The sequence below is a fragment of the Planktothricoides sp. SR001 genome (genome assembly GCF_001276715.1).
Taxonomy (GTDB): Bacteria; Cyanobacteriota; Cyanobacteriia; order Cyanobacteriales; family Laspinemataceae; genus Planktothricoides; species Planktothricoides raciborskii.
The window spans coordinates 1-57,671 of the sequence record NZ_LIUQ01000029.1 but is presented as its reverse complement, the minus strand read 5'-3'; the positions used below and the strand labels follow the sequence as shown (position 1 = coordinate 57,671).

50 protein-coding genes are annotated in these 57,671 nt (G+C 42.3%); 25 read left to right on the top strand and 25 right to left on the bottom strand.

Translation table 11 applies throughout. The features are described from left to right. Positions 1-7 precede the first annotated feature (7 nt). Positions 8-892 (top strand): alpha/beta fold hydrolase, encoded by an 885-nt coding sequence (locus AM228_RS17240; RefSeq protein ID WP_054467518.1) that lies wholly within the window; start codon positions 8-10, stop codon positions 890-892. Between the two features lie 38 nt (positions 893-930). On the opposite strand, the gene AM228_RS17235 is transcribed toward AM228_RS17240, so the two are convergent. From AM228_RS17235 to carA, 5 genes are all read right to left on the bottom strand, one after another. Then, positions 931-1,215, bottom strand: a complete 285-nt coding sequence (locus AM228_RS17235; RefSeq protein WP_156331856.1) for a DUF1816 domain-containing protein — start codon at positions 1,213-1,215, stop codon at positions 931-933. Between the two features lie 62 nt (positions 1,216-1,277). Continuing rightward, a complete protein-coding gene (gene rlmB, locus AM228_RS17230; RefSeq protein ID WP_082348926.1) occupies positions 1,278-2,267 on the bottom strand; it encodes a 23S rRNA (guanosine(2251)-2'-O)-methyltransferase RlmB in 990 nt (329 codons plus the stop codon). A 182-nt stretch (positions 2,268-2,449) separates the two neighbouring features. Beyond that, complete coding sequence (locus tag AM228_RS17225) at positions 2,450-2,920, bottom strand: Mini-ribonuclease 3 (RefSeq protein ID WP_054467468.1); 471 nt, start codon at positions 2,918-2,920, stop codon at positions 2,450-2,452. A gap of 223 nt (positions 2,921-3,143) precedes the next feature. Beyond that, positions 3,144-3,500, bottom strand: a complete 357-nt coding sequence (locus AM228_RS17220) for an STAS domain-containing protein (protein WP_197285334.1) — start codon at positions 3,498-3,500, stop codon at positions 3,144-3,146. Positions 3,501-3,788: 288 nt separating this feature from the next. Continuing rightward, positions 3,789-4,952, bottom strand: a complete 1,164-nt coding sequence (gene carA, locus AM228_RS17215; protein WP_054467516.1) for a glutamine-hydrolyzing carbamoyl-phosphate synthase small subunit — start codon at positions 4,950-4,952, stop codon at positions 3,789-3,791. Positions 4,953-5,583: 631 nt separating this feature from the next. On the opposite strand from carA, the gene AM228_RS17210 reads away from it, so the two are divergent. After that, positions 5,584-6,168 carry a TIGR02281 family clan AA aspartic protease gene (locus AM228_RS17210; protein WP_054467464.1) on the top strand — a complete coding sequence of 195 codons (585 nt, stop codon included), beginning with the start codon at positions 5,584-5,586 and terminating at the stop codon, positions 6,166-6,168. A gap of 115 nt (positions 6,169-6,283) precedes the next feature. Here the strand turns inward: AM228_RS17210 and trpD are convergent, their stop codons facing one another. From trpD to AM228_RS17175, 7 genes are all read right to left on the bottom strand, one after another. After that, a complete protein-coding gene (gene trpD, locus AM228_RS17205) occupies positions 6,284-7,372 on the bottom strand; it encodes an anthranilate phosphoribosyltransferase (RefSeq protein WP_054467462.1) in 1,089 nt (362 codons plus the stop codon). Between the two features lie 135 nt (positions 7,373-7,507). Further along, a complete protein-coding gene (locus AM228_RS17200; protein ID WP_054467460.1) occupies positions 7,508-10,333 on the bottom strand; it encodes a WD40 repeat domain-containing protein in 2,826 nt (941 codons plus the stop codon). 343 nt (positions 10,334-10,676) lie between these two features. Then, the gene (locus AM228_RS17195; protein ID WP_054467458.1) at positions 10,677-11,945 is read right to left on the bottom strand and encodes a hypothetical protein; all 1,269 of its coding nucleotides are present in this window, start codon (positions 11,943-11,945) and stop codon (positions 10,677-10,679) included. Between the two features lie 115 nt (positions 11,946-12,060). Beyond that, positions 12,061-15,810, bottom strand: coding sequence for a tetratricopeptide repeat protein (locus AM228_RS17190; protein WP_054467455.1), 3,750 nt, complete (start codon positions 15,808-15,810; stop codon positions 12,061-12,063). A 726-nt stretch (positions 15,811-16,536) separates the two neighbouring features. Next, positions 16,537-17,040, bottom strand: coding sequence for a hypothetical protein (locus tag AM228_RS17185; protein WP_054467454.1), 504 nt, complete (start codon positions 17,038-17,040; stop codon positions 16,537-16,539). 394 nt (positions 17,041-17,434) lie between these two features. Further along, entirely contained in the window at positions 17,435-20,989 is a 3,555-nt protein-coding gene (locus AM228_RS17180) for an AAA-like domain-containing protein (protein WP_054467452.1), read from the bottom strand. A gap of 12 nt (positions 20,990-21,001) precedes the next feature. Next, entirely contained in the window at positions 21,002-22,309 is a 1,308-nt protein-coding gene (locus AM228_RS17175) for an AAA-like domain-containing protein (RefSeq protein WP_054467449.1), read from the bottom strand. Positions 22,310-23,068: 759 nt separating this feature from the next. Between AM228_RS17175 and AM228_RS17170 the strand changes: the two genes are divergently transcribed. Continuing rightward, positions 23,069-24,202, top strand: a complete 1,134-nt coding sequence (locus AM228_RS17170; protein WP_054467447.1) for a histidine decarboxylase — start codon at positions 23,069-23,071, stop codon at positions 24,200-24,202. Positions 24,203-24,246: 44 nt separating this feature from the next. On the opposite strand, the gene AM228_RS29810 is transcribed toward AM228_RS17170, so the two are convergent. Beyond that, positions 24,247-24,537 (bottom strand): hypothetical protein, encoded by a 291-nt coding sequence (locus AM228_RS29810; RefSeq protein WP_231636838.1) that lies wholly within the window; start codon positions 24,535-24,537, stop codon positions 24,247-24,249. Between the two features lie 366 nt (positions 24,538-24,903). Between AM228_RS29810 and AM228_RS17160 the strand changes: the two genes are divergently transcribed. From AM228_RS17160 to AM228_RS17135, 6 genes are all read left to right on the top strand, one after another. Beyond that, a complete protein-coding gene (locus AM228_RS17160) occupies positions 24,904-26,007 on the top strand; it encodes a DUF4419 domain-containing protein (protein ID WP_197285333.1) in 1,104 nt (367 codons plus the stop codon). Positions 26,008-26,267: 260 nt separating this feature from the next. Then, positions 26,268-26,639, top strand: a complete 372-nt coding sequence (locus AM228_RS17155) for a hypothetical protein (RefSeq protein ID WP_054467441.1) — start codon at positions 26,268-26,270, stop codon at positions 26,637-26,639. A gap of 286 nt (positions 26,640-26,925) precedes the next feature. Continuing rightward, entirely contained in the window at positions 26,926-27,945 is a 1,020-nt protein-coding gene (locus tag AM228_RS17150; RefSeq protein WP_054467439.1) for an ABC transporter ATP-binding protein, read from the top strand. A gap of 203 nt (positions 27,946-28,148) precedes the next feature. Continuing rightward, complete coding sequence (locus AM228_RS17145; RefSeq protein WP_369817758.1) at positions 28,149-28,973, top strand: ABC transporter permease; 825 nt, start codon at positions 28,149-28,151, stop codon at positions 28,971-28,973. A gap of 195 nt (positions 28,974-29,168) precedes the next feature. Next, positions 29,169-29,579 (top strand): hypothetical protein, encoded by a 411-nt coding sequence (locus AM228_RS17140; RefSeq protein ID WP_054467435.1) that lies wholly within the window; start codon positions 29,169-29,171, stop codon positions 29,577-29,579. Between the two features lie 256 nt (positions 29,580-29,835). Beyond that, complete coding sequence (locus tag AM228_RS17135) at positions 29,836-30,150, top strand: hypothetical protein (protein ID WP_054467513.1); 315 nt, start codon at positions 29,836-29,838, stop codon at positions 30,148-30,150. 449 nt (positions 30,151-30,599) lie between these two features. Here AM228_RS17135 and AM228_RS17130 read toward each other — a convergent pair whose 3' ends face one another. After that, a complete protein-coding gene (locus tag AM228_RS17130) occupies positions 30,600-30,962 on the bottom strand; it encodes a hypothetical protein (protein ID WP_054467433.1) in 363 nt (120 codons plus the stop codon). A 288-nt stretch (positions 30,963-31,250) separates the two neighbouring features. On the opposite strand from AM228_RS17130, the gene AM228_RS17125 reads away from it, so the two are divergent. The 3 genes from AM228_RS17125 to AM228_RS17115 all read left to right on the top strand — a co-directional run bounded on the left by AM228_RS17125 (position 31,251) and on the right by AM228_RS17115 (position 33,732). Continuing rightward, the gene (locus tag AM228_RS17125) at positions 31,251-32,660 is read left to right on the top strand and encodes an NB-ARC domain-containing protein (protein ID WP_054467512.1); all 1,410 of its coding nucleotides are present in this window, start codon (positions 31,251-31,253) and stop codon (positions 32,658-32,660) included. Positions 32,661-32,965: 305 nt separating this feature from the next. Then, positions 32,966-33,532: a zeta toxin family protein gene (locus AM228_RS17120; RefSeq protein WP_054467430.1), complete on the top strand. Its 567-nt coding sequence runs from the start codon at positions 32,966-32,968 to the stop codon at positions 33,530-33,532. After that, a complete protein-coding gene (locus AM228_RS17115) occupies positions 33,532-33,732 on the top strand; it encodes a hypothetical protein (protein WP_054467429.1) in 201 nt (66 codons plus the stop codon). The genes AM228_RS17120 and AM228_RS17115 overlap by 1 nt, the downstream gene beginning before the upstream one ends. A gap of 177 nt (positions 33,733-33,909) precedes the next feature. On the opposite strand, the gene AM228_RS17110 is transcribed toward AM228_RS17115, so the two are convergent. After that, positions 33,910-35,625 (bottom strand): NB-ARC domain-containing protein, encoded by a 1,716-nt coding sequence (locus tag AM228_RS17110; RefSeq protein ID WP_054467427.1) that lies wholly within the window; start codon positions 35,623-35,625, stop codon positions 33,910-33,912. Positions 35,626-35,824: 199 nt separating this feature from the next. Beyond that, a complete protein-coding gene (locus AM228_RS31045; RefSeq protein ID WP_231636837.1) occupies positions 35,825-35,983 on the bottom strand; it encodes a hypothetical protein in 159 nt (52 codons plus the stop codon). Positions 35,984-36,226: 243 nt separating this feature from the next. Here AM228_RS31045 and AM228_RS17105 point away from each other — a divergent pair, with 243 nt between their 5' ends. From AM228_RS17105 to AM228_RS17090, 4 genes are all read left to right on the top strand, one after another. Next, positions 36,227-36,583, top strand: coding sequence for a hypothetical protein (locus tag AM228_RS17105; RefSeq protein ID WP_054467424.1), 357 nt, complete (start codon positions 36,227-36,229; stop codon positions 36,581-36,583). A gap of 42 nt (positions 36,584-36,625) precedes the next feature. Then, positions 36,626-36,970, top strand: coding sequence for a hypothetical protein (locus AM228_RS17100; RefSeq protein ID WP_054467423.1), 345 nt, complete (start codon positions 36,626-36,628; stop codon positions 36,968-36,970). Positions 36,971-36,974: 4 nt separating this feature from the next. After that, positions 36,975-37,433, top strand: a complete 459-nt coding sequence (locus tag AM228_RS17095) for a hypothetical protein (protein WP_156331855.1) — start codon at positions 36,975-36,977, stop codon at positions 37,431-37,433. Between the two features lie 91 nt (positions 37,434-37,524). Beyond that, a complete protein-coding gene (locus AM228_RS17090; RefSeq protein ID WP_054467420.1) occupies positions 37,525-38,118 on the top strand; it encodes a transposase in 594 nt (197 codons plus the stop codon). A 284-nt stretch (positions 38,119-38,402) separates the two neighbouring features. Here AM228_RS17090 and AM228_RS17085 read toward each other — a convergent pair whose 3' ends face one another. The 3 genes from AM228_RS17085 to AM228_RS17080 form a co-directional block, all read right to left on the bottom strand. Next, positions 38,403-38,597 (bottom strand): hypothetical protein, encoded by a 195-nt coding sequence (locus AM228_RS17085; RefSeq protein ID WP_082348923.1) that lies wholly within the window; start codon positions 38,595-38,597, stop codon positions 38,403-38,405. Positions 38,598-38,601: 4 nt separating this feature from the next. Next, on the bottom strand, positions 38,602-38,697 hold the full coding sequence (locus AM228_RS29800; protein ID WP_199317451.1) for a BrnT family toxin: 96 nt from the start codon (positions 38,695-38,697) through the stop codon (positions 38,602-38,604). A gap of 371 nt (positions 38,698-39,068) precedes the next feature. Beyond that, the gene (locus tag AM228_RS17080; protein ID WP_054467416.1) at positions 39,069-42,338 is read right to left on the bottom strand and encodes a glycoside hydrolase family 15 protein; all 3,270 of its coding nucleotides are present in this window, start codon (positions 42,336-42,338) and stop codon (positions 39,069-39,071) included. 575 nt (positions 42,339-42,913) lie between these two features. On the opposite strand from AM228_RS17080, the gene AM228_RS34340 reads away from it, so the two are divergent. Then, a complete protein-coding gene (locus AM228_RS34340) occupies positions 42,914-43,057 on the top strand; it encodes a hypothetical protein (RefSeq protein ID WP_190880033.1) in 144 nt (47 codons plus the stop codon). A 30-nt stretch (positions 43,058-43,087) separates the two neighbouring features. On the opposite strand, the gene AM228_RS17075 is transcribed toward AM228_RS34340, so the two are convergent. Next, on the bottom strand, positions 43,088-44,257 hold the full coding sequence (locus AM228_RS17075; RefSeq protein WP_054467414.1) for a DNA cytosine methyltransferase: 1,170 nt from the start codon (positions 44,255-44,257) through the stop codon (positions 43,088-43,090). A gap of 446 nt (positions 44,258-44,703) precedes the next feature. Next, positions 44,704-45,159: a DUF29 domain-containing protein gene (locus AM228_RS17070; protein WP_054467412.1), complete on the bottom strand. Its 456-nt coding sequence runs from the start codon at positions 45,157-45,159 to the stop codon at positions 44,704-44,706. 321 nt (positions 45,160-45,480) lie between these two features. On the opposite strand from AM228_RS17070, the gene AM228_RS17065 reads away from it, so the two are divergent. The 5 genes from AM228_RS17065 to AM228_RS17050 all read left to right on the top strand — a co-directional run bounded on the left by AM228_RS17065 (position 45,481) and on the right by AM228_RS17050 (position 49,739). Beyond that, on the top strand, positions 45,481-46,770 hold the full coding sequence (locus AM228_RS17065) for an AAA family ATPase (RefSeq protein ID WP_054467410.1): 1,290 nt from the start codon (positions 45,481-45,483) through the stop codon (positions 46,768-46,770). Positions 46,771-46,812: 42 nt separating this feature from the next. Beyond that, positions 46,813-47,610, top strand: a complete 798-nt coding sequence (locus AM228_RS17060; RefSeq protein ID WP_072160810.1) for a tetratricopeptide repeat protein — start codon at positions 46,813-46,815, stop codon at positions 47,608-47,610. Next, entirely contained in the window at positions 47,583-47,795 is a 213-nt protein-coding gene (locus tag AM228_RS36850; protein WP_156331860.1) for a tetratricopeptide repeat protein, read from the top strand. The genes AM228_RS17060 and AM228_RS36850 overlap by 28 nt, the downstream gene beginning before the upstream one ends. 80 nt (positions 47,796-47,875) lie before the next feature. After that, complete coding sequence (locus tag AM228_RS17055) at positions 47,876-48,616, top strand: WecB/TagA/CpsF family glycosyltransferase (protein WP_054467408.1); 741 nt, start codon at positions 47,876-47,878, stop codon at positions 48,614-48,616. Positions 48,617-48,920: 304 nt separating this feature from the next. Then, positions 48,921-49,739 carry a tetratricopeptide repeat protein gene (locus AM228_RS17050; protein WP_054467405.1) on the top strand — a complete coding sequence of 273 codons (819 nt, stop codon included), beginning with the start codon at positions 48,921-48,923 and terminating at the stop codon, positions 49,737-49,739. Positions 49,740-49,837: 98 nt separating this feature from the next. Here the strand turns inward: AM228_RS17050 and AM228_RS17045 are convergent, their stop codons facing one another. Then, a complete protein-coding gene (locus AM228_RS17045; protein WP_054467403.1) occupies positions 49,838-50,563 on the bottom strand; it encodes a rhomboid family intramembrane serine protease in 726 nt (241 codons plus the stop codon). A 123-nt stretch (positions 50,564-50,686) separates the two neighbouring features. Here AM228_RS17045 and AM228_RS17040 point away from each other — a divergent pair, with 123 nt between their 5' ends. After that, positions 50,687-51,631 carry a glycosyltransferase family 2 protein gene (locus tag AM228_RS17040; RefSeq protein ID WP_054467402.1) on the top strand — a complete coding sequence of 315 codons (945 nt, stop codon included), beginning with the start codon at positions 50,687-50,689 and terminating at the stop codon, positions 51,629-51,631. 656 nt (positions 51,632-52,287) lie between these two features. On the opposite strand, the gene AM228_RS34335 is transcribed toward AM228_RS17040, so the two are convergent. Then, positions 52,288-52,449 carry a hypothetical protein gene (locus AM228_RS34335; protein WP_190880044.1) on the bottom strand — a complete coding sequence of 54 codons (162 nt, stop codon included), beginning with the start codon at positions 52,447-52,449 and terminating at the stop codon, positions 52,288-52,290. 125 nt (positions 52,450-52,574) lie between these two features. Further along, complete coding sequence (locus AM228_RS17035) at positions 52,575-53,798, bottom strand: hypothetical protein (protein WP_156331854.1); 1,224 nt, start codon at positions 53,796-53,798, stop codon at positions 52,575-52,577. 879 nt (positions 53,799-54,677) lie between these two features. On the opposite strand from AM228_RS17035, the gene AM228_RS17030 reads away from it, so the two are divergent. After that, positions 54,678-56,864, top strand: a complete 2,187-nt coding sequence (locus AM228_RS17030) for an S-layer homology domain-containing protein (RefSeq protein WP_054467510.1) — start codon at positions 54,678-54,680, stop codon at positions 56,862-56,864. A 318-nt stretch (positions 56,865-57,182) separates the two neighbouring features. Here AM228_RS17030 and AM228_RS36250 read toward each other — a convergent pair whose 3' ends face one another. After that, complete coding sequence (locus AM228_RS36250) at positions 57,183-57,305, bottom strand: hypothetical protein (protein ID WP_255353216.1); 123 nt, start codon at positions 57,303-57,305, stop codon at positions 57,183-57,185. A gap of 45 nt (positions 57,306-57,350) precedes the next feature. Here AM228_RS36250 and AM228_RS17025 point away from each other — a divergent pair. Further along, a partial coding sequence (locus AM228_RS17025; protein ID WP_197285332.1) for a hypothetical protein occupies positions 57,351-57,671 on the top strand: 321 nt, incomplete at its 3' end.

Sequence of the window (57,671 nt, the reverse complement as noted above, 5' to 3'; positions counted from 1 at the left end):
TAATAAAATGCCAAAAAGTCGATACAATTCTCAAAACAATTCTCAAAACAATTCTCAAAACATTGTGGATCTGAATTTCAACATAAAAGGTCAAGGATTTCCGATTCTTTGCTTACATGGACATCCAGGTTCCGGCGGTTGTATGTCTGTATTTACCAATCATTTGTCTCAAAGATTTCAAGTAATCGCGCCAGATTTACGGGGATATGGCCAAAGTCGGACTCAGACAGAGTTTCAGATGCACGATCATTTGCTGGACTTAGAAGCACTGCTGGAACGATTAAATATTGAGCGTTGCTTGCTGTTGGGCTGGTCTTTGGGAGGGATTCTGAGTTTAGAATTAGCCCTGACAAATCCAGAAAAATTTACGGGGTTGATTTTGGTGGCTACGGCAGCCAGACCTCGGAGTAATCATCCCCCGGTCAGTTGGCAGGATTTGTTTTATACCGGCTTATGCGGCATTTTGAACTGGATCAAGCCAGGGATGCAATGGAACATCAACCTATTGGGGAAGCGATCGCTGTTTCGTTACTTGATTCAGCAACATACCCCACTGGCTTATCAGTATCTCGCTCAAGAAGCGATCGCGGCCTATCTTCAAACCAGTCGGCAGGCAAACCAAGCCTTAAATCATGCCTTGAAATTGGGCTATAACCGAATCTCGGAAATGTCCGAGATCCAATGTCCTTGTTTAGTATTAGCAGGATCAGAAGACCGACATATTACGGCGGCATCCAGTCAAGAAACTGCCAACCGGATGAAAAATTCCCAGTGGCAGTGCTATCCGAATACCGCCCACCTATTCCCTTGGGAGATCCCAGGGAAAATGCTCACAGATATTGACCAGTGGTTGGCTTTTAATCCCCAGATTGTTAGCTTTTTAACAAATTAGATTTTTTATGGTTGCTGGACAGATTGACTCCTCCAAGTTTAGAGGTTGAAAGCAGGTTTACCAGTGGGGCTGGGGATTTCTTCCAGGTCATCAGAGATGGTGAGCAGATTGGGTTTACAGCGTTTAACTAGAAAAGCAATCCCCTGAGCGCCTTCTTGTTCAAGATCGTCGATATATCCAGATTTGGCAATTTCTGCCTCGGTTTTGGTAAAAAAAGGCCCGAAATAGTAGGTACACCGGGGAGTTTCTGTAACAATTTCTACCCACCAGGCTAATCCAAAATAATTCAGTAAGTTGATCATCAGTTCTTTGAGTGTTTTCATATACCTCGCCATGTCACCAATCGATTGTTTGCTGCTGTGGGCTTTTCCAGCGCCCTGAATCTTTAAATTTCTTTATACTCCCTGGTCTTTATTTTTTCAATGTTATCGGCTGTTTTAATTTTCAGATGTAGCTGTTGCTGCGATCGCTGACGATAAATCTCGTACAGAATCATTCCCGTAGCTACAGACACATTCAAACTAGGGGTTTTTCCTTGCAGGGGAATCGAAACTAATTGATCGCAACAGCGTTGTGTCAACAAGTTTAAACCCTCTCCTTCGGAACCGACCACCAGGACGGTGGCTTCGGTGAACTGCACAGAAGACAAGGAATCACCCGCCTCTGCCGCCGCGCCATAAATCCAGAAGCCCGCCTCTTTTAATTGTTCCAAAGCTCGACTTAAATTGACAACCCGGGCTACAGGAAAAGATGCTAACGCGCCCGCTGCCACTTTCATCACTGTGGACGTGATCCCCACTGCCCGACGCTGCGGGATCACCAGCCCTTGCGCCCCGATCGCTTCGGCGGTTCTGACGATCGCCCCTAGGTTATGGGGATCCATAATGCCATCAGATGCTAACAAAACAGGTTTTTCCACCGCCGACCGAGCCTGGGTGATTAAATCGTCAAGCTCCCAATACTTATAGGGCGCCACCTGCGCCACCACCCCTTGATGATTGGATTTGCCGGTCATCTGATCTAACCGGCGGTAGTCCACTTCATCAATCACCGTGCCATTGGCTTTGGCTTCGATCAGTAAGGTATGAAACCGGGGATCGTAGCGTAATTGCGGGGTAATCCAAATTTTGTTAATACTATGTTCTTGGGCCAAGGCACTGAGAACGGGATGGCGACCGTAGATCAGGTCATCGGTGCGATCGCTTTCTTGCTCCTCGCTGGGTTGGGGTTCTGCCTGGGTACGATCCAGGGGGGGCTGAGATTTATGAGCATGGAGTCGCTCGGACTTCTGGTGAATTTTTGGTTTAGAGCTTGACTTTGACCCAGAGAAGCGAGGTTTACGTTCGGGGTTGGGGATATATTTTTTATCAGCCATGTCAGGATGTCCTAATTTGTTCAAAATTTTTACAAAATTTTTGCAACTTGGTTGAGCCGCGATATCCGTATTAGATAATTTTTGGATAATTTATCGACGAACGTGAGACCCAACGAAAGTGAGCAAAGACGCACCAATTCAAGCCGAGACAACATTGATGCGTTATTGATCCGTCAGTTGAATTAGCGATCGGGGTATAAGTGATGCAATAGTTGGCGCAGCCGATCGCCATCGGTGAGATATAGGTATCCCATTAAGGTTTCTAAGCTAGTCGCCTGTTGATAAACCGTAGCGGAAACTCGCTTGGGTTTTCCTGATGCGGCATTTCGTCCTCGTCTGATAATATCTTGCTCCACATCAGTTAAATAGGGTTCGAGGGATCGCAAATGCTCCGCTTGGGTCTCCGCTCGCACTTGAGCCACCACTTCTTGATGATAACTATGCTGCCGCTTAGGAGGCAGTAAGTAAAGTCCTCGAATATAAAGCTCATATACCGCATCTCCCAAGTAAGCCAAAGCCGTTGGTGACAACTGATTCACTTGTTGCTTAGATAGTTGCTTAGGTGACAGAATATGCACCGAAAGATCAAATAGATCACAAGGTTCTATGGGGCGATCGATAATGGAAAAATCTTCTTGACTGGGTGACACCATCCCAAAGGTTTATTGTCCAAATACAGAAATTTATCAGAAATTTATCAGAAATTTACCAGCAATTTACCAGCAATTTACCAGCAATTTACCAGAGCAAAAATACTCAGAATTGGCTCTTGATTCGCGGTGGATGACCCTGACACGGGCCAATACACTAATATGAAATATGAAGAACTAGCTATCCAGTAAGTAAACTGGATAGCTGGTTATATCGGTTCATAGATCAAGCCTGATTAATATTTTCCAGTGCTATTTCCAAAGAATTCTGTAAAGACAGAAACTTCTCTAAACGCACCAGTTTTACCGTTTGTGTAACTCGCGGATTGGCAACAATTTGGAAACTTCCTCCGGCATTTTGAGCTTCCTTAGCTATTTTTACCAATGCTCCCAATCCAGAACTGTCAAGAAATTCGATTTTAGACAAATCTAAAATCACCTGATTCGGCCCTTCCTTAATTAAGTCACCCAAAACCTTGCTGAAGGTTGCTTCTGAAAAAGCATCTAATAAGCCAGTCAGACGGATGATTTGGTAGTTGTTTTTCACCTCGCGAGCACCTCGCAGGCTCACGGTCAGGTTCAATTGATCAGCGATAACGCCCTCCTACGTCTATGATTCTATAAAACGACGGTTAAGTATATATCCTTTCTCGCTGATTGTAAACCACTCTGAGAAAAAAGAGACAAGATTCAGGATTAATAGTTGAATGTTGTTGGTTATTGATTACTGGTTACTCGTTACTGGTTACTGGCTACTGGTTACTGGTTATTTGTCCTTATTCCTTGGCGATCTGTTCATGGTTGACTGTCCACCGTCAACGGTCAAGGCTCAACCATGAATGGCATAAAATGACCTATAGACTTATGACTCCTAACAGGAGCGATGAGAGCGCATGGCTTTGACAAATTCCTCAAACACATAGTCCGAGTCATGGGGGCCTGGAGACGCTTCGGGGTGATACTGCACTGAAAAGACGGGCAAGGATTTGTGACGCAAAGCCGCCACCGTGCGGTCATTCAGATTTAAGTGAGTAACTTCCACGTCGGGGGATAAGGAATCTTCCTCGATCGCAAAACTGTGATTTTGACTGGTAATTTCCACTTGTCTTTGCAGTCCTGCGGGTTGGTTTAAACCCCGATGGCCAAATTTAAGTTTAGTGGTTTTGGCTCCGAGAGACAACCCCAAAATTTGATGTCCCAGACAAATACCAAATAAGGGTTTATTGCTTTGCAGTAATTCCTGGGTTGTGGCGATCGCTTCTGTCACCGCTGCGGGATCTCCAGGGCCGTTAGACAGAAAAATGCCATCGGGATTATATTTGAGAATTTCCTCCGCCGGGGTATTCGCAGGCACCACGATCACGCGACAGCCAAAACTGCTCAGTCGGCGAAGGATATTGCGTTTAATCCCAAAATCCAAAGCCACCACCGTATAAATTTCTTTTTGCGCGGGTTCCGCCGTGGTGGATGAGGCGATCTGAGCATTAAATTCCCAATCCGCCGAGGTACTTTCTGACCATTCATACACCTCAGAGGTGGTGACTTCTTTGGCTAAATTCAACCCCAACATATTGGGAGCCGCTTTTACTTTTTGGAGTAATTCATTAACGTCGAGAATTTCGGTGGAAATCCCCCCATTCATGGCGCCAAATATACGAATTTTTCTAGTCAGGGCACGGGTATCAATGCCATAAATTCCCGGAATATTATGTTGCTTTAAGTAATCCGGTAAACTTTTTGTCGATCGCCAGTTACTCGGTTTCCAACAGATATTGCGAGCGATCGCGGCTTTAACTTGGGGGCGGTGGGATTCTTCATCTTCCATGTTCACCCCGGTATTTCCTAACTCTGGATAAGTGAAAGTGACTATTTGTCCACAATAGCTGGGATCTGTTAACACTTCCTGATATCCTGTCATGCCTGTGTTAAAGACGACTTCTCCTATGGCAGTGCCAGGGGCGCCGAATGACCACCCCTGATAAAAGGTGCCATCGGCAAGCACCAACAGTGCGGGTTGACCTCCAGATAACGGCATATAAACCTCTACTTCTATACTTGCTTTATTTGCCAACAACTGCATTGTTCATGGTTGATTGTTCCCTGTTGACCGATGATGCTTCACTTTCAATGCTTAAAGGTTTATGTAGGATCAATCAACAAGCTTTGCAATTATGACATGATTACTCCCCCAGGGGAATTGGTGATAGATGAAATGTAAAGAATTGACTATATTTACATTCGCCTATTGGTAGCCTCATGGAGGGGTCATGCATCCAGAAGAAGCCTCGGAGTACACCAGGGGGAGGGGAGATGGGGAACTTCCCCGGCTGGGAAGAATTCACTCAAGCCTTGGCACCCTTGTGAACTGGGCGATTTTTTTACCTGTGATAAAATTAACATAGCGTTACAAAATCCTTAAAAATACCTCCGCTAGATTAATTGGCTTGTCCGTTCATCGGATATTTTCGCTATTTCCCCTGATGTTTATAGCCGGTGTTTAATTTCAATAATATTCAGAAATCATGTATCCTTTTCTTTAGGTGATGCAGTGAATAATTATCAAGCGATCGCCATTGATAAATTAGTTGATTATTAGGCAAAAATTTATCATTTTTTTGCTCTTTTCATTGAAAATGAAAAAAATATGAATTAACCAGGTTAAAACCATGAAAAAAACAATCGCAGGTTTCATCACTTGTTTGGGCATAATTTTTCTGCAAAGCCCGGTAATTCCTCAAGAACATCCGGGATGTTTTGTCATTGATGCTAATGGCAGCTATCGAAATTTACCGCAGCTTTGTCCCGAAGTTACATTCGACCCCAATGCTCCCACTGGTGCAGCCGGAACCGGAGGAGGTCAAGCTGGAGTCTTACAAGTTCCTATCAAAAGTAGTGAAGGGGGAACCCCAGTGGTAGATGTCACATTTAATGGCAGTCAAACATTTGAAATGCTCTTTGATACGGGAGCCACGGGTACATTAATTACGGAACCAATGGCCAAAGCTTTAAAGATTCAATCCCAAGGAACTGCCACAGTGACTATCGCCGATGGCAGTCAAATTGAAGTAAATTTAGGAGTGGTTAAATCCGTGAAAGTCGGTAATCTGATGGTCGGTGAACTTGTGGTGGGAATTGCGCCGCAAGGGGCAGAAAAAGGACTTCGCAATCGGGGTCTGCTGGGACAAGATGTTTATGGAACTTATGATATAACCATCAAAAAAGATGCGATTGAATTTAAACCCCGTTCTTAATTGTCCCATCAACATAAATTAATATTGTAAGTTTGTTATTTGTTGCTGGTTATTCGTTATAAGAAATTTGGTGAACAAATAACAAATAACAAACAACAAATAACAAACAACTAGATTAGTCTTGGAAAAATTGAATTAGTTGTTCTAATTTGTCCCAAGCTGTCCCAGATTTGAGAATGTCTTTGGCGATCGCAATTCCTTGTTGATGCTCCCCGACGGCAATCAGACCGGCGACTTGAAACGCCAAAGAAGCATTTAAAGCAACGACATCTTGTTGGGCTGGAGTTCCTTTACCCTGAAGCACATCGCGCAAAATCTGGGTGTTTTCGGGAATGTCGCCGCCCCGTAATGCGGCAGTGGGGGCTTTGGTTAATCCCAATTCCTGGGGGTTGAGGACGCTGAGTTCAACGACGCCATTACTCAGAATCGCTAGGTCGGTGGCGTCTGCTAAACCCGCTTCATCCAGTTTTTCTCGTCCATGTAAGACGATCGCCTTTTCGGTTCCCAGTTGTCCCAAAGCTCTTGCGATCGCCTCTAGTAGCTGACTACTGAAAACCCCAATCACCTGACCTGTGGGACGTAAAGGATTCACCAAGGGGCCGAGGAGATTAAATACCGTGCGGATTTTTAGGGTACTTCTCAGGGTTGCCACTGCCTTCATCGCCGGGTGCCACCCAGGGGCAAATAAAAAAGTCACCCCCACTTCTTGCAGCGCTGACTGAACTCTCTCTGGATGTGCCGTCAAGTGGATCCCTAAAGCTTCCAACACATCAGCGGAGCCGACTTTACTGGACGCGGAACGATTCCCATGTTTGGCCACAGGGATACCTGCGGCAGCGGCCACAAAAGCCACCGCTGTGGAAATATTAAAGGTGGACGCCCCATCCCCCCCAGTGCCACAAGTATCAATCACGGGTTTTGGCCATTCTGGAACCGCAAGGCGGTGTCCGGCGACGGATTGAAGTTGTAAAACTTTGGCCATGCCCGCTAATTCATTAGCTGATACTCCTTTGGCTTGCAGTGCAGCTAAAATTGCCCCGGATAAGACGGGGGGGATTTCGTCTTGCAGCCATCCTTGCATCAGCAGGGATGCTTGTTGACTGGTGAGAGATTCTCGATCCAGGATTTGCTGGAGTAAGTTGGACCAATTCATGGTGGTAGATTTGGCAGTTGATTCAGCTTGAGGTGTTGAGGAATAAGTCATAAGAATTTTGCGGTTTAGGCCAATGCAAATGCAAAATCTAATTTTATCTTGAATTAGAATCTTGAATTAGATTCGGAAATCTTATAACCAGCCTCTTACCATTCCCTTGACTTTAGAATTTGCCGATAGTTTGATTCAAAGGATGCAATGCCAAATTTTCACTTCTCCATCAGCGCTGCAACTGGCAAAGGTTTGCTCATCTCTAAAGGCTAAAGATAGGATGGGTTGTTGATGACCTGTGAGAGTGCAAAGTAAGGAAATATTTTCCGTGTCTGGGGAAATCAGCCAAATTTTGATGGTTTGGTCAATGCTGGCACTGGCAAGAAATTGCCCATTAGGACTAAATTTGACACAAGTCACTGGTTCTGAATGCCCTGTGAGGGTAAATATTACTCTGCTTTCTGGAGCATTTGGGCTGATGTGCCAAATTTTAATCGAGCAGTCTAGACTCCCACTGGCGAGGAGATGTCCCGGTTGATTCAGAAGATATCCTGGATGAGCGGAAAATGCCAGTGAGGTAATCGGTTCTACATGGTCTGTGAGGGTGCAGAGGAGTTCTTGAGCATTCATTAGCCAAATTTTCAACTCAGCGTCTACGGCACCACTGGCCAGGATCTGGCTGTCGGGACTAAAGGCTAGGGCATCTACGGGGGCTTTGTGGCCGGTGAGTACGGTTTGCAAGGATGGCCAAGGGTACTCATATAACTCTGGGTCAACTTCTGGGTGTGACTTTGAGAGATTCGCTTCTCGTGATGCTTTGGCGGAATCGGATAAAATATCGGCTAAAATATCGGCGACGGGAGCAATTTGAATGGTTTGATCTGCACTGCCACTGGCGATAAATTGACCGTCTGGACTGATGGCGATCGCTCGCACGGATAGAGAGTGACCTGTGAGGATTTTTAAGGGTTCTAATTCAGAGGACTGGATTCCCCCATTCGCCGGAATGACAAGTTTTTGGTTTTCTTCAGTTGGCCAAGTCAATGGCCAAATTTGAATGGTGCGATCGCGAACCGTTGCGGATCCAACATCGCCACTGCCACTGACGATAAAATCTTGCTGGGGACTGATGGCGATCGCCCGCACCGCATGAGTATGACTTGTGAAGGTTTGAGATAATTCAGCAGATAAATTAGCAGATAAATTAGCAGATAAATTAGCAGATAAATTAGCAGATAAATTAGCAGATAAATTAGCAGATAAATTAGCAGATAAATTAGCAGATAAATTAGCCAGATTTTCTGTGGTCGAATTTTCTGTCCGTAATTCTGAGAAAATTTGCCAAACTTTTACGGTATGGTCGGCACTGCCGGTGGCCAAAAACATTCCATCGCGGCTAAAGTCTAGGGAAAATATGACTTCTGCATGGGCATTCCAGCTATGCAGACATTTCCAATTGCCATTCCAATTGCCATTCGGCGCAACGTTGCGGATGCAACGCTGCGCGAACGCCCTTCTGCATAATACTTTGGTTTGTAAGTCAGAAATCGCTTCTTGCGGTTGAAGCTGAGAGAATGCCCGGAGTTGCTTCGTCTGTTCTTGGAGTTCAGCGATCGCCTGGGATTGCAGGGCTAGGTCTTCTTCAATGCTGTGGCGATCGATTGCTTCCAATGGGGCTAAACGGTTTTCCATTTCCGCTTCTAGAATCGCAATTTCTTCTGACAAGTTTTTAATTTCTCGATGTAACTGAGGAATATAATAAAAGTCAATATAATTTGCCGAATCGCTTTCGCTTTCTGTCCATCCAGCATAACTTGAAATTAAATTTTTATAGAATAAAAATTGTTGGTTTGGGCTGGCTTCAACGGAAATTGAATTAGGCAAACTTCGCAATTCACTAGCAACTATTTCTGAAATTAACTCCCGCAGTTTTGTTTCCGGTATCCCTTGGTCGCTGGTTTCTTCCCACAAGGATTTCGCCTGATTCAGTGCAGCGATTTCTCCTCGCAGATCGGAAATTTGCTGGAGACAATTTTTAATTTGCTCTTTAATTTGCTCCTCAAATTGGATTTGAGATGGATGGTTTCCCTCTGGTGGCGGCGGGGACATTTTCTCGACGGTTTCATTTAATTGAAGAATAGACGTCCGGGCAGCTAAATTTTGTTCATGCAGGGTTTTAATCGCCGCAATCATCAGTTTAAGTTTTTTTTTCGGCACCAAATTGTCGGTTTTACTCTGAACTTGAGTTAATTTTTCATAAAGTCTGATTAACTCTGTTTTAATTCCCGAAATTTCCGCCTCTACATAACCATTACTGGATAAATTGCGCTGATTAAAATCTTCAATTGGTGCATCTTGGGCATCGCTTTGACTGGGAAAATTTGCCAATTTATTAATAATAGGTAAATTAGTAGGTAAATTGTTGGGCAAATTGTTGGGCAAATTGTTAGGCAAGGTGCATGGGATTTGATGGCTCATTTTTTCCAAATTCACCATCATTTGACTAATTTGAGTTTGTTGATGTTCAAATTTTTGGCATAAGCGTTCTAAAGATGTTTCCATTTCTGCCAGAGGCAAAGAGGCGATATTGCATCCGCAACGCTGCGCGATATTGCATCCGCAACGCTGCGCGATATTGCATCCGCAACGCTGCGCGATATTGCATCCGCAACGCTGCGCGATGTTGCATCCGCAACGCTGCGCGATGTTGCATCCGCAACGCTGCGCGATCGCTGGTTGAATCTGTTGTTTTTCCCTGGGACTTTCTGGTATACGTGAACTGGGCTGCCCCGGGACTAAATCAGACAATTCCTGGCATTGTTCTGTCACTTCAGCGCCAATTATTTGTCTACTTAAAGATAATAATTTCCGTCGATGCAATAGATTCAAAATCAGGGACATGGACATGGGAACAGCCATTAACGCCGCTTTTTGCGTGGTGACAGCGGCAACTGCACCCATCACGGAAGCAACAATGGATAAATACTCAGCAACTTCTAACCAACCGTAATTCCTTTGCATGGGAAAATTCCTATACCCTTTTGGCAATTTTTTCATTCTTAGGGGATGGAATCCGGAATTAAATGCAGTTCATCCGTAAAATTTACAAAATAACGAGAACAGGGAAGAGGGAACAGTGGTGCGGGGGAGCGGGGGAGCGGGGGAGCGGGGGTGCAGAGGGGAAAGTGAATAGTGAATAGTGAATAGTGAATAGTGATACTTTTTTTAACTTGTACGGGCGTCCTTGCGAAGCATAATCCGTCAGGCCTTATGGCCAGAAAGCCCCTACGACTTTTCAATGCATCACTTTCCCCAACCAAAAACCAACAACCAACAACCAAAGAATCCCTACCCAACAACCAATTTATTTCCGTTTTTGCAGCTTTTTAATCGCCGCCACCAGGGGGGCAATATCTTCCTTGGTGAGAAACTGGGTTGGTTCTGGGGACTGTTGTTTGATTAACGCGCTTAGTTCTTGTAATTGCTCTTCTAGGGGTGCTGGATTAAACGGGGGTGTGAGGGAGTTAATTTTATCTTGGACTTCCGCAAGTTCGGCGGAAACTTGATTTAAGATATTTTCCAAGTTTTCGACGTTGGCAGCATCGGAAAGATGATCCAAGTCCTCTGTCACCTTTTCCACGGATGATTGTAGATTGTGGGATAGCTGTTGTAGTTGATTAATTTGCCCTTCTAAAGCATTTAAGGTGCCAAGAATGCGTTTAAACCGTTTGCTGGTCTGAGTTTTTGTGGTGGTCAGGTCTTCAGAGATTTGGGCGATCGCAACTTCTATGCTACTGATATCAACCGGAACCGGGGGGGCTGGTAACTCTAAAAACTGCTGATTTAGTTGTGCTTGTTGAGCGGCAATTGTTTCTAACTGCTGGGTTAATGTTTCTACTTCTACTTGCACGACCGTTCTTTGTTTAATTTCTTCGCTGAGTGCTTGGATTTTTTTCCTGACTTTTCCTAAAGACTGGTCTTGCTTAAGCTGTTGTAATGTTTGAGTCAGCCGCTGTAAATAGGGTTTAATTACTTCGTGATTTTTCTGCTCTAGTTGACCGATCCGTTGTTCTAGTTCAGAATAGTTTGCCAGAGCAACTTCTCTAATTTCTCCAGCATTTTTACCAGAAATTTCACCCGCTTCACTTCTTTGTATGGCTGGAGGGATGAACTGGGAATTACCGATAGATTGGGTCAGCTTTTCTAAAGATTCTTGCAAAGTTAAAAATCTCACATTCACCATTTGCCAGTCATCTTCGGTTAAAGCTTTATTTTCTAGCCTTTCCGTGACTTTTTGCAGATGGTAAATTGATTTTTGCAGGGCTTGAAAATCCATCTGGGGTTGGTCATTTTCTGGCAAAGCGGTATAGAGAGATTCTACCACATTTCTGACATCAGATATGGCGGCTTTGGTATATTGTTCGGTGTTTTCATCGAGGCGATATCGGTTGGCTAAATTGAGGGAAAGTGCCACGGTTAAGGGGGCGGCAGCATAGACAACTTGACCGGATAAGGCGCCGGCTAAGGTGCCGATCGCTGATGCCGCAATGGAAACGGATTCCGCCAGGTCTAACCAATGGTATTCGCTGATGATTTGGCGCAGGTTTTGGATATTAGGTTGGATATTTTGCATGATTCTATGATTTGATAATTGATCTGATAATTCACAATTAAATTAATTAGTAGGTTGGGTTTCGTGACCTCAACCCAACCTACTGAGGACTTTCTGACCAAGGACAAGAAGCAATTTATCCTTCTTCGCAACCGAGTCGCTTCAAGGAGTCTAAGGCTTGTTGCTGGCTGGGGATATTTCCTTGGGCAGCAAATAATTCCGCTGCCTGTTTTAAGTCAGCGATCGCCTCGGTGCGATCGCCCATTTCAAATCGCGCCAACCCCCGATTATTGTATGCACTGGCATAATCCGGTTTCAGGGCGATCGCGCTGTCGAAATCTGCCACGGCTCCACCATAATCGCCAGTTTTTAGCCGGGAAACGCCGCGATTAGAATACGCCACCGCATCATTGGGGTTCAGGGTTAAGGTTTCGCTGTAATCCTCAATGCTACCCAGATAGTCTCCCTGGTTATACCGGGCTAACCCGCGATTGTTATACGCGACGGGATCGTTCGGGGCTAAACGAATGGCCATTGTGTAATCCAAAATGGCACTTTCATATTCCCCTAACTGACGATACGCTTCCGCTCGTTGGAAATAAGCGCCGGTATTTTCCGCCGAAATCCGAATCCCATCTTGCCGCTGAATCACCTGAGTATAATCGGTGATGCTATGGCGATAGTCGCCGATTTTATAGTAGGCAACAGCCCGGTTAAAATAAGTCACGGGTTCATCGGGATCCAGTTCTATCGCCTTGCTATAATCCGCGATCGCGCCAGGAAGATTGCCCGTATGATATTTTGTCAATCCCCGGTTATTGTAGCTGGTGGCGCGATCAGGGTTGAGGGCTAGGGAGGCATCATAATCCGCCATTGCCCCAGCATAATCGCCAATTTCTAGCCGTTCAAACCCTCGGTTGTAATAAGCCTCCGCATTTCCCGGTCGTAACACCGAATCGGTGAACCGATCGATTAACCCGTGAATAATCTTCAGCGAAGAAGTTTTCACGGCAACTTCTCGTTCGGGAATATCGCGATCGCTACTGAGAAAATGATGACTGGAAATTAAGGCCATTTTCTCATCAGCAACTAAAAAGTTTTCATGGGTTCCCAGTACCTTATATTCCAGTTGATTAGGATATTTTTCCCGCAGGGCTTCTAAGTCATTTAGGGCATCATAAGATTGGCGACGGGTGGTGAGATTTTCGGTATGCCATTGCTGCTGAACTAACAGCGGAAATTCTCCCTCATTAATATCTGCCAGATGACCCCAACCAATTTTTAATTGACCATTGCGTTCTAGGAAAGCTTCAAATTCATCCAACAGACCGCTGATGATTTCACGATTCAGCCACGGACAGACAATTATCAGCAGCTTATTACTGTTAGCGATCGCCTGGATTAAACAGTCGTAAATTGCCGGACGGTCAAAGATTAATTCATAATCGCATGGGGCAACATCTTGCAACAGTTGACTAATGCCACTCATTTGTCGCTCAATGGAGTTGCCGATCAGATCGTCAATTTGACTGGTGGCGGTTTGGGTTTCCGCTTGTTCTATTTCTAGTTGTCTGGTTTGCAGTTGCAGGGCTTGGAATTGCTCGTCGAGTTGCGCGATCGCCTGACTAAGTTTTGTTTCCAAGGTAAACAAGGATTGTTCCAATTTTTGAACTTTTTCGCGATCGTTGAACTTGTCTAAATCCTGTTCTAGTCGGGTGACTAAATCCGAGACTGTATCTTGCAGTATAGCTATATCCTGGCGAGTGACGGCTAACTCAGAAACCGTAATTTCTTCCAATCCTTTTTCCAAATCAGTTAATTTTTGACCCATGCCATCAATCTCTTGCTGTAATTCAGATAATTGAGCATTTAAGGTTAAGAATTGATCGGTGATTTCTTGATCGTTGCGATTGCTTACATCCTGAGTTTCTTTGAGGTGGGTTTCTAAAGATAGATAACCGGCTTCGAGTTGGTCTAAACGCCAGCAAACGGTTTGGTAATTACTCGTCAAATCTTCAGGAATTTGGTTTTCTGGTAGTTGCTCAACTTTGGCCATCAGCGCCTCAATTTGTTCTCGGAGTTCTCCGGTAATACTATGCGGATTCCCCATATTCAGATCGTGGACTTGTTGATCCAAGATTTCCACATTCCCCGATAACTGATAAATCGTATCTTTGAGCAGACCGATTTCCTTAAGTTCTTGGGTGATAATTCTAATTTCTGGATACAAATCCGTCCCTGTCTCTCCTCCGATCATCTCGTTATTATTCACCGAAGTTTCTAAGCGGTTGATTTGCTCTTTCAGGGCTTGGATTTCATCGTGTACTTGCTCGTTTACATTGTCCCCATTGGCTAAAAATTGGACTTGTTGTTCTAAATTGTCCAGATTCGCCGCCAATTGTGAGACGCTGCCTTGAAGAATAGCAATTTGGGCGATGTCTACTGCCCGTGACAAGTCAGATTCATGGGTAATTGTATTTCCTGATTCACCGAATGTATGGTTGCCCAGAGATGATTCTATGCGATCGATACTTTCGGTGTTACTGGCTAAAACTCGCTCTAGAATTTCAATTTTTTGCTGATATTCAGAATCAGATAAAGATTGATCCCAGTTACGGTTTTCTAAAGTCGATGCCAGCAGGTTTTGGTAGTCTTGCTGTAAGGCGATTAAAGTTTGCTGTTGGTCTAGCAGTTGTTGGTGAATTCCGGTTAATTCCCAGGCAGAAATCTCAGACATCCGGATTTCCATTTCTTGCTTGACTTCGGCAACCGCATCGGCAATTTTGGCTAATGCGGTTTCAATCCCAGTTAGTTCAATGATCTGTCCTTCTTTGACTTCTACGACAGCTAGGGACATCCGCTGATTCACACGGTGACTAAGTTGCTCTAATCTATCTTGCAGTGCTTGCAATTCCGACAAATTTTGAGTTTGAACGGTGGCGGGAGTTTGCTCCCCAATTCGGTTGATTTGTGCTTGCAAGTTTTCGAGGCGATTCGCGAACGCGATCCACTCTGCGGAATCGCGCAATTCTGATAAAGCGCTGCGATCGCTTGCCGCAGTTTGTTGGAGTTGTTCTTGCTGTTTTTGTAACTCCTGTAAAGTGATAGATAGCGAACGCACCTCTTCTTTTTCCGCCAGATTTTGGCTATTCACCACTAAGCGATCGGTGGTATTTTCTAACGCCGCTACTTGACGTCGTAATTGCTCCAATTCTGGCACCAAGGAATTAACATCACCCCCTTGACCGATATTGTTTAATTGTTGCTTGAGTGCTTCAATTTCAGCAGTGACGCTGGTCAGATCAACGGAAGTTGTCCCCGTCATCTTTTGCAACTTAGAAGGCAGTTGGGTCAGCTTCGCGTCCATCTGCTTAAGTTCGTTTTCCAGATGCGCGATTTTGTCCGGTGGAGGTAGTTGCTGCCAAGTTACTTCAACGCGATCGCGCAATTCGTTGAAAAACTCTTGTAAATTGCCATATTGCGATCGTAACTGCACAATATCTTGGCGGATGGGGTTTAATTCCACTCCCACATTGGTCAATGCCCCAGATTTGTGTTGCTCCAATCCGGCGACGGAAACGGTTAAATTTTCTACCTGAGATTTCAAACTGTTATAGTCCGAGGACTTGGGTAAAGTTTGGATCTCCTGGCGGACTGAAGCCACATCCTCAGACAGTTTTTGGTCAATTTTGACCACTTCTGTGGAATTAGACCCACTCGACGAGTATTTTCTGCGGTTCGCGGCACCGAGTACCAAAGACAAAGCCCCCGGCCCGATCGCATATCCGACGTGCTGAGAAAGCAGTACCACGGTGACAGTCCCCGCTGCCGTACAAGCGAGGGATATATATTCCAAAAGTTCTAATGGACTCAACTGTTGTTTCATAAGGGTTCCTCTATGTTTCACTTATCAACGATAGATGGCCAAGACTTGTCTCTGCTAGTGAGTCTCGGTAGTTTAGCCTCAAATCGGCAATCTCTGCCGAACGCCCATAGCGTCCCGTAGGAAGTCGCTCGTTGGGCCTTTGCCAATACAAATTTTCTTTAACACCTATTGTGCCATTACCGCGCAGGGCGATCGTTACTGCATTTTATTTTTATATCTGTTATCTGTTATTTGTTCGTTGTTCGTTGTTCGTTGTTCGTTGTTCGTTGTTCGTTGTTCGTTGTTCGTTGTTCGTTGTTTGTTGTTGGTTATTTGTTATTTGTTCGCGGTTCGCGGTCAAAGGACAAACGACAAATAACAAAATAATAACAAAACAACTTGCCAACAAACAACAAACAGGGAAAAGGGAACAGGGAACAGGGAACAGGGAACAGGGAACAGGAAAGAGGTGAATTATGAAAACTCTCTCTTCTATGCATCTTTCTTCTCTCTCCTCTCTCCTCCGTTCCCCGTTCCCTGATAACTGTTCCCCTTTCTCCAACAAACAACAAACAACTTGCCAACAAACAACAAACAGGGAAAAGGGAACAGGGAACAGGGAACAGGGAACAGGAAAGAGGTGAATTATGAAAACTCTCTCTTCTATGCATCTTTCTTCTCTCTCCTCTCTCTTCCGTTCCCCGTTCCCTGATAACTGTTCCCCTTTCTCCAACAAACAACAAACAACTAATCCACTTTTCTAAAATCATCGATAAGTTGCTGAAGCGCTACAATTACTTGGGTTAAGCTTTCAATTTGTTCCAGTTCGGGTCGGTCTTTGAATTGTTGACTTAAAGTATTCAGTTGATCTTTGATTTGTTTAATCGCTCCATGAAGTTGCTGTTGCTGCGATCGCAATTTTTGCACTGCTTCGATTAATGAGGCGATCGCTTTCATCGACTCAGCATTCGATGTCAGGTTAAATTGTTCTGGGGATTGTACTTTAGCCGCATCAATATTTTTTAGGGAGAGGGCGGCAATTTTTTCCTCTAATTGGGCGATCGTGCGCCGAGAATGCCAATTCTGATTTAAACCATAGCGGCGGTTGATCGTATTCAACAATATGGCAAAACAGATCGGCCATGCTGCGTAGGTGAAATCGCCAAAAACTGTCGCCAAAATTGTCCCGGTTACGGCACCAGCTAAAGAAATATACTCGGCTATTTCTAGCCCCCTAGGATGTTTGAACATTGGTTAATTATTTTATCTTAAGCAGATATTTTCTATTTTAATACCATTTACAAAAATTCATCCAGCATTAGGGGCGATCCTTCCCCGCACCCAAAATGGTTGCATTTTTGATAATTAATTGGAAACGGTATTACATTTACAGGGCATTTTTTGGTTTAACCACAAATTTTCGTAAAAATTTCGTAGGGGCGAAGCATTCCGGCAGTCTATTTAATATTCCCAACCATAACCTATATGCCGGAATGCTTCGCCCTTGCCTGGTTCAGGGCGAAGCATTCCGGTATATAGGTTAATATTTTGATCGGATGTTATCTGCCGGAATGCTTCGCCCACCATTTACAAAAATTCATCCAACATTAATAGTAGGGTGGGCAAGGTTTTGCCCACCCTACTATTAATTTTCTGAAACATTTTGACAAATGGGATCCTGTAGACTGTTGATCAGGTAATCATTCAGGCGATCGCAGCCCATTTTTAACAGTTGATTTAACTGGGAATCTCCGGCATATTTTCCTGGATCATCAATGGGTAAATCTTCTAAAGTCCAGAATTTCACCGTCTGATCCCAACTGCCCGATGCCAAAATTGGTTCTGTGGGATGAAAACTTAATTCCCAAATGCGGTTATCATGTCCTTCTAAGGTTTTTAATAGCCGTCCATTTGGTTGCCAAAGTTTAATGGTTTTATCGTCAGAAGCCGAAGCAATAATCTGACCATCACGACTAAAATCTACACTTAAAACCTTATTATTATGACCTTCTAAGGTATGAATTAATGTGCCATCTAGTCGCCACAATTTTACCGTGGTATCATCAGAAGCCGTGGCAATTGTTTGGCCGTCGGGACTAAATGCCACCGAATTTACATCATGGATATGACCCTTTAATGTCGCCAATAACTCCCCTTTGAGATTCCACAGTTTGACGGTTTTATCTTTACTAGCGGTGGCAATTATTTGACCATCGGGGCTAAAATTTAAGCCATAAATCCACTCATCATGGGCGATAACATTTTGCAGTATTTTGCCGTCTAAATCCCACAATTTTAGAGTCCGATCCCAACTCACAGAAGCAATGATTTGACCATCGGGACTAAACCGGACAGCGGAGACTGAATCCTGATGACCAACCAATGTTTTTAGCAATTCCCCATTCAGGTTCCAGAGTTTAATGGTTTTATCTTTACTCCCCGTGGCAATGGTTTCACCATCAGGACTAAAGCGAATAGAATTAATTAAAGCTGTATGACCTGTTAAAGTTTGTAACTTTTCTAGATTAAAATTAATTAATTGTACCGTAGGCTGGCGACTGCTAACCGCTAAAATGTCTCCCCTAGGATTGAACCTAACTGAATAGGTGACGCGATCGGGATTTTTAAAGGTTTTTAATAAACGAATATCCGGCTGCCACAGTTTAACGGTGCGATCGCTACTGCCCGTGGCCAAATTTTTCCCATCTGGAGTAATACTCAGGGTTAAAACACTTTCTTTATGTCCTGATAAGGTGTTGAGTAAGTCCCCGTCTAAGTTCCAAAACTTGACCGTTTTATCTTGACTTGCTGTAGCTAAAAACGGGAGTTTGCCCCGAGAAAATGCGACTCGATTAATCACATCAAAATGCGCCCGAATTGGTGGTTTTAGTAATTGGCCTTTTAAATTCCAAAATTTTAGGTTTCCATCGCCACCCACCGAGGCGATCTCCTGACCTTCTTGAATAAAAATTGCTCCCGTCACTCCGTCTTCATGGGCTTTGACGGTTTTAAATAGCTCAATTTTATCAATTTTATCATTTTTTTGGTTAATTTTCCATAGTTTAATGGTGTCATCATAACTTGCGGAAACCAGCAGGCTGCCATCAGGACTAAAATTTAAATTAGTCACTTCTTTTTGATGTCCGCTTAAAATTTGGTGCGGAACTTCAACCCCTGATTTGTCATCCCTTGAAACTAAATTAACCGACCAAATGTTAATAATATTATCCGCACCACCAGAAGCCAAAAATAGACCATCGGGGCTAAATGTCACGGCAAAAACTGATTTACTATGACCTTGGTAGGTTCTGAGTAATTTTCCATCGGTTGTCCATAAGCGCACTCTACCATCTTTACTCGCGGTGGCAATCATCCGATTATCAGGAGAAAAAGTTGCCCCATAAAGGCGATCGGGATGTTTCAACGTTACTAATTTTTGCCCCTCCCGACTCCAGACGATCGCCTCCCCATCATCACTCGCGGTGAGTAGCATATTACCATCAGAACTAAAACTCACTTCCCACACCCATCCTTGGTGGCTATCTAAGCGATTTATTTCTTGTAATTTGGCTAAAGGTTGTTCTAAATTATTGAGAGTTTGCTGTTGTAATTCCGGGGAAGTCTTTAAGGACTGGATGGTTTTTGCAGCGCGAATACTATCTACTAAAGCATCCAGTTGATTATTCGATCGCTGATAGGCTTCGGAGGCCGAATTGCGGGCTTGAATTTCATGGATTTTGGCCTCATTTTTTTCTGCTATGGCTTTGGTGACGATGAAAATTGCGGATAGGGAAATTACTCCCAGTCCCAATAAACCAATGCCAATCATACGTTCGGCTTTTTTCTTGGCAACGGTTAAAATTTTATTGGCTTGTTTCTCTTCGGTAAATTCCGCTTCTTGACTGGCATTTAAGAATTGATAATCGCGATCGCTTAAACTTTGATTTTCCGCCCAACTGAGGGCATCTTGTAACGCTTGACCCCGTAAAAGTCGGGAACGATCTTGACGGTTAGAAGCTTCCCAGGCTGCGATCGCTTCTGCATAAGGTCGCAATTTGCCTAATTCTTGAGCAATCCAATTTTCGTGAAAAACTGCTTGATAGATTTTATTATAAACTCTGACTTGATTGCCTTGTTTGATGACTAATCCCGTCAAACGTAACTCCGTAATATCCGGGTTATTTTCATAATAAATTGGCTCAGATTTGCCATTGAAATTATCGTTGGTTTGTTGTAATATCTTTTGATATAGTCCCAACAACCGTCCCGATCTGTGGGGATTTACTAAGAGGCGATCGCGAATGGTTTTAATATGTTCTGGTTCATCCTGAGTTTCCCATTGATCCAGAATAAACTTTTGCACTAACTGGTCAACATTGGGCTGTTTGCCGTTGGTTTTTTGTTCCAGTAAAAAACAGAGTTTTTGGGTCATAAATGGTTGCCCCCCCGTCCAGTTTAAGATTTCTTGTAACACCTGTTGGGGATTTTGCACTTGCCCGGTAAAACCTTGGGCTAATGGTTGGGCTTCTGCTAAGGTAAAACCAGTTAATTCAATACTTTTGCCAATATTAAAGGGGGTTTTCGTCTTATCATTAATTAACTCTGATGGGGTGGTTACACCCAACAGGCAAAAGGTCAACCGTTGATAATCGGCATTTTCTGCCCGCTGATTATAGCAAGCGCGAATCCAGGCAAAAAAATCATCTTTCCAGGATAAATTTAAACTTTGATCGATTTCATCCACAAAAATCACAATTTTGCCTGGGTATGCCGGAAATATCACCTCTTCAAGTAACTGGGTTAACCACTGATTTGGGGCTAAAATTCCTTCGCGATCGCGCAACCAAGGTAAAAGTTTAAAACTCCGGGAAAGACCGGGAAAATTTTTCACCAAAGTTCTAATAAAACCCCCATACCACTGTTCGGAAGTCACCGCTTCTGACCCTAATACGGTCAAATCAATCGCCGCACAAAGCACCTCCTCCGATACCAGCTTTTGCAGGGTTCTCACCTTTAAACTAGATTTGCCCATTTGTCGGGAATTAAACACATAGCAAAATTGCCCTGCTTTTAACTGTTGATATAGGTCTTGATCTGCTTTTCTCACCACATAAGTGGGGGAATTGGGAGGTAAACTCCCCCCAACCTGATAAACTGAATTGGGGGTAGCAGAGGAGTGGGTTTGGGTGGGGATATTCATGGTTAATTGTGGTTAATTTCCTAGGCGATCGCGAAAATATTTAGCATACAAATCACAGCGCGGGGTGCAATCATTACCCTGCATTTGTACTAAACCCATACTTTGTAACTTATAGGCGATCGTGGAATCTAAGCGGACAGGTTTGGCCGCAAAAACCACTTGTTTCAACGCTTCAAGTAAATCGGGATGTTTTTGTAAACTTAACAAATTTTCCCGCAGATGATGACTATAAATTCCCGCCTCCGTTGGGGCATCCGCTAACAACTGATCCAGGGTAAGCTGCTGATAGATTCGCAACTGAGAAAGCGCTTGTTGTACCAGGTGCGGATGACCCCCGACCATTTTCATTAATTGATTCACTTGATTCAGGTTCCATTCCAACCCATAGCAACGGGCTAAATCGCGGATTTGCTGAGGTTTAAACTCTGGTAATTCCACCGGCACCCCCACATTAAAGGGAGACTGATTAATATTTAGGGGAATATAAACTTCAGTGGCATGAACCACCATCAATCTTAATTGTTTCCAGGTTTCATTAATCTTAGCATCTTCATGCCAAGCTCGCAACAATCCTAAAAAACCTTCTGCTACTTGATGATAAGGAAAAATCCGTTCCACTTCATCTAAACATAAGACTAAGGGACTGTCCTCGCTGGGTAATAAATATTGTTCAAAGTATTCCGTACAATTCACCGTACTACTAGAATAGCGATCGTCCCAATAATCTGCTAACTGATTTTTAATCCGCATTTTTTTACCCACAATCACGCAGAACCATTGCAGAAATTTATCTAAATTACTACATTCGGTTTCTGCCGCCAGATTTAAATTTAAATAAACCGTGCGGTAATTTTGGGTAGCAACGCCTTCCAACATTCTTAAACTGAGTAAAGTTTTCCCCATGCCCGCTGGGGCTTTAATTCTAATCAGAGAACCCGGTTGGAGTAATGTTTCATAACAGCGAGATTCTAGGGGGGGACGTTCTACATAAGTTTCTTCAGCCGAATCGATTTTTGCGGCATCATTTGCCGCTTGTTTGTTTTGGCATAACTTTCTTTCTAAAGCCGTTTTAAAATTTTTTTTACCAACTTTTTCTCCCAAGGCTGTGGAGAGTCTTTCCCAGAGTTTTTGTCCGACAATGCGATGTAAGTAACTGGCTGTATAGTCAGTATTCACGGCCATTTCCTCATAGGTTTGATTGTGCCATGCCCCCCGAAAAATTGTGATTTCTAAGTCCGTGAGATGTTTGCCGGTTTGCTCAAAAACTACCCGATCCGCAATTTGCGATGCTTCGGTAAAATTTATGCTGTTTTCTGACATAGCAATTCAAAGTTTATGAAGCTTATATTGTATCAATATCTGTAAAATTGCACTGTGATCCGTGGAGCAATTTTTGATTGTTATTGGTTATTTGTTGTTGGGTAGGGATTCTTTGGTTATTTTTTGTTGGTTATTTGTTGTTGGTTATTTGTTTTTTGATTAACCGCACAAAAACAAATAACGAATAAAGAATAACAAATGCACCCTCGCTCCGAAAGCTCCTCTGCTCCCCCGCACGTCCGCACGTCCGCACCCCCGCACCCCCGCTTCCCCATTACTCTCAGAAACTTAACTATTTGTAATAGGTTTTAACAATCAGTTACATTTACCGAAAATTTCCGCCTTTTTACCAGAAAAAATCTAATTTTCGGAGATTTATCTGAGCGAGTGAGGGGTGAGATATCTAGGTGCTTTTGTCCATCTAATCTCAGGGCATTTACCGAATAAATTGGCGAAAATTATCATTTTTTTATAAAAATTTAACAATTTGCCCAGATTTAATCGTGATTAAAAATCCGCATAAAATAATTATGAATCATTGATTAAAAATTGTTACAAAGTTATACATAAATCAAACATAAATCAGACAAAGTTTGTGATCTATATCACCCACAGCAGCCAAAGCATAATGATAAATTGAAATAGGAAATAAGTTAATTTACTTATTGAAGCTTGATTAACTTAGGGTGGGGGTTGCCCACCAATTATAAACACCCTCTTCATCGATCGCTAGAGCTTACAACAATTCGGAGTAAAAAAATGATAGTTGCAGAAAACACCATCACCAGTCGGATCGATCGCTTCAAGCAAACCCTGATTGAAAAAACATCACTTCACGCTGGCTATCCCTTTAATCTTAACTACAATTATAGCCAAATTATGCCATTTCTGGAATTATCTATAAACAACTTGGGAGACCCATTTATTCCGGGTAATTACCAAATAGACAGCCGGGAGTTTGAGCAAGAAGCGTTGGCATTTTTTGCCCAACTTTATCAAGCTGAAGACTGGTGGGGATACGTTACCAACGGCGGCACCGAAGGAAATTTTTATGGTTTATTGCTGGGAAGAGAAACTTATCCAGAGGGTATTTTGTATGCTTCTGAAGATTCTCACTATTCTGTTGGCAAAGCAGCGCGGTTTTTCCAAATACCTCACGCGGTTGTAAAATCCCAACCTCATGGCGAAATGGACTACTCAGACCTAGAAATTCAACTAGACCCAAATCGCCCAGCAATTATCAACCTTAATATCGGCACCACAGTCAAAGGTGCGGTGGATGACCTAGGGAAAATTTTAGCAGTGCTAAAGGCTAAAAAAATTCAAAATTTTTATATTCATTGTGATGGAGCGCTGGGGGGAATGCTGCTGCCATATCTCGCTCCTGGTCGAATCAATTTTAACTTGCCAATTCACAGCCTAGCAATTTCCGGTCATAAATTCATCGGCTGCCCCTTTCCCTGCGGTGTTGTGCTAACTCGCAAAAAACTGGTGGATAAATTGGCGACTAACATTGAATATATCGGCTCCAAAGATACTACTTTATCTGGCTCTCGCAACGGCCATGCACCGCTATTTTTGTGGTACGCAATTATGCAACGGCAGCATTTATTTGAGAGTGAAGCCCACTGGTGCGTTAACAAAGCTGTCTATTTGTACGAACAGTTAAAAGAAGCGGGGTTGTTTTGCTTGCTAAATCCTTATTCTACCACAGTTGTTTTTGACAAACCGCCCGCTGCAATTGTGGCTAAGTGGCAGCTTGCGACAGCAGGCAATTTAGCTCATGTGGTGGTTATGCAAAATCATAGCTATGAGTTGCTAGACCGCATAGTTGCTGACATGGCTGCTTCCATCTCCTGTTCAGCGGCGATCGCTCTGTCAATTTCGGTTTGATGTGCGGTATAAAACAAGAGTGCGTCGTTAAGCAAGAGTTTCAGTTAACCCATATTCCTCCGCAAGCTGCTTGGGAGACATTCCCCATTGGTGCGTGGCGATCGCAATTGTCTGGACTCGAATTCTTCCCGAATTACGGCGACAGGGCTACCGCTGGCACCAGTGCGATAAGTGATATGGGGAAAGCTGCGATCGTGGAATTGATGCTGGAGAACGGCCACTTTTTCGGCCACTGCCCAGAGAATAAATTGGTCTGGGGGAATGCCTTGATCCAGGGCACATTTTTCTACTTCTTCCTGGAGTTGAAGCGGCAAGTTAACGGAGTAGGATGCCATCTTTTTAGGTAAAGTTTGTATTGACTATTAATGTCTCTTCCGAACAAGAGCGGATGCTCTTATTTTCGGCAATGTGTTTGAGCGATCGCTTTGAACCAGGGTAGGGGGAGTGGGGAGTTGAGATCCGATAAAAGGGAGTTAAGATTATAGAAAAAAGCAGGAAACAGCTTTTTTTCCAAATTTTTTACAAATATTACCCTACTGATTTCATCTTTCTCACCGCAGTTGATCGCCATAGCAAAAATCTCTCAAATAGTCGGTTTATTCAGCCCAAATCAGAATTTTTTTCCTTAAATTATGCTGTTTGTGCGGCGCGATCGCGACTTTATTTCCTTCAGCGTAACCAGAAATAAAAACGGAGTATCTATGATTACGTTATCAGTGGATTCAGTAGAAAAGGCGAATTACCTCGCAAGAACGACATCTCCCCAATGGGCGATCGAAGATCGATTAAAAACTCCGGTAGAATCTTGTTCTGAATATACCGGAGAGGTTGTTCGCTGCGATTATCATCCCTTTGTCAATGCTTGCCATGATGCCTATTCCCGTCATTATCCCTTAATTCTGTCTCCCGATATGTTTTGGCTGCTGTTTACTCAAGGGTTAGCCTACCATATCAATCTTAATTCAGAAAAAATGCGCCATTATTTTACCGACCAAAAAGAAGGAAAAGAAACAATAAAGGTGGTGCGGAACGATTTTGTCAAAGGAGCGTTGGAAAATCCTTGGGAAGAAGTCCTTGCCGATTTTTCCCAGCAAATAAAATCGAGAATCGGAGCGGAAAATCATCGGAATATTGTCACCAATTTTAGCACAACGGGCAAAATAGAGCGAGCCGCTAACGAAGTGGTGTTAATGGATGCTATGCAAGCTTATTTTGATTATCTGGTTCTAACACTCTGCGGCATTCCCGAAATTACTTTAGAGGGAGAAGTAGAAGATTGGCAGTTGTTGCGATCGCGTATTCTTGCCGTGGGCGAAGCTTATGATTTGCAATGGTGCACTCGTCATTTATCACCCATCGTAGATCGCATGGTCAACACGGCAAAAGGGGTGAATGAATCAACCTTCTGGAGTAATTTCTATAAAATCTCCAACAGCAGCGGCGGCCCCCATATTAGCGGTTGGATTGTCCAGTGGTTTCCTTATCTGCAAATACGTGACGGATCCGTACATAAAAATATCAACTTAGAAGGAGATGGTGAACCAATCAAAGGGCTAGAAGATATCCATAAATTTTACAGTTTGACTCATCAGTCGTTCCCTAGTGGTTTAGCTTTTGCGCCCTTTAAATGGCAGCATCTCTCAGAAGAGTATGACATGGAATTTATTGCCGGTTTTACTTCTTATACTCAGGATAAAGAAACCCTGGCTTTGCGACCCAAAATTGGCTGGGCTGTGCGGGAAAAACCAGCACTTTCTAATGCCAAAATTTTTCGCGATTACTATGAGAGAATGTTAAAACTTTGACTAAGATTATGAGCACATTTTATCAATGAAACTCCGCCGCCATGAATGGCCGAGCGCTTGAATCGATCAAGGCTATTCATGGCTTTATACCTACCTGGATTATGAGCAGCGCGTTCCGTTGGCGGAGGGGGAGTAAATCGCTTTCTCAGCATCCAGAAATATAACCAGGAGGCGATTTGATTGAACCTCTTATCTTTAGACAAATTATTATAATAATATCAGAAAAATGTTATTGACAACAAAAAACCGTAATTAGTCTTATGCTTAAACATTCCATCTGGTTAAAATTGGCTTGGACAATCACCTTGATGCCCTCAATTTATTTAGTGTTATTCTATTCTTATGTGCTGCGGGCGCGTCTAGTTTTAGGTCGTTGGCCGATTCCATATCAACCAGACCCCCAAGAGTTAGGTTTTGACTTTCATTACCGGCTAATTGCCTTCAGCCTACTCGGAATTTACCTGTCGTTATTTGCTATGGTAGTGATATTCATTTTGAGGTTTGAATATTTGCAGAAAATTAGGAAATTTTCCTATTCATTAGCAGCCTTAATTTATAGCATTAGTTTTATTTTATATTTGATTTCATTCTATGCAGACCCCGGTGATTTCTGGGAGTGGTTTATGGATTAGATCAAATATGCTTTGATCCGGCGGAATATTGGCGATCGCCTGAATTTATGGCAGACCAAGTTTTTAATTCATGGGATATCCCCATTTTTACAGATTATTAATCGCTTCTCTCAATAAACTGGGGATTTTAAGCCGAGTGGAGATTACCCACCAAAGCAGCTTTGACTGCGATCGCCGAAAATGTTGGTGGGCAATGCCCATCGAAATCCTGAAACGGGAAAGCCAAAGGTTAACATAAATCTCAAAATTGTGTAGATTTGTAAAAAAGAGTGACTGAGATTAATTTATGGTGACTGCGGTTTTCATCGAAAAACTTCAAAAACGCTACGGGTCAACGGAAGCGTTGAAAGATGTCTCTTTTGCGATCCAGCCTGGGGAAATTTTTGGTCTACTCGGTCCAAATGGGGCGGGTAAAACCACGACGATTCGGTGTTTATGCACTCTGGCGACTCCAGATGCCGGTCGGGTGGAGGTTTCCGGGATTGATGTGGTGGCGAACCCCAGGAGGGCAAGACAACGGCTGGGTTATGTGGCCCAAGAAGTGGCTTTGGATAAGATGCTGACTGGGCGGGAATTGCTGCAATTGCAAGCGGATTTATATCATCTGCCCGCTGATTTGGCGAAAACACGGATTTCCCAGGCGATCGCCCTGTTGGGGTTGGACGAATGGGCTGCCCAACGGACGGGGACTTATTCCGGGGGGATTCGCAAACGCCTTGATTTGGCTGCTGGTTTGCTGCATCAGCCCGATGTTTTGGTGTTGGATGAACCCACGGTGGGATTGGATATTGAAAGCCGGATGGCGGTGTGGAATTTCTTGCGACAGTTGAAGGAGCAAGGGACGACGGTGTTGATTACCAGCCACTATTTAGAAGAAGTGGATGCCCTGGCTGACCGGGTGGCCATTATTGACAAGGGGGTGGTGATTTCTTCTGGGACGCCTTCGGAGTTGAAAGACCGAGTGGGAGGCGATCGCGTGACTTTGCGAATTCGCGAGTTTACCCCTCTCGAAGAGGCAGAAAAAGCCAAATCTTTGTTGGCTTCTTTGTCTTTTGTCAAAGAGGCGATCGTGAATCAATCCCAAGGCAATTCTTTAAATTTGGTAGTGCAACCAGAAAACGATATTTTGTTGCATATCCAGCAAACTTTGCGCGATGCTGGGTTGCCTACTTTTGGCATTGCCCAATCTCGTCCGAGTTTAGATGATGTGTATTTGGCGGCAACGGGTCAAACCCTGATGGATGCCGAAATTGCCGCCGCCGCAACTCGCGACCCGAAAGCAGAACGGAAAAAAAATATGCGTTAATTTGCGTTAATTTGCGTTAATTTAGCAATCTGGAAAACTACTTGACCTAGAAATTTGACCTAACATGGATTCCCGCATTTGCGGGAATGAAATATCACGAAATTTGCACAGATACTCACTAAAAAAAACACGAGAAAACTATGACTAGAACGGTTACTTCTCCTGAAGCAGAAATCACCAGAGATAAAACAGTAAATCAAACTATGCCCAAAGAAAATTTGGTGGGTGAATTAGTCCAAGAAACTTTGGCGTTGACCAAACGATTGTTTATTCAGTTGCAAAGAAGACCTTCAACTCTGATCGCGGGAATTATTCAGCCCTTAATGTGGTTAATTTTGTTTGGTGCTCTATTTCAAAATGTGCCAGAGGGATTATTTGGGGGTAGCGAAAATTATGCCCAATTTTTAGGGGCAGGGGTGATTGTGTTTACCGGCTTTTCTGGGGCATTAAATGCCGGTTTGCCGGTGATGTTCGATCGCGAATTTGGCTTTCTGAATCGGTTACTGGTAGCGCCGTTGGCTTCCCGGTTTTCCATTGTTTTTGCTTGTGCCATTTATATTGTTGCCCTGAGTTTTATTCAAACGGCGGTGATTATTGGCGCTGGGGCATTTATGGGGGCTGGGTTGCCCAATGCCCTGGGTTTAGGCGCGATCGCCTTAATTATGTTCCTGCTGGTTTTAGGGGTGACTGGCTTAAGTTTGGGTTTAGCTTTTGCCTTACCCGGTCACATTGAATTAATTGCCGTAATTTTTGTCACCAACCTGCCATTATTATTTGCCAGTACCGCTTTGGCGCCGCTTTATTTTATGCCCAAATGGTTGGCGGTCATTGCCACCTTAAATCCATTAAGTTATGCGATCGAACCCATTCGCTATCTTTATCTGCATCAAGATTGGACTTTGGGCAATATTGTCATGGAAGCCCCTTGGGGAAATGTGTCTTTTGGTGCTTCCCTCCTAGTATTACTGGGTTTTGCGGTCTTGTCCCTGGTCAGCATTCAACCCCTGCTGAAACGCACTTTCGCTTAAAGAGAAGTTAAAGAGAAGAGAGGAGAGAGAATTTTCCTCTTTTCTCTTTCCTCTTGACTTAGTTATGTTGGGTTTCCTTGCGTCAACCTAACCTACAAATGCGACAACAAATGCAACTGCATTCCGCCCGTAAACTTTTCATGGGTTAAAATAGTCAATAATGACAGCGTTCTGTTAATGCCCATGAATAAGCCCATGAATAAAAATACTTCCCTCGTTTTGGCCACAATTGCGGCGATCGCGGCGTCACCTTTGTTCCTAGTGCAGCCAACCCGGGCAGAAGAAAAAACGCCCCAGGAGGTTAACCAGCCTCAAATTGAAGAAAGTCGCGATGACTTTAATTACACCCAAGGGGATTACGATCAGCCTTTCAATCCCTTTGAACTGATCCACCGGGCTAATTTAGGCGGTGGTCGCAGCATGAGTGATTATCGTCAACAACAGCAGCAAAATTTCAATGATGCAGCGGCTGAATTCCGCGCCCGACAACAAGAATTATTGCGTCAGCAACCCCAAGTTGCGCCCATAAATTCTGAACCTGTGAATCAACCAGAGGCAACCTCGGATCAGAACAATCTCACGGAAACTGAGGTTGAAGATAACTAAATCTTCAGAATTTTCTGAATTTTCCGATCAATTGGGCAAATATTAGCAACCGGGTTTTTCTAAAAAAACCCGGTTTTTTTACGGCTAATTCTGTATTTCAGACACGCCAAAAAACCTGATATAATAGACAAGAGTGGTGCGATTCGTTCAAAGCCCCCCTTAAAAAGGGGGGTTGGGGGGATCGATCCGGTATGAAAGCACTCTTGTCTAATATTCATCAGCACTGTTTATGTTGAAGATGTTGGAGGTCAGCACCATGTTATCAACAGATCATATCCAAGAATCAATTCTTAAAAGAATTGAGCAAGTGGTGGCTACTTTAATGGCCGAACGCCCATTTTTTCAAGAAGAACTTGATTACATAGAAATAGTTAACCATTTAGCTAAAGTATTTCAGATAAATTTAACAATTGAAGAGTTTACCAGTCTTTCAGACAGCGACTTAAAAAAGCGTTGTAGTCGGATTATGGTTACGGAAGCTGTAGCCGGAACATTAAATGAATTAAGTCCTGAACAAATGGCGATATTTGATGAAGCAATTAAACGGAAATTTATATGGGTAAACCATTAATATTAAAACTTATCAATATTTTAGTCTGGGCATAACTTAAGTTAATTCAATATTGATAAGCGGGTAATTTTTGCGATCGCATTTGTTGGGTTTTCTAATTTTTAAATCATTAATAAAAAAAGAGTTTTTCAGGTTTAATAACAAACTTTTAATAAAATTTAAATAATTATATAACCAAAAAAAATATCTATGAAATAAAATGAGCTATCGCCCTAAATTAGGCGCATAAAAAAGCTGTAATTTGAGACGATTACAGCCTTGTTTAAGTTATAGAAAATTGATATAACTCCATAATGATTGAGCATAGAATGACTAATCAGAAGAATTATCAAGAACATTTTCCATAACATTCAATAGACACGAAAGCAAAATACCGGATCGATCCCCCCAACCCCCCTTAAAAAGGGGGGATGAGCGAGAATTATGCCAGAATTGTCTAATATATTTGTTTATGCAGGAAGGGTTGAGCAGTCATGAAAGTATGTGATTAGTGCTTCACCAACAAGCTTAGTAACTCCAGCAGCAACCGCTGATTTTATCCCCCATCCCACTACAGGTACAAAATCGAGAACTGAGTGTGCAACTTTACTGCCAATCAGAGGTGCAGCAATGGTGGCAAAGACTGCCGCAGCAGACGTTCTATCCAAATCAACACCATAAATAGAACCAACTTGGATAACCATTGTTACATCGCCCCCAGTCATTACATAATGAGAACCTGGAATCCACGCTACAGCAGCAAATCCTAAAGCCCATTTATTAATGGCTAAACGGGCTTCTTGTTTGGCTTCTTGTTTGTTGTAGGCTGCCATATTTTGATCCTTGAAAGTTAATGTTTGATTTTTGCTGTGTTATAAGCAAAATTAAATTTCAGGCCAAACCGCAAAAAAATTATGAGTATTTTTGCAAGTTTGCTTAATTCTGATCATGGCAAAAAGATCAGGAATTTAACCACCCTCAAAACCCGGAAAAAAACCGGGAGTTTTATGACAAATTATTAAGCAAAAAACCGGAAAAACCGGAAACCAACCGGAAATAAACCGGATCGAGTTCAGCTATAATAAGCGAAACCTTTATCCGCTATAGATTCAATGGATCCAATGGATGTAAACGAAGTGTTACAATTGGTCGATCGCCTAGTGGTTCAAAAAACTGGAAGACCTCTCAATAATGTTCAAAGGGCTGTGCTTGAGGGGACTTGGCAAAGAGACACTTATGATGAGATCGCTCAAAAGTGCCATGTGACGGAAAAGCATTTAGCGGATGTTGGTTATGATTTATGGCAAATTTTGTCTGAAGCATTGGGGAAAGATATAAAAAAAACTAATTTTCGCTCAACCATAGAAAGGATATATATTGAATCATCACCAATTACTATCCAAAATAACCACAAAAAAACTCAAAATTATAATTTTAATTCTGTTTTACACGACTTAAACGATCGGTCTAATCAAGATGAGGAAAAAGGGGAAATTAAAACTGAACCTAAATTAAGGCTACAGGATTTAAGCCTAGCCCCCCAAATCATTCATTTTTATCGTCGAGATTCTGAATTAAACATTCTGGAGAATTGGCTATTTAATCAACAGACTCGTTTAATCTCAGTTTTAGGAGTGTCTGGAATTGGTAAAACCACTCTGGTTAAAAGATTTGTCGATTCCCTTAAGGGATCCGCTTCGCGGAATCGCACCTTAGACCGATTTGACGCGATCGTTTGGAGAAACTTAAAATTTCCTGAATCTTTGCCATCTTTGGTCAATGATTTATTGAACGTTTGCCAACAAGAACCGAAAGGCACTCTCAGCGATCGCCTCAAACAACTATTCGCTTTATTCACGGAAAAACGGTGTTTAATTGTTCTCGATGATGTGCAAAATCTCTTTATTAGTGGGGACTTAGTGGGACAATATCAAACGGAATATCAAGATTATCAAAAATTTTTTAGCGCGATCGCCGACCTAGAACATCAAAGTCGGGTGATATTAATTAGTCAAGAACAATGTGGGGAAATGCAGTGTTTAGATGACGAGTTATATCCGATTAAATCTTTAGAGTTATCCGGTTTAGAGGCTGGGGAAATCCTCAAAAGTACAGGATTAAAGGATGAGGATGCTTGGTTAAACTTAATCAAGTTATATCAGGGAAATCCCGGTTATTTAAAAAATATTGCCATTTTAATCAAAAATATTTTTGATGGTCATGTAGCGGAATTTTTAGCTGAGAATACTTTGGTGGTTCCGAAAGAAATGCAGTTTTCTTTTAACCACCTATTTCAGCGACTCTCACCCATAGAACAGCAAATTGTCTTAGAGTTAAGTCAGTTTGACCAACCTGTAACCAGGGAAGACTTAATGGAGGGTTTACACTTGTCCTCAATGGACTTAATTAACGGGTTGCAGTCTTTACAACAGCGGTATTTAGTCACGAAAATCCGAGAAAATCGAGTTTTGTTTAAGTTAGATCCAGTGTTTAAAGAGTATGTGAGAATAAGAATAAATCCCATGACGTAAACAAAAAAACCGGGCTTCTGTTTCCTGGGAGGCGATCGCGCAAATTGTCCCGAAGCGGCGATCGCGCAAAGCGGATATTTTAAGGGAATCGCGCTATTTCTTAAACCAAAAGAAACCCGGTTTCTTAACCCCTACCCAAAACCAAGAAACCCAATTTATTGGTCTTTGGCTGTGCTGGTATCCTTTGCGGGAATCACAATATTTCTCAAACAAAAATAACTCCCAAATAGCTGAAACCCGGATCTTTGTCTGATACAATTTAATAATTGATTGACTTAAACTAACTGGTATAGGCTGAGTATTATATGGCACATTTAATTGTTGTTGCCGGACCAAACGGCGCGGGTAAATCTACAACCGCTCCGACTTTGCTACAAGAAACTTTAAATGTAAATGAGTATGTTAATGCTCACGTTATTGCCCAAGGTTTATCGGGTTTTAATCCTGAAAAAGTTGCATTTCGCGCAGGTCGAATCATGCTAAACCGCTTAGAAGAATTAGCCAAAGAGCAAGTTAACTTTGCTTTTGAAACCACCTTAGCTACGCGCAGCTTTGCCCCTTGGATTGCTGGCTTAAAACCAACTTATCGATTTCACTTAATTTTTTTGTGGTTGGCCAGTCCTGAATTGGCGATCGCCCGCGTCCGAGAACGAGTTCGCCGAGGAGGTCATCATGTACCAGAAGAAACGATTCGTCGTCGCTACTATGCTGGAGTCCGCAACTTTTTTCAGTTATATCAATCTCTAGCAGATACTTGGCGTTTTTACGACAATTCTGATCCCACAGAACCTCGAATTATTGCGACAGGCGGAATGACATTGAATGAGATAATATATATCCCAGAAATATGGAAAATTATTGGGGGAAAATAATGACTGAAATCAACGATCGCAAAATAGACGAAATAGACACAGCTTTTGCCCAAGGCATCTTAATTGACCAAGCGATAAAAGAAGCCATTGAGAAAGCGGTATGGGAACATAAACAGGTCGGAAATCCTGTGGCTACATGGAGGGATGGAAAAGTGGTCTGGATCAGCCCAGAAGAACTGAAGATTAAGCCAGAAAATTAAGCTAAACTTAATCGACGTTACTTCATTGGGTTTTTCTCGTGGGGGTTCAGAAACCGGGTTTCTTTTTCATCTCTCGGTTTTGTCAACCAAATTGTCCCAGAAACCCGGTTTCTTGGTTGCTTGCGTGGGGTATAGAAACCGGGTTTCTTTTTCAAATCTTGGGTAAAGTTGCAAAAGTTATCTCAGAAACCCGGTTTCTTGGTTTTCCTCGATCGCCTCTCCTTCAGTTAAAATAGGAAACGGTAAATTATCACCCACAAAATTAGAGCGATCGAGGTAATCTTGGATAGTGGATTTAAATTGAGGCGGGCAAGATTGCAAAATATGAGCAAATTGGGCAATCAACTGTTGGGCAGTTTCCCTATCTTCAGCGGCAGAGGCATGATAATGCGATCGCAAGATTGTTTTGAGATATTCCAGGGTTTGCCCTTCTAGAGAATTTAAATTTAACGGGGTTTCAGAAAAGTTCAATTTTATGCTAAAATAGCCATAGGCTTGCCGGTGGGCTGACCGGAAATTTTCTGGATTTTGCTTTAAGAGAATTGCCGCTTTTTCTTGGAACAGCGGATGGAGATAGAAAGAGTTAAGGTTAGAGTTATAATATAGCAATTGGCGGCGTTTCAATGCCCGAATAACTTTTTCTTTCAATTCATACATATTAATTTCTGGCATTTGAGCCTGAATTGCCCCACAAGAGAGGGGATAGTCGGGGGCTTCATAAACAGAAATGCGGGTTAAACAAATTCGCTCTAAGTCACTTAACCGAGACATTTGTTGCTCGATGAAACTTTCAATTTCTACTGTGAGTAACCAATCTCGATCTTGTAAAAATTTGCCCACATTTCCGCGAAACTCATCATCATCGCGAATTAAAGCTGCAACCAGTTCTAAGGCTTTAGGGTGTCCTTGATACCGTTCTACCAATTCTAATTGCTCCGAAGCTGAGTCGGTTAAATTAAAAGACTGTAACAAGGCGATCGCGGCTTCTGCATCTAATCCCTTTAAGGCAACTTCTCGGCTAACAGTGGGCGATAACTCGGCGAAACTTTCGCGGCTGATAAAAATCACTTTGCTTTGATGTTCCGTTGCCAATATTTGTTTGAATAACCAAGCATATTCCCGATACTTTTCGGCAAAATATCCCGCTTTTTCCGCTACCTCTGGGACGAGAATTGTCTCTACTTGGTCAAACAGTAGCAAGCAGGGTTTTTGCTTTAGCAATTGAATCAGTTTTTCGGTTTTTTTTAGATAATCTTCTTCCAGAGGCTGCCGATCCGATGGTTCTTGATTAGATAATTTTAGCAACAAAGAATTGATGGTGCGATCGAAGGGAGTCGCCCCATTGATGACGGAATTAAGCGATTCCCAGGCGATCGCTACAAACCGGGTATTTTCCCTTTGCAGTTCTCGCACAAATTGACTGGCTAAAGTGGTTTTGCCGATCCCCGTTAACCCCACAAGAGAAACCGCTGTGAGGGGAATTTTTTCGATGCCGCTATCTTGGGGGCGATCGAGAATCAGTGATTTTAATGTTTCTAGTTCTTGATGGCGACCCACCCAATTTCGCACGGGGGGCAAGTTGTCTGGCAAGTCAAAGGTGCGATCGGGATCTCCTGGTGCGGGTAAATCTGCGATCGCCTTATCTAATAGGGATTTACTTGATTCAATATCGCGATCGACAATATCTTCCCAATTATCAATCCCCACCGCCTTGCAAATATCGATAAATGTTTCTCGGCGAATTGGCTGCCGTCGCCAAAACCGCTTTAGAGTTGCTTGTGAAGTCAACGCCGCCTGACACCAAAGTTCAGATGTTTTATTCCAGCCCGGATTACGTCTGGCTAAATTAACGATTCTCAGACCTTCTTCAGACGCCCGAAGCAAACCTGCCATCTGAAATCACCACCATCAACTAAATTAGCATTTATTCTAACAGAGAATAACTCAGCCAAGTGAGCCAAATGAGCCATTACATGAGCCAAATGAGCCATTAAATGAGCCATTAAATGAGCCATTATCCCTTCATGCTTCAGGTAATATAGTCAGCAATGCCATCCTTGAATATATGCCGATTCGTCAACTCCGGGGTGAATTATGTTCCTGAGCAAGAGCATGAGGGTTTCTGCTTACCCTTTTGGCGGGAATTTTGCAGTAATTCGGACAGTTGCGAGGTTTGTTGAGCGTTTAAGGGTAGGGGAGGTATGTCTAATTTTGCACTTTCCTCTGTGTGTTGAAGGCATTCTTGTAACATCTAGGTTTGTTCTTTTCTCATAGTTTGTGTTATGCTATTTTATGGTTTAATGGTTGGGTAGGGGTGAACGGCCGTTCACCCCTACAGGTATTTTAATGGGATCGGGAAATAGGTTAAAGTTATAGATAAACTTAATTTGTTGGATTCAGTATCTTAAAAATTATTAAGAATTATTAAATATGATTGCTTGATGCTATTGTAGTGTGTTTTAATAAAATATCAATTTAATTTGTAACCAAATCTATGTTTAACTTAAAACAGTCTATCGAATCAGTCAAAAATGCCTTTTCTCAAGCACTCCAATCCATTCCTGAATTTCTAAGACTGACAGACACAGAAAAAGGAAAAGTAGTAGATGCTAATTTTAAGTCTCTAGTCAAGGATTTGATGCAAGATTTTGGCATGATTCCGGGTGTAGATTATAAAGATGATTTGCGTGATAATGAACCATGTGCAGATTTTGTGATTCTTTCAGAAAAAGCTAATAATTTAATGAAAGATTTATTAGATGGAAAAATTACAGTTGTTAAAGAACATACAAGAGTAAGTAAAACAGGTAATACTTATACTGTTAACGCTCATTACAGAAAAATTGCGTAAACAATTGATTTTTATTGAGTAATACTTAAAAGGTTAAATATTATGGAATCAAAAGTATTTAAACAAGGTAATTATATTTGGGAATGCAAATCTTCTCACCATTCCAGTGGTGAGATTGATTTAAATTATTTAAAAACAGCAATTAAAAGTGTTGAAACAAGATGGGAAAGAGAAGGAAAGCCTAGTGGTTATTATTATGTTTTTCCTGTAAATTTAATAACTAATACAACTAGACAAGAACTAGAAAGATTTAAGCAAGCTTATCAAGGGGAGGTTGATATTAACTATTATGATAGAGAACAAGTACAAAAATTAATTCAAAATTTATCAAAACTAAGTGATATGAAATCACTTGTTGATTACATTAAACAAGTATGGAAAGTATAAAAAAATGTCACAAGAAATTCAATTTTACACTATAAAAATATATTCTGATATGTTTCTTTCAGAATTTGATGGTGAAACTATTCCTTTTCCCTCAGAAAATCTTTATGAATCTTTAAAAAAATTATTTCAAGGAACAGAAACAAAAGCTCAAGAATATGTAGAAAAATATTTTAATAATGTTGAGTTAGATTATTTGAGTATCTATTTACGTGAACTAGAAAAAATCGATCAAAAATTGGATCATAAATATCAGTATATTTTTGATAAAAACAATAATTCAATGTCATTTATAAATGAATCATTATGGTCAAGTTTGGAAACAATAATATTTGATAAAACCAAAAACTGTTTTTCTAATGACAACAAAAGTAAATCCCTAAAAGATAATGTAAAAATTAGTCAAGATTATAAAAAATTATTAGATTTGTTTCAGAAAAGAATTTTATTTATGGCAATTTTTTAATATAATTTAATTATCTTAGGGGTGAACGATCACCCCTAAGATAATAATGTAAACTAATATCATATAAAAAGATACATCTAAAATTAATCTTATGACCTACAATCCTGATATACATAAACGTCAATCAATTCGACTTAAAGGCTATGATTATTCTCAATCCGGTTTTTATTTCATTACAATTTGTTGTTATCAACGTGAATGTTTATTCGGAGATATCATTAATAGTCAAATTATCTTAAATAATTTTGGTGAATTAGTAAAAAAAGAATGGTTAAAATCAGCAGAGATTAGAAAAGAGATAAAATTAGGTGAATTTGTAATTATGCCGAATCATTTTCATGGAATTGTTATTATTAATCAGACAAATAACAATTATAATCATGTTCATACAAATGATGTAGGGGCGAACGGCCGTTCGCCCCTACAGGAAATTCAATCATCACCACAACAAATATCAATGACACCTAAATCATTATCATCACTAATAGCAGGTTTTAAATCAGCAACAACTAAGAAAATTAATATTATTCGTAATACACCTAAAACTCCAGTTTGGCAACGTAATTATTACGATCATATTATTAGAAATGATGAATCTTTAGAAAGAATTAGAGAATATGTCCAAAATAATCATTTATCTTGGGAAAATGATCAATTACATCCTAATAATCCTTCTAAATGGTAATTAGTGGATATTTTTTCGGCAGTTGAGATGCGATCGCTCTTTATTCGAGTTGGAAGTGCGATCGCTGATGAAATGGGATAATGTTTAAAAGCGATGATTTTTAACCTTTGGGTACAAGAATCAAGTCCCCTGGAGAAACTATCAGATTAAACCCGGTTTCTGATGTCTGTTAATGAGACAGAGAAGAAACCGGGTTTCTTTTTCATTTCTCGGCTTTGTCACCAAAATTGTCCCAGAAACCCGGTTTCTTGGTTTCTGGGTTTGTGATAATGAGAGGCGATCGCCTAAACTTTAGGATTATCCTGAGCAATTCTAATCAAAAACCTTAAAGCTTCATTCACCGATTCAGCGTTGGGAAAAAAATCAGCCACATCTGCATCTAGCTTAATAATTGTATCGCCAAACTTTTTCCGATTGACTCCCATTTTTCTAACTTTTAACCTTTTTAAGTCATATTCATCTCTCAATTCATCTTCCATGATTTTAACCCTCTTGATAAGCTTTGATTTCTTGTTTGGTAGCTTGTCTAGCGCTAATCAGTCTAATTTTATCTCCTCTTTCGGTATAAGAGACTAACAAAATCCGATTTTTTTACAATTAATAAAGCGCTTTTGTAGGGGCGAAGCATTCCGGCAGATATTTGTGAATTAACACAGAAATTTATGACCGGAATGCTTCGCCCTTACCTACCGGCAGATAAGTAGGTGAACATAATTAATTGCATCGTTCCCCACCGCAAATCCTTGGATTCCCGCCTTCGCGGGAATGACAGTTTTTCTTCTGTTATGGTCTGCATTGATTTCTGCCCACCTACTTATTTGTGAATTAACACAGAAATTTATGACCGGAATGCTTCGCCCTTACCTAGATTTGTGCTTCAGCCAATAGAAAATTCCTGTAACCAATTCCGGCAAAACCGCAAAAACCCGGTTTATATTGTCATTCCCAACCTAAGCAGCGGTTAAATCTTCGCCAACTTCCGTTAAGAAGCGGAAAGCTTTGACAATATATCCCGCGCAAACATAAGGGGAAGTGTCATAAAATTTATCCCAGGCTTTTTGCTTGTCTTCATCATATTTATCCGCCCGTTCGGGATACTTTTCTAACCACCCTTGACGCACTGCGTGACCGATAATTACATCGAGCACTAAATATTGCTCAATTTGTAATTCTGGGTTGCGATCGCAGATATTGGACAACTCGATCAATGCTTCCACATTAAGCTGACGGTATTCCGGCGCATCAATCTTATTCAGTAAATGCTCAACTTTCAGATCAAAATTCTTCTCTCCTTGGGTCATTTCTGACAAAATTAACTCACTATCCAAGCGATTGCGCCGTTCCAGCTTATCCCCAATCACCAAGCCTTTGCAATGTTGCATCAACTTCCAAACCCGGGGATAAAAATCCGGTATCATGCGGTTTAAAGAACCATCTAATTGACGTTTGCGTCGCCAACCTTCTTTGGGTTTTTCCGGTTCTTTTTTCTCCCCAGACAAGACCACCCAATCAATTTCTTTGGCTTGTTTCCGCAAAGCAATCGACTCTTGTCGTTGCAACACTTGATTCATGCCCGCATATTCTTCCAGGACTTGACGCAAGCGAGTTTTAATCTCAAAAGGAGATAATTTCATCAAGGCTTCATAAGCTTCATCTTGAGTCAGATTTAACTCTAATGCCAGTTCGCTAACTAACAGGAGAATTAAATAACCGACGCGCAAGGTGACAAAGCCTTTCAGCAGTTTTGGATCGGATTTAATTAATGTACTCAGATAAATTAAAATTTCCTGAGTTAAGGCGCGATCGCGGATATCTTCCCGACAGAACTCGCGAATTTTTTGCATAATCTTTTGCTGGGACATAGGGCGATTAATCAACGACCCGCTAGAATAAGCCCGACCCACAGTAATTTGTTTTTGTCGGACTAAAATATCCGTCACCGCATCAGACAAACTAATATCTACTTTATTCAGCAAACCAGCGGCATAGCGCACCACTGCCCATAACCTCAATTGAGACGCTTGGGCATATACTTGATCCAGTAAAGTTCTAACTCGGACTGGTTCTCCAGGGCCGCCAATTCCTGTATCAAATTCTAACCCTTCTAAGCGAGTCAGGATATGTAATAACTCCACTTGTTCATAGAGGTTTTCTGACTCTCTGAGTTTGGCGATTAATAATTTTAGATCCGTCTCACATTCTAAGGAAAACTCCTGAATATTGCTGAGGGCGCGATTTTTTTTCGGCTTGTTCCATAAGTAGCGTTTCTGACTAGAACCGCGCACTAATAAAGATTCCGCATTGCGTACCGGGGCTTGGGGAAATTTCACTTCTCGCAGGAAATCAATCCGTTCGATCGCGGAAGTGAGCATAAATTCATTTAATGAACCAAGTTTTACCTTGACATCCCCACATTTCCCTTCGCGAAATTCCTGCATCAACTCTAATAAAGGCGGCAAAATTTCTGAATTCGCCCCCGAAGGTTCTAACATCGTATGAGTTAGCAATAGGGTCATCGTAGGTCGGCCTAAACCCCGCCAATGGCGATCGATATAGGCTAATTCACTCTTAATATATGCCACCAAAAAATGATAATCGAGAGTTTGATAGAACTCCTGCTGATCCAAAAATGCGGGCAAAAATACCATCACTTCGCCGCAAATGCGGAAAATGCGGGAAGTCATCAAACTCCGCAACCGTCGCATGGGTCTGCCGGTGAGCCCTAATTTTTTATTCAAGCCAATTTCTTTATAAACTGTAGCCAGTTCGCGGGCTTGTCTGACTTGCATGGGGGCAATTTGACCGGGGGTTTGGGTGGCAATGCCGTAGGTAGCGAGTTTCCCTTGTAACTCTTCATCTTCTGCTAACAGGGCAATTTGCACCACGGGTTGTTGCCGCTGTCCTTTGAGATAGTGGGGTTGCCGGTGACGACCGAGGGGGTCAATATCTCCCAAAGCGATCCAGCCGTCGTCCAGGAGTTGACCGACCAGATATAAGCTTTGCGCCCAAACTAGGGGGATATTTTCATTGGGTTTGCGGGTTTGACTGTGGGGGTTTTGCCGTTCCGCTTCGATCGCCTCTTCCGGGACATAGTACAACTCTGGCAATAAGCCCCAGCCATTTTGTTCCACCAGGATAGATTCTAGGCGATCGCGATATTCGGCAATTTGTTGAGCATCTTGGCGAAATAGCCCATCAAGATATAAATAAGTAAAAAATAGCGGCCATTCGCATTCAATATGTTCAAACTGTTTCAGTTCCCAGGGTTCATAATGCAAGCGGCTGGTATCTTCCAAAACCGTTTGATGGCCGTCCCGCAGAAACCGCTTACAACCATATCGCCCTTGGAGTTTGTCGATAATCGTCTTACGGGTGCGATCGACTAATTCTTGGTCTGCGATCGCAAAAGCCGGAAAGCCGATAATGCTCAAAATCGCCGCATCCACTTCCTTAGAGCTCGACTCTCTGGGCAACAGGGATTCTAAGGTAATCCGACAATGGGCAATTTCATCGGGCAAAACGTGAATCACCGACGCAGGGCCACCGCGTACCCCAAACAAATTTAACCCATTAATAGCTTCCAAAGCCGCTTTCGCCATACCGATCGAACTCGCATTCAGTTCGGGGTCGCCATGATTAATCTTATTACCGCGTTCCCAAATCCCATAATCGGGAGTCCGGTAAGTGCGACTAATGTAATAAACCAAATTTTGGATAAAGTTAACTTCATCCTGACTATAGATAATCGTCAAACCGGAAGCAGTCATTTGGGCCAACATCAGCACAAAAATCGAGGTAGCATCTAGTTGTAAATGCCCCCACTGGTCATCCCCCACGACAGTATCGCCGGTTTTCGTATCATATTTGGCGTGTAACGCATCCAAGGGCGATTGAGTGCGCTTAAATTTTTCCACTTTATCCGCTTGACGCATCATAGAATAAAGTAACCCGCGCATCAGCTTAATCGTGCTATGTTCTAGTTCAAAAGTGCGCTGGTCAAAGGCATCAATTTTCCGATAAGCCAAAGCCAAAGCCCAAACCGCGAGAATACTATATACATTGTCTCGCACCCAGGCATCGGTATAGTCACCGTGAGCATTTACCGCAGTGGACGCGGGCAATAATCCGGTAATGGGGTTTTGCCGAGAGAGAATCACCGTGTGAATTTGTTTGTAGTAAGTCTCTAAGGGCGTTTTAGTCTGATTGGTGATTTTGGACATATTAATGAATCAACCATTAATCATTTCCGATGATTTCAGCATGGATTATAGCAAGGTTGGGTCGTTAATCTTCCGCCAACCGCGATCGCTTTTTTTTCAGCCAAATAATTTAGGGAAACCCCGATTCATCCTCAGTAAATCTGGTTGAGAAAACCTAACCGTTAGCCGATTCAGTCTGAGTTGATACAAAAATCTAAAAAATCCTGGAAAAAGTCAAAATTATCCTGAGCAGTTGGTGCGGGGCTGAAAATCGTGTCATCAAATAGCAAAATCTTAGCTTTCCCGGTGCCGCAAATCTCAACCGAGGAAATGTTTGGCTTAATTGTCAAACTTTAATGACAAAGTAAGCCCGGTGTGAGTCAATCAGTCTCTATTTTCTGCCAATTTCTGCCAAATTGGCAACATGGTTTTCATAAATTGTGTTTTCATAGATGCTATAAAGCCCAAAAAGTCAAAAAACCCTTCTTTATATCGATAGAAAGCACATTAGATAACCATAACCTAAAAATTTTTTTCCATAAATTAGTCAGAACCGGGATGCTATTGCCAGATAAATTATCCCAGAGGTAACTTTTATGTCTAATATTACCAATAAAAAACAACCATCTTTTGTGAAAATCGTCTATTCCAAGCTCAAAAAATATGGCAAAACCGAACTGGTGCCAATGGAATTATATAGCGATGGTTCCGTCAAGCGTAGTCTCTCCTATATGGACTAGATAAAAGTTGGAAAAAACCGTCATCAGTGGCTAAATAGGCAACCGAAGCTGAATCGGATTTTGTTCTTTTTTGGATAAAGCCACCAATTGATTTGAGGTTTTGTGACTACAGTCCCAAGGAATTGCCGGAATTTCTTGACCCAGCAATACTTTTAACAAATATCTCCCATAAGCTCTCGCAACCAAGGGAGGAACTGCATTGCAAATTTGGGTATAGTTTTCGATAGTCGTGCCGTGAAAAATGAAGCGATCGGGAAATGACTGGATCCGGGCACATTCCCTAGGGGACAAAAATCGATTTTCTTCGGGATGAATTGAAGTCATCCCCCGCGTCCAATACGCTGTATAAGAAGGCTGTTCTTTCAGTGCTCTACGATATCCTCCACAATAGGCAACTTTATTCTCTTGATATTTACCAACCAAGGATTCCATACCGCCTCCAATGGGCACAGCACTAATTTTTTCTAAGACTCGTTGACTGTGCTTTTGGGTGGTATGGTTTTCTAATCGGTGACTTCCTTCTCTGACCCAAGATTGATAGCCACATTCCGGCAATTTATCATAATCAAAAATACCCACTTTTTCCCCAATTCCCACTTTGGGTAAATCGGCGATCGCTTCCCAAAGAGAAATTGCTTCTGCGGTGCCGTAGATTTCTCGGTTGATTGAATGGGTGGGTTCAGGTTTTTCTGGCTGAAAATCTTTAGCAGCGATCGCAAAAAAACGAATTCTTTTTTGGGGAACCCCGTATTGACTGGCATCAAGTAAAAAAGTATGCCAATAGTAAGACATGGAATTCAGCCGTTCGGTGAATTCTTCATAGTAGCTACCATTATATAACCGTTGAAATCCAGGAACATTTTCAAATATCCAAACTTTTGGTGCAAGTTTTTCCACAATATCTAAGTAAGTCCAAACTAGACTATTGCGAGGGTCTTCTTTTCTTTTATATCCCTCATTACTGAAACCTTGACAGGGGGGACTGCCGACAATCAGGTCTGGTTGGGGATATTTGCCATCTAAAGTGTCGATAAATTTTCGTAAATTTACACAAAATACAGCCTTGCCTAAATTAGCGCCAGCGGTTCTACAAGCTGACTCATTAATCTCATAAGAACCAGCGTGTTTTAAGCCAGCCATTTCTAAACCACAAGCCCAGCCTCCGGCGCCACTAAAAAAATCTAAATATGTAAGACTCATCTTTTATTTCCAGTCTTTCGCTACTAAACATTTAAGCTGTTCTTTTAATTTAGATTAATCTATCCATAAGGGAAAAAATTCGCACCATGACTTCGATGAGCGATCGCCCGTCAACATAGTTATAGTCATTTCAATTGTGCTTGAGACAAAACATCAGGGGCGCAAGCATTGCGCCCCTACAATATATCTTGATTTGCTGTAGGGGCGCAATGCTTGCGCCCCTACATACTTGTATTAATCTTAATTGAAATAAATATATAGCCCGTAGGTTGGGTTGACGATAGGAAACCCAACAAAATCCTTTTTTTATGTTGGGTTGCGTTCCTTAACCCAACCTACAAATAGACAAAGTTATAGCCCGTAGGTTGGGTTGACGAAAGGAAACCCAACAAAATCCTTTTTCTTATGTTGGGTTGCGTTCCTTAACCCAACCTACAATTCACTATTTAATCATCTTCATCACCAGATAAAAGATATTCATCTTCAAAAACCTCTGACCAAGAAAGGCAAGTTAACTCACATTTAAATTTCCTCATTTCTATTTGAGCCTCTTTGACGGCAGATTGAAAAAATTTATCCCAAATCGACTCTATAAAATCTCTGTTTAACCTAGGAACTTCTTCTTGAATATCCTCTATTTCTCGACGGGAAGACAAAATGCTAATCGCCCAGCTAGAAGTGCGTTTTTGCGGTTGGCATTTCCATTTAATGATGTGAAGCATTAAGCGAATTAATTGGCTTCTCAGTGCTAACCTTTTAGATTTTCCCATAGATTCAATTAATGCGTAAAGTCCTTCACTTGCTTCCATAACTTGATTCTCCTGTAATAGTTGCTGGATAGTTACAACCATCTGATATTCCGATCCGGTGGCTAACCATTCCCAATCTTGTTTAGTCAGCATTGCTCTTTCCTTGAGATTATCTATATTATTTTGATAAATTTATCATAACTAATTCCACCCAAATCAACCAAGAAACCGGGTTTCTTGAAGAAACCCGGTTTCTGCTGCTAGAAGTCATGGTAGGGTGCGTTAACGCAGCGAAGCGTAGTGTAACGCACCGAGACCACCTCAATTGTCTGCCGAATTTTCTGAGTTATTGTAATCTTGTGGATCAATGGTAAAAATTGCCAGAAAATAAGCTAAACTAGACAAGGCGATCGCGTCCAACAAACAATAACTAAAGTCCAACTTGAAACCGCAATTATTGCATCCGGTGAAAAAATGCTCAAAGAACTACATCTAAAATATGTCGGCCCTGCACCGCAATTCGATATTGAGTTAGCGGACAGACTCAATATATTTACAGGGGATAATGGCCTCGGTAAGACTTTTTTGTTAGAAATTACTTGGAGAGCTTTAACAGAAACTTGGGTACAAAAACCTCTTTTGCCTCGCAGAGAAAAAGGATTTGAACCGGAAATAAAATATTTAATTCAGGACAATGTTATAGATAGTGACACAGCACAACTGATAACCAGTAAATTTAAGTGGCAGCGGCAAGAATGGTCAAAATTTCGGGGTAAGCGATCGCACCCTGGTTTGGTCATTTATATCGGCACCGAAGGTGAATATTCGGTTTGGGATACGGCGCGGAATTATTGGGAACAATGGGACGATGAAGAAATAGATGCAAGTATAAACGATCGATTAGATGCTTATCAATTTACTGCGGATCAACTCTGGAATGGGCTAGAAGAAAATGGTAAAGTTCTCTGTAATGGTTTGCTGCGAGATTGGGTTAGCTGGCAAAACCAACCGGAGCAAAATGAAACCTCACCGTTTAGAGTTTTATGTCAGGTCATAGAAAAGCTGGCACCTCATCGAGATGAATGGATGAAACCGGGAAAACCGACAAGGGTTTCAACCCAGGATGTTAGAGATATTCCTACTTTGGAACTTCCCTACGGAACTGTTCCTGTCATCCATGCTTCAGCCGGAATTAAACGCATTTTAGCGATCGCCTATTTATTAGTTTGGACATGGTATGAACACCAGCAAGCATCGGACTTCAAAAATCAAGATCCATGCGATCGCTTAGTCTTGCTAATTGATGAAGTAGAAGCCCATTTACATCCCCAGTGGCAGCGGTCTATTTTGCCTGCGCTTTTGGCAGTGCCCAAAGCCCTCCAAGCAACCATGAAAACTCAAATCATTGCCACAACTCATTCCCCTTTAGTGCTCGCTTCAATAGAACCTGATTTTGATGAGAACCAAGACCAACTTTTCTTATTTGAATTAAAGAATAGCAATGTCACCCTCAGAGAACTACCTTGGGCAAAACATGGAGATGCGGTCGGTTGGTTAACTTCACCCATTTTCGGGCTAGAACAAGCCCGTTCTCGTGAAGCAGAAATAGCGATTAAAGCTGCTAACGCTTTGATGCGCGGTGAAAGTTTAGATACTTTCCCAGAAAATTTGCAAACTAAAGAGCAAATTCACCAAGAATTGCTTAGAGTGTTGACAGATATTGATGAGTTTTGGGATCGATGGACTGTTAAAATAAAAAAATAGTCCATTGACTCAATAGATTGTGATCGGAAAAAAATAGTCACTATGATGCGATTTCAAAGACCGCCAGAACCCGATGATTTTGATGCCAAAGTGCGACAGCCAGGAAATGCTTGGTTAGCCGGAAATATTCATCTCAAAAAAATTAGCTTTAAAAATCACACTTATTGGACAAAGTGTATAAACCAATTAGCTGATGGATTTAACGGTTTTTGCGCTTATGCTTGCATTCAACCTTTCTCAGGAGTAGTGGATCATTATTTAAGCAAAACAAAGCATCCTAATCAAGCCTATGAATGGTCGAACTATCGATATGCTTCGGATAAACTGAATCAATATAAAAGTGATTTAGAACAGGATCAAATACTGGATCCTTTTGAGGTAGAAGATGATTGGTTTGAAATTTTGTTACCTTCTTTACAGTTAGTTGGGACTGAGGCTATTCCGGCACATCAGTTAGAACGAGCTAAGACAACCCTTAACAAGTTAGACCTCACCAAAGGTGTATGGATAATTAAAACACGATCGAGACATTATAAACAATATAACGAGGGTAAATTGTCTATAGAAGGTTTAGAACAAGAAAATCCTTTAATTGCTCGTGCGGTGAAACGTTCCCAAGATTATTATCAAAAAGGTATCGAATCCTATAACTGTGAGGATTACCAAAGCGCTATCCAGAATTACAATCAAGCGATTCGGATTAATGCTGTCTATGCTGAAGCTTATCTAGGCAGAGGGAAAGCTTACTATCAGTTAAAAAATTACCAAAATGCCCTAACAGATTATCACGAAGCAATTTACCAAAATCCTGAATTGAAACATTTTTTTGGCGAGGTCTGATTCACTATCAAAACAAAAATTATCCTCAAGCTATTGAGGATTTTACCCAAATCATTAAACAAGATGCTAACAAAGGAGAAGCTTACTACTTTCGAGGTTCGGCTTATAAAAAAGTGGGAAAACCCAAGTTAGGAAATCAGGATATTAAAAAAGCGGCTGAACTTTTCCCTGTTGAAAACATATAAAAAATAATCTAAAAAAGTCAATCTGCTTTACCGTATTATTATAAAATAGATCGGCAACCCAAACCAAGACCTTCTGAGAAATGTCACAAGCAGCAATAACCACAAAATCTTCTGTATTCGGCTTACCCGTTCACTTATTAGACGACTATGTAGGCTGGTTGACGGAACGAAGTGAACAAAAAAAGGGAACTCATGTGGTGACACTGAACCCAGAAATCTCGATGCAAGCCCAGGAAAATCCAGCTTTTGGGGATATTATTCGCCAAGCGGAATTAGTGGTTCCTGACGGCGCCGGTATTGTATTTTATCTATGGCTGCGAGGCTTAAAAGTGAAACGTTGTCCCGGCATTGAACTGGCAGAGTCAATGATAGAAATTGCTGCCAAGCAATCAGATAGTTGTTCGGTGTTTTTCTTTGGGGCAAAACCGGGTATTTCAGCCAAAGCCGCAGAGTCTTGGCAACAAAAATTACCAGATTTAAAAATAGCGGGGACTGAACATGGTTATTTAACTCCAGAAATCGAGGCAAATTTGTTAGCTAATTTGCAAAAATTGCAACCTCGATTGATTTTAGTCGGGTTGGGAGTACCCAGGCAAGAATTTTGGATTGCCGAACACCGTCACCTCTGTCCCGAATCAATTTGGATCGGGGTTGGTGGTAGTTTTGATATTTGGGCGGGGACGAAAGCTAGGGCACCTTTGTGGACTCATAAGTTACACTTGGAATGGGCTTATCGTTTGTATCAAGAACCTTGGCGTTGGCGCCGAATGTTGGTGTTGCCCCAGTTTGCCTGGAAAGCAATTATTACATTAGGGCATTAATATTACATCCGGTTCTATCCTAGGGGCGATTCGCGATTCGCCCCTAGGATTCGTCAAAGGTCATTCCCCCGAATGCGGGGGTCATCTGTCATTCCCGCGAATGCGGGAATCCATAAGAGGGCAATAAATTTAGTTTCCGCCGTAACCTACCCCATAGATGATGGAATTTTGACGATCGCGATCGCCATCATATTCAGGTAGTATCATCTCATATAGTATCTGAAACAGTGGTGATTCCCGTCTCAGGGAAAAAGACCATAAAATCAGTCTAGAATCAGTCTAGAATCAATTAAGAGGCAAAATAATGGGATATTCCATTGATGTGTATGACCATGACTTTGAGCAAGAAGTATTAGAAAAATCCTATGAAACTCCGGTAATTGTGGATTTTTTTGCCACTTGGTGCGGCCCTTGCCAAATGTTAAAGCCGATGCTGGAAAAGGTGGCGCAAGAATATGATTGTGTGGTGGCTAAGGTGGATATTGACCAAAATCCTTATTTATCTCAAGCCTTAAAAATTGAGGGAGTTCCCGATGTTAAAATTATCTATCAAGGTCAGCTAATTAATGGCTTTGTCGGGGTGCTAACAGAACCCCAACTTACACAACTTTTAGCCAAATGTAATATTAAACGTCTGGTGGATGATGAGTTATCCGCGATCGCCTCTGGAACTTTGACCAAAGACGGGGAAGCATCCCCAGAAATGTGGCAAAAGTTACTAGAAAAATATCCCAATAATCCCAAAATAACTTTAGATGCGGCTAAATATTTTATTTCCATCAATCAAATAGAAGCAGCCCAAGAATTACTGGCCAATCTTCCCCAGAATAATCCAGAATTTGTCCCCGTAGGAAAAGCGATCGCGGCCTTAATTCAATTTCAAATTGCTGCCAGTGATGCGGGGGAAACCGACTTAGATCGGTCTTTTGCTCAAGGGGCAAGCTTTACCATCGAAGGCCACTATAAAGCGGCATTAGACTTATTTTTAGCAGTGGTAGAAAGCGACCGAAAATATAAAGATGATGGAGCGCGAAAAGCCATCTTGTTAATTTTTGATATTTTAGGCAACGAGAATCCTCTGACTTTAGAATATCGCCAAAAGTTAACCCTGGCTTTATTTTAATTGCTTTTATTTTAATTGCCCAGAAATTAGCCACCAGATTAGCCACCAGAAAATTCCAACTTAAGGATGGTTTTTTCTGGTTTTAATAAATTAATAAATTAATAAATTGCGGTAGCGGGTTTCCGTTTGACCATTAAGGGAATTAAAGTGGCGCCAATGAGTAAACCTAAGCCATGAGTCCAATAAGCCAAGCTAAATTGGTTGATGGTGACAGCAATTTCTAGCCGACCAACGCCATAAAATATTTGTTGGACAAACCACCAGCTTAAATAAAAAAATGCCGGAATTTCTATGGGAATAAAAATAATCACCAAGGGCAGGATACTTTCTATTTTTGCTTTGGGAAAACTGAGCAAATAGGCTCCTAAAATAGCCGCGATCGCGCCATTACTCCCCACTAAAGGATTTGTTAAAGTAGGGTCAATTAGCGCCTGTCCCACCCCAGTCAATAATCCAGATATAATATAAAATATCAGAAAGCGGCCATGACCGAGAATTTCTTCTAAGCTTTTGCCAAATACCCATAAAAATAGCATATTTCCCAGGATTTGACTAAAACTACTATGGAGGAATAAACTCAAGAAAATTGACCCCAACGGGAGAATAATTAAAGCTACCCAATTGGCGGGGTTATTGCTACTCATGGCATCAGTAGCGATCGCATGAATTCGCGAGGGGACAATGCCCCAAGTGGTCAGAAATTCCCCCAAAGTTCCCTTTAACTCTAGGTTAAGTTCCCCCATAAATAGGGCTAAATTTATGCCAATGATACCCCAGATGACTAGGGGTTGCCGTGATGGAAAGCGATCGCTAAGAGGAATCATAGTTTTACCTGATTTACCCGAATTAAGTTAAAATATTTTACAGATAACAGATAGCTGCCGGTTTAATCCCAATCAGTGATTAAGCGGTTGGCGTTTATACCAAATTTGATCGAAAACTCCCTTATGCTTAAATTTACTGTCGTCATCACCACCTATAACCGTTTACCCTTATTAAGACGGGCGGTTGAATCAGTTTTATCCCAAACAGTCCCTTGTGAATTAGTCGTGGCTGATGATTGTTCCACCGATGAAACTCAAGCGTATCTGACAAGTCTGGGCGATCGCATTATTTATCATAGAAATCCCGTGAATATGGGTCATGCAGAAACCGTCAATGCTGGGGTAAAAGCCGCAACGGGAGATTGGATCAAAATGTTAGATGATGATGACTATCTTGCCCCGAATTGCATTGAAAAATTCACCAAAGCGATCGCCCTACGTCCTCAAGCGGTGATTTGTTCTTGTCAAGCGATTCAAGTCAATGAAAATGAACAAGAACTCTTTAGGACTCAACCCAATGGTCCCGGCAAAGCTTTCTATGTCCCCCAAGAAGATATTCACTATGGAATGCTAATGGATCAAGTGCCCTTTGGCACCCCGGTACAGGTAGCTTTTCAAAGAGAAGCTTTTCTCAAATCCGGGGGCTGGGATAGTGCGTTTAATTTAAACTATGATGACATAGATTCTTGGTTAAAAATTGCTCAATATGGGGATGCGGTTTTTATTAATGAATATCTGGCTTATCGCACCTTATGGTCTGGTGGATTAAATGTCAAGTTGGCCATTAAAGACCGCTTAAAAACCAATATTATGATTAAAGAAAAAATCTATAATCTCGTTAGTCCATTATATCAGAATAAATTAGATCCATTTGAGAGCATCAAACGATACATGGCCTTACATTGGATGTTTGTGTCCTTGAAAAATAAAAAAATATCCGACGCATTAAGCGTGGGCATTCCGGCAATATTTTCTCTGTCCGGCTGGTTCCTTTTTGCCAAATTCATTTATTCTCGGAAAATCAATAAACAAGGAAATAAAATTCGCCAACAAGTGATTTTATCTTGAGGTCAATCTGGAGGTCCATCTAACGAAAATAGTTGGTGGTTGGTGCCCCCCAAGCCCGATGGCGGTCGAAGGGGGGTTGGGGGTTGGTGGTTGGGGGTTGGGGGTTGGGGGTTGGGGGTTGGGGGTTGGTGGTTGGGGGTTGGGGGTTGCTGAAATTTTGATTTAGTAAAGTTTTGTAACGTTTTTAGCCATTTGAAAAAAGGTATGCTAATCTAATAATAGATACCAAGAGTTCAGAGAAAACAGGTTTCACCTGGCTGCTACAGGGTATCAACGGTAGTCAGCCATCTGAGAGCGGATTGTCTAGATAGGCGTGGCATTTCGTCATAAATTAAAGGCAAGTCTGTGGTTCATACAGGAGGTTATTAACAGCCCACCTAAAGGACTCTGCGATAAATCTTGTAAACTCTAGTTGTAAACCTTTTACTATAGGAACGTCGTTTTATTTGTTCCTTAAACCCGAAAGCAATTTGTCTCTTGAATTTGATTAAGCCTAGCCACCTTTGGCTAGGCTTGTTGCATTTTAGGGGAGTTTGTAGGGGCGAAAAGCTTTCTCGCCCTGCCACTTCATCCCATTTCACCGAAACTAGATCGGCGCTGCCCGGAGTTTTTTGGCTGCCAACTGGCTGCCAACCCAGAGAACCGATTCAACCTGATTAGCAGCATCCCACGAGAACGCCACCGATAATCAGGAAAGGCAGACCCAAAAATAGGCCAATTCCTGGGAGGAGTAATGCGGGAATGGTGCCAAGGATGATAAAGCCAAGTCCGATCGCCTTACGAATTGGCTTGAGGCAGCAACCGAGGATTTTGTTCATGTTGATCACCTGTATGAGATGAATGACTAAAGATTTCAGTTAATTAGTCTATCTTATTTCTCAATACGGTGGTTGGGGTGTTCCTGTGCGGGGGAATTTCTGGGGATCGCACCACAGTCGGTCGATTATGGGAATGCTTTTGCCCAGGGAATTGTTGGGTCTTGTGCTAACTGCAAGGATACGGCAAAAGCACCGTAGCGGTTGAGATGACTGGGGTCAGCAAAATTCCCATGTTCTGCGGGCCATTGATTACCGAGGTCGCGGAAAATAAATCCTCTCTGTTGAGAAAGGGCAACCATCATCTGCCGAAATTGCTGTTCGGAGGATTGCCGGATCGGATCGGCTAAATAGTCTTGGTTTAAAGGCAGGTTGACGAAGACAAAGGGAATGCCTTGGGCTTTGGTGTAGGTAATCAGGGATGATAATGCGGCTTTTTGTACTCCTTCTAGGGTGAAGTTGCTATAGTCACCGTCGTAGCGACCGGGAACTCTAGGAAAATTCTGATAATAAGTGGTGGGATCGTAGCGGTTGGTGATGGGGAAAAAGCCGGTGGGTTGCATTTGATTGGGGGACTGTTGGGCGATCGCGGTTTCTAAGGTGGGCATTGGTGGGGGTTCAAACCCCGGAAACCAAATAGCCCGTTCTCTTTGTCGGTGATAGTTCTCGGTGACAACGGTACTGACGGCGTTAAACCAGTGGTTTACGGCTTGGTATCCTGTACTCAAAACATTGCCAGAATCCTGGCGATTCATAGCAAGATTGACATACTCTCTCGATCGGTCTGTGGGTTGTCCCCCCCCGTTGGCAAAGAAGGGTTGCGGTGGGACAGAATTGGCTAAAGGGTTGATGCCACTGAGCAACATTTTATAGCCCTGGGAAGCAGCGATCGCCTCATAAGTGCGATCGACCCGACCACTATTAAATGCCCTGACTCCATCAGCAAAGATAATCAAACGGGGCAACTGATTCTGAGGCAAAATTTTCCGCACCACCAGATCGATGACTTGGGCTGTGGCACCATTGACACTAAAGTTATAAATTTTTAAGCCCGGATAGCCTTGATGGGCTAACCCTTGCTGCAAGGCGATCGGATCGACTCCTTGAAGTGCTCTGGAACTGCCCACAATCAGGATATCCGGCGGCCCAGATGTGGCTAACATTTGCTGGTAGAACAGTAATTGTTCATTTAATCGCTGACTGTTAAAACTGGGGTAAGCTGGTGTTGAGGCATTTCGGGCAATCATTTCTCCCGGCAATGTCGCGATAGTTTGTGCCTTAGCTGGTGTTGTTTCCCAGAGTAGCCCGGAAAAAATTCCCAACAGAATCGGTAATATGGGCAATTGGTTCATAAGGCTAAAAAATTTTGTGATTTCCTTGTCTTTAAATAATCGGGGCATTGTTTTAAATACAGGTTTCGATGCAGGTTTGGATGCAGGTTTGGATGATAAGTAGAGATAGATGATTTTCGTCCAGATTGACAGATATTGGTCAATATAATTTCCCAGGGATGGCCAGAAATTACCGCAAACTCCTCCAAATTATCTGAAATTAAGATAATTTACGCGAAATTAAGATAATTTACGCGAAATTAAGATAATTTACTCAAAATTCGGATAATTTACGCGAAATTAAGATAATTTATTCAAAATTCGGATAATTTACGCGAAATTCGGATAATTTACTCAAAATTCGGATAATTTACTCAAAATTCGGATAATTTACTCAAAATTCGGATAATTTACGCTAAATTCGGATAATTTACGCGAAATTAGGATAATTTACTCAAAATTCGGATAATTTACTCAAAATTCGGATAATTTACTCAAAATTCGGATAATTTACGCTAAATTCGGATAATTTACGCGAAATTAGGATAATTTACGCGAAATTAGGATAATTTACGCGATACGCGAAATTACGGTCAGCCATCGCGGTGAAATAAGCCCCCAACCCCCCTCGCCAGTTGGGAAAAAAAATGTCAAGCTGGTAAAGCAAGGGACTCAGATAGAATGGAGGCGCCATCGCCCAGGCCAAGCAAAAGTCTGAGCCACAGCGGAATTGCTGAAGCAAAGACCGATATCTATGGCAACATCAGAAATTTTGCGGCAGTCAAACACCATGCCCCGATGATGTTGTTTTCGGAAAAGAGTAAACATACGTTCTATTCATCAATGATAACTGTGTGTTTATTCACCTCCGATGAAGAAAATTTTTGGAGCCTATTAATTATGCCCACACTCTACGTTAATTCATCCACAGGCAACGATGCTAATAATGGTAGCCAAGTAGCACCTTTCAAAACGATCACCCAGGCGGTGAAAAAAGCGTCAGCCGGTGATATCGTGCAACTGGCCTCCGGCAGCTATACGGAGACAAGCGGCGAAAAGTTTCCCCTGACCATTCCCGATCAGGTGACATTATTGGGCAATGAATCCACGAAAGGGAGTGGAATTGCGATCGCTGGTGGGGGACAATATATTAGTCCGGTGATGGCCAGTCAAAGTGTAACGATTTTGTTGGTCAATGGGGCGCATTTGCGAGGAGTTACCGTGACGAATAAATCAACTCGCGGGACAGCAGTTTGGATTGAAAATGGCGCACCGAAAATTAGCAACTGTAGCTTGATTGACTCTAACCGGGAAGGGGTGTTTGTCGCTGGCAGCGCCAAGCCAATTGTGGAAAAAAGCGTATTTAGAAATAACACCGGCAATGGGATTTCTTTGATTGGTAATGCCAAAGGAGAAATCCGCGAGAATGTCTTGGAAAAAACCGGGTATGGGATTAATCTGTCCGATCAATCTGCCCCGCTAATCGTCGGCAACCGGATGGCAGAAAATCGCACGGGGGTGATTCTTCAAGGTGAATCTCGTCCGGTGTTGCGGCAAAATACGATTGAAAAAAATACTGATGTGGGGATGATTGCGATCGCTAAGGCAAAACCGGATCTGGGGACTAGCAGCGATCCGGGAAACAATATTTTTAGTAATAATGGCAGCTACGATCTGGAAAGTATCAGTTCGGAAATTATTATTTCTGTCGGCAATAATTTGCAGCCAACACGGGTCAAAGGTCAAGTGGAATTTCAGACTGCTGCGGTGCCATTGCCAGAACCCGCACCCACACCCACACCCACTCCCACTCCCACTCCCACTCCCGCACCCACACCCACACCCACACCCGCACCCACACCCACACCCACTCCCACTCCCACTCCCACTCCCACTCCCACTCCCACTCCCACTCCAAGCGGGTTAACGGATATTGCGAATCACTGGGCAGGGGCGTTTATTCAGGGGATGGTGCAAAAATCTATGATTACGGGTTTTCCCGATGGGACGTTTAAGCCCGATGAGGGTTTAACTCGTGCTCAGTATGCGGCTATTTTGGCTAAGGCTTTTAATCGTAGTTTGATCCGGGAAGCAACGAATTTCCGGGATGTGGCGGCGACTTTTTGGGCGAAAGATGCGATCGCGAAAGCCAATCGTATGGGCTTTTTGTCCGGTTTCCCCGATGGCACTTTCCGACCCAATGATAAGTTAACCCGCGTGCAAGCATTGGTGGCATTAATTAATGGTTTGGGTTTAGTGGGCGGTAACTTGAATAATCTGGGATATTATCGCGATCGCGCCCAAATTCCCAGCTATGCCACCGATGAAATTGCCACTGCCACAGAAAAACAAATTGTGGTCAACTATCCCAACTTAACTCAACTCAACCCCATGCGGGAGATTACCCGGGCTGAAGTGGCGGCAATTGTTTACCAAGCCTTAGTTTCCCAAGGACAAGCCAGCGCCATTAACTCCAGTTATATTGTCAAAACCACCAGCATATTGCCCAGCTTGTTCAGTGATGTCAGGGGTCACTGGGCGGAACCGTTTATTATGGGTTTGTACAACAAAGGTTTAATCAACGGCTTACCCGATGGCACCTTCAACCCCGATGGTCTGATGACGCGGGTCAACTATGCTGCCTTAATTGCCAAAGCAATCAACCCGCCGGAAAAACGAGCCGGAGTTAACTTCCCGGATGTGCCACCGGATTTCTGGGGTTATGCAGCGATTCAAAAAGCCTACAAAGCGGGATTTCTTTCGGGTTTTCCTGACTATAGTTTCCGCCCCAATCAAAATATCCAACGAGTTCAAGTTTTGCTTTCTTTGGTAAATGGATTGGGTTTATCTGGGGGTGATGCTTCGGCCTTGAACAAATACACCGATAAAAATAGCATCCCAAATTATGCTCAAGGAATTGTGGCCACAGCAACCGTTAAAAGTTTAGTGGTAAATTATCCTAACAAAACGGAATTAAATCCTAATCGCGATGCTACTCGCGCTGAAGTTGCGGCAATGGTGTGTCAAGCTTTGGTTAATTCTGGCATTCTCACGGCGGTGAATTCTAACTATATTGTTTCCGCCTAGTTGCCAGGGGTCAAAAACCGGGTTTTTTATGGATGTGAAAGCTAATTTTCTCAGGAAAAAAGGTAAAAACCCGGTTTCTTTGATGACTGCCTCAAAATTTTTTCTTTTTAGCTTTTTGCGATGTTCTTCGTTGCGAACCTATTTGTTCAGCTTATAGAATTAAGTCACCTGTAACCCCAGTTCTTAAGTCGTCACTTTTCTGATAAAATGTTAAGCTGGTTAAACCAAGTGTTCAGAGAGGCTTGATTTGATCGGTTCAAGGTGAGGCAAAACTTGTCTAAGCTACAGCCGAATTGCTGAAAAAAAATCTATATATTGTCAAAGATTCGGATGATCGCGGCAGTCGAACATCATGCCACGATGAGATAGCGATCGAGATAGCGATCGCCAAATCGGAGATCGCACTTGTGATTCTTCTGATTCATCCTGTTTACTGAACACCGCCAATGAAGAAAATCTGAAGAAAATTTTTGGAGCAACTTAATTATGTCTACAACTAATTCATCCACGGGCAAAGATTCTGATGATAATAATCAAGAAATTTCCTCTGATGAGTTAACGGAAAATCCGGTTTCCCCATCAGAACCAACAGCCACCGAGGAACCCACACCATCCCCAGACGAACCACTACAAGAACCAGCCGCCGATGAGTTGACCGATAATGTCACCGGGGAGCCGGTTGCTTTAGCGGAACCGACACCCAGCCCGACTCCAGACCCATCAGAGGAAGAACCAGCCTCAGATGAGTTGGGGGATGATGTCACCGGGGAGCCGGTTGCTTCAGGGGAACCAAAAGCCACTGAGGAA

Excerpts from the sequence above, each read along its gene's own strand:
- AM228_RS17240 (WP_054467518.1), top strand. The coding sequence starts at position 8 with ATGCCAAAAAGTCGATACAATTCTCAAAACAATTCTCAAAACAATTCT.
- AM228_RS17235 (WP_156331856.1), bottom strand. The coding sequence starts at position 1,215 with ATGAAAACACTCAAAGAACTGATGATCAACTTACTGAATTATTTTGGA.
- rlmB (WP_082348926.1), bottom strand. The coding sequence starts at position 2,267 with ATGGCTGATAAAAAATATATCCCCAACCCCGAACGTAAACCTCGCTTC.
- AM228_RS17225 (WP_054467468.1), bottom strand. The coding sequence starts at position 2,920 with ATGGTGTCACCCAGTCAAGAAGATTTTTCCATTATCGATCGCCCCATA.
- carA (WP_054467516.1), bottom strand. The coding sequence starts at position 4,952 with ATGCCGTTATCTGGAGGTCAACCCGCACTGTTGGTGCTTGCCGATGGC.
- AM228_RS17210 (WP_054467464.1), top strand. The coding sequence starts at position 5,584 with ATGAAAAAAACAATCGCAGGTTTCATCACTTGTTTGGGCATAATTTTT.
- trpD (WP_054467462.1), bottom strand. The coding sequence starts at position 7,372 with ATGACTTATTCCTCAACACCTCAAGCTGAATCAACTGCCAAATCTACC.
- AM228_RS17200 (WP_054467460.1), bottom strand. The coding sequence starts at position 10,333 with ATGCAAAGGAATTACGGTTGGTTAGAAGTTGCTGAGTATTTATCCATT.
- AM228_RS17195 (WP_054467458.1), bottom strand. The coding sequence starts at position 11,945 with ATGCAAAATATCCAACCTAATATCCAAAACCTGCGCCAAATCATCAGC.
- AM228_RS17190 (WP_054467455.1), bottom strand. The coding sequence starts at position 15,810 with ATGAAACAACAGTTGAGTCCATTAGAACTTTTGGAATATATATCCCTC.
- AM228_RS17185 (WP_054467454.1), bottom strand. The coding sequence starts at position 17,040 with ATGTTCAAACATCCTAGGGGGCTAGAAATAGCCGAGTATATTTCTTTA.
- AM228_RS17180 (WP_054467452.1), bottom strand. The coding sequence starts at position 20,989 with ATGAATATCCCCACCCAAACCCACTCCTCTGCTACCCCCAATTCAGTT.
- AM228_RS17175 (WP_054467449.1), bottom strand. The coding sequence starts at position 22,309 with ATGTCAGAAAACAGCATAAATTTTACCGAAGCATCGCAAATTGCGGAT.
- AM228_RS17170 (WP_054467447.1), top strand. The coding sequence starts at position 23,069 with ATGATAGTTGCAGAAAACACCATCACCAGTCGGATCGATCGCTTCAAG.
- AM228_RS29810 (WP_231636838.1), bottom strand. The coding sequence starts at position 24,537 with ATGGCATCCTACTCCGTTAACTTGCCGCTTCAACTCCAGGAAGAAGTA.
- AM228_RS17160 (WP_197285333.1), top strand. The coding sequence starts at position 24,904 with ATGATTACGTTATCAGTGGATTCAGTAGAAAAGGCGAATTACCTCGCA.
- AM228_RS17155 (WP_054467441.1), top strand. The coding sequence starts at position 26,268 with ATGCTTAAACATTCCATCTGGTTAAAATTGGCTTGGACAATCACCTTG.
- AM228_RS17150 (WP_054467439.1), top strand. The coding sequence starts at position 26,926 with ATGGTGACTGCGGTTTTCATCGAAAAACTTCAAAAACGCTACGGGTCA.
- AM228_RS17145 (WP_369817758.1), top strand. The coding sequence starts at position 28,149 with ATGCCCAAAGAAAATTTGGTGGGTGAATTAGTCCAAGAAACTTTGGCG.
- AM228_RS17140 (WP_054467435.1), top strand. The coding sequence starts at position 29,169 with ATGAATAAAAATACTTCCCTCGTTTTGGCCACAATTGCGGCGATCGCG.
- AM228_RS17135 (WP_054467513.1), top strand. The coding sequence starts at position 29,836 with ATGTTATCAACAGATCATATCCAAGAATCAATTCTTAAAAGAATTGAG.
- AM228_RS17130 (WP_054467433.1), bottom strand. The coding sequence starts at position 30,962 with ATGGCAGCCTACAACAAACAAGAAGCCAAACAAGAAGCCCGTTTAGCC.
- AM228_RS17125 (WP_054467512.1), top strand. The coding sequence starts at position 31,251 with ATGGATGTAAACGAAGTGTTACAATTGGTCGATCGCCTAGTGGTTCAA.
- AM228_RS17120 (WP_054467430.1), top strand. The coding sequence starts at position 32,966 with ATGGCACATTTAATTGTTGTTGCCGGACCAAACGGCGCGGGTAAATCT.
- AM228_RS17115 (WP_054467429.1), top strand. The coding sequence starts at position 33,532 with ATGACTGAAATCAACGATCGCAAAATAGACGAAATAGACACAGCTTTT.
- AM228_RS17110 (WP_054467427.1), bottom strand. The coding sequence starts at position 35,625 with ATGGCAGGTTTGCTTCGGGCGTCTGAAGAAGGTCTGAGAATCGTTAAT.
- AM228_RS31045 (WP_231636837.1), bottom strand. The coding sequence starts at position 35,983 with ATGTTACAAGAATGCCTTCAACACACAGAGGAAAGTGCAAAATTAGAC.
- AM228_RS17105 (WP_054467424.1), top strand. The coding sequence starts at position 36,227 with ATGTTTAACTTAAAACAGTCTATCGAATCAGTCAAAAATGCCTTTTCT.
- AM228_RS17100 (WP_054467423.1), top strand. The coding sequence starts at position 36,626 with ATGGAATCAAAAGTATTTAAACAAGGTAATTATATTTGGGAATGCAAA.
- AM228_RS17095 (WP_156331855.1), top strand. The coding sequence starts at position 36,975 with ATGTCACAAGAAATTCAATTTTACACTATAAAAATATATTCTGATATG.
- AM228_RS17090 (WP_054467420.1), top strand. The coding sequence starts at position 37,525 with ATGACCTACAATCCTGATATACATAAACGTCAATCAATTCGACTTAAA.
- AM228_RS17085 (WP_082348923.1), bottom strand. The coding sequence starts at position 38,597 with ATGGAAGATGAATTGAGAGATGAATATGACTTAAAAAGGTTAAAAGTT.
- AM228_RS17080 (WP_054467416.1), bottom strand. The coding sequence starts at position 42,338 with ATGTCCAAAATCACCAATCAGACTAAAACGCCCTTAGAGACTTACTAC.
- AM228_RS34340 (WP_190880033.1), top strand. The coding sequence starts at position 42,914 with ATGTCTAATATTACCAATAAAAAACAACCATCTTTTGTGAAAATCGTC.
- AM228_RS17075 (WP_054467414.1), bottom strand. The coding sequence starts at position 44,257 with ATGAGTCTTACATATTTAGATTTTTTTAGTGGCGCCGGAGGCTGGGCT.
- AM228_RS17070 (WP_054467412.1), bottom strand. The coding sequence starts at position 45,159 with ATGCTGACTAAACAAGATTGGGAATGGTTAGCCACCGGATCGGAATAT.
- AM228_RS17065 (WP_054467410.1), top strand. The coding sequence starts at position 45,481 with ATGCTCAAAGAACTACATCTAAAATATGTCGGCCCTGCACCGCAATTC.
- AM228_RS17060 (WP_072160810.1), top strand. The coding sequence starts at position 46,813 with ATGATGCGATTTCAAAGACCGCCAGAACCCGATGATTTTGATGCCAAA.
- AM228_RS17055 (WP_054467408.1), top strand. The coding sequence starts at position 47,876 with ATGTCACAAGCAGCAATAACCACAAAATCTTCTGTATTCGGCTTACCC.
- AM228_RS17050 (WP_054467405.1), top strand. The coding sequence starts at position 48,921 with ATGGGATATTCCATTGATGTGTATGACCATGACTTTGAGCAAGAAGTA.
- AM228_RS17045 (WP_054467403.1), bottom strand. The coding sequence starts at position 50,563 with ATGATTCCTCTTAGCGATCGCTTTCCATCACGGCAACCCCTAGTCATC.
- AM228_RS17040 (WP_054467402.1), top strand. The coding sequence starts at position 50,687 with ATGCTTAAATTTACTGTCGTCATCACCACCTATAACCGTTTACCCTTA.
- AM228_RS34335 (WP_190880044.1), bottom strand. The coding sequence starts at position 52,449 with ATGAACAAAATCCTCGGTTGCTGCCTCAAGCCAATTCGTAAGGCGATC.
- AM228_RS17035 (WP_156331854.1), bottom strand. The coding sequence starts at position 53,798 with ATGAACCAATTGCCCATATTACCGATTCTGTTGGGAATTTTTTCCGGG.
- AM228_RS17030 (WP_054467510.1), top strand. The coding sequence starts at position 54,678 with ATGCCCACACTCTACGTTAATTCATCCACAGGCAACGATGCTAATAAT.